This is a genomic window from Faecalibacterium sp., from assembly GCF_052358865.1.
Classification (GTDB): Bacteria; Bacillota; Clostridia; order Oscillospirales; family Ruminococcaceae; genus Faecalibacterium; species Faecalibacterium butyricigenerans.
Window position 1 is genome coordinate 1 of sequence record NZ_DAWCVJ010000008.1, and the last position, 57671, is coordinate 57671.

At 58.9% G+C, this 57671-nt stretch carries 42 protein-coding genes and 1 CRISPR repeat array (1 of these 43 running past the window's edge); of the genes, 35 read left to right on the plus strand and 7 right to left on the minus strand.

Going from position 1 to position 57671, the window contains the following annotated elements; translation table 11 throughout:
• Nucleotides 1-87: 87 nt before the first annotated feature.
• Together pth and ACT8X9_RS02605 are read right to left on the minus strand one after the other, a co-directional pair.
• Nucleotides 88-666: an aminoacyl-tRNA hydrolase gene (pth, locus tag ACT8X9_RS02600; protein WP_227620141.1), complete on the minus strand. Its 579-nt coding sequence runs from the start codon at nt 664-666 to the stop codon at nt 88-90.
• A gap of 135 nt (nt 667-801) precedes the next feature.
• Nucleotides 802-1554, minus strand: a complete 753-nt coding sequence (locus tag ACT8X9_RS02605; RefSeq protein WP_227620142.1) for a DapH/DapD/GlmU-related protein — start codon at nt 1552-1554, stop codon at nt 802-804.
• 417 nt (nt 1555-1971) lie between these two features.
• On the opposite strand from ACT8X9_RS02605, the gene ppdK reads away from it, so the two are divergent.
• From ppdK to ACT8X9_RS02655, 10 genes are all read left to right on the plus strand, one after another.
• On the plus strand, nt 1972-4638 hold the full coding sequence (ppdK, locus tag ACT8X9_RS02610) for a pyruvate, phosphate dikinase (RefSeq protein WP_227620144.1): 2667 nt from the start codon (nt 1972-1974) through the stop codon (nt 4636-4638).
• Nucleotides 4639-5010: 372 nt separating this feature from the next.
• Nucleotides 5011-7722: a CRISPR-associated helicase Cas3' gene (cas3, locus tag ACT8X9_RS02615; protein WP_444268024.1), complete on the plus strand. Its 2712-nt coding sequence runs from the start codon at nt 5011-5013 to the stop codon at nt 7720-7722.
• Nucleotides 7703-9319: a type I-E CRISPR-associated protein Cse1/CasA gene (gene casA, locus ACT8X9_RS02620; RefSeq protein ID WP_444268025.1), complete on the plus strand. Its 1617-nt coding sequence runs from the start codon at nt 7703-7705 to the stop codon at nt 9317-9319. The genes cas3 and casA overlap by 20 nt, the downstream gene beginning before the upstream one ends.
• Nucleotides 9320-9331: 12 nt before the next feature.
• Nucleotides 9332-9946 (plus strand): type I-E CRISPR-associated protein Cse2/CasB, encoded by a 615-nt coding sequence (casB, locus tag ACT8X9_RS02625; protein ID WP_444268026.1) that lies wholly within the window; start codon nt 9332-9334, stop codon nt 9944-9946.
• Between the two features lie 2 nt (nt 9947-9948).
• Nucleotides 9949-11013, plus strand: coding sequence for a type I-E CRISPR-associated protein Cas7/Cse4/CasC (gene cas7e, locus ACT8X9_RS02630; RefSeq protein WP_444268027.1), 1065 nt, complete (start codon nt 9949-9951; stop codon nt 11011-11013).
• On the plus strand, nt 11013-11675 hold the full coding sequence (gene cas5e / locus ACT8X9_RS02635; RefSeq protein ID WP_444268028.1) for a type I-E CRISPR-associated protein Cas5/CasD: 663 nt from the start codon (nt 11013-11015) through the stop codon (nt 11673-11675). Before cas7e ends, cas5e begins: the two co-directional genes overlap by 1 nt.
• A 15-nt stretch (nt 11676-11690) precedes the next feature.
• Nucleotides 11691-12323: a type I-E CRISPR-associated protein Cas6/Cse3/CasE gene (gene cas6e / locus ACT8X9_RS02640; RefSeq protein ID WP_444268029.1), complete on the plus strand. Its 633-nt coding sequence runs from the start codon at nt 11691-11693 to the stop codon at nt 12321-12323.
• A gap of 1 nt (nt 12324) precedes the next feature.
• A complete protein-coding gene (gene cas1e / locus ACT8X9_RS02645; protein WP_444268030.1) occupies nt 12325-13278 on the plus strand; it encodes a type I-E CRISPR-associated endonuclease Cas1e in 954 nt (317 codons plus the stop codon).
• Between the two features lie 8 nt (nt 13279-13286).
• Nucleotides 13287-14147, plus strand: a complete 861-nt coding sequence (gene cas2e / locus ACT8X9_RS02650; RefSeq protein WP_249233698.1) for a type I-E CRISPR-associated endoribonuclease Cas2e — start codon at nt 13287-13289, stop codon at nt 14145-14147.
• 35 nt (nt 14148-14182) lie between these two features.
• Nucleotides 14183-15492: a CRISPR direct-repeat array (repeat unit 28 nt; unit sequence CTTTTCCCCGCATACGCGGGGGTGATCC).
• Between the two features lie 224 nt (nt 15493-15716).
• On the plus strand, nt 15717-17294 hold the full coding sequence (locus ACT8X9_RS02655; RefSeq protein WP_444268031.1) for a C69 family dipeptidase: 1578 nt from the start codon (nt 15717-15719) through the stop codon (nt 17292-17294).
• Between the two features lie 140 nt (nt 17295-17434).
• On the opposite strand, the gene ACT8X9_RS02660 is transcribed toward ACT8X9_RS02655, so the two are convergent.
• On the minus strand, nt 17435-18946 hold the full coding sequence (locus ACT8X9_RS02660) for a xylulokinase (protein WP_444268032.1): 1512 nt from the start codon (nt 18944-18946) through the stop codon (nt 17435-17437).
• A gap of 25 nt (nt 18947-18971) precedes the next feature.
• Nucleotides 18972-19610, minus strand: a complete 639-nt coding sequence (locus ACT8X9_RS02665) for a class II aldolase/adducin family protein (RefSeq protein WP_227620147.1) — start codon at nt 19608-19610, stop codon at nt 18972-18974.
• 378 nt (nt 19611-19988) lie between these two features.
• Here ACT8X9_RS02665 and ACT8X9_RS02670 point away from each other — a divergent pair, with 378 nt between their 5' ends.
• The 9 genes from ACT8X9_RS02670 to ACT8X9_RS02710 all read left to right on the plus strand — a co-directional run bounded on the left by ACT8X9_RS02670 (nt 19989) and on the right by ACT8X9_RS02710 (nt 33180).
• The gene (locus ACT8X9_RS02670; RefSeq protein ID WP_444268033.1) at nt 19989-20753 is read left to right on the plus strand and encodes a GntR family transcriptional regulator; all 765 of its coding nucleotides are present in this window, start codon (nt 19989-19991) and stop codon (nt 20751-20753) included.
• Between the two features lie 197 nt (nt 20754-20950).
• The gene (locus ACT8X9_RS02675) at nt 20951-22006 is read left to right on the plus strand and encodes a substrate-binding domain-containing protein (RefSeq protein ID WP_444268034.1); all 1056 of its coding nucleotides are present in this window, start codon (nt 20951-20953) and stop codon (nt 22004-22006) included.
• Between the two features lie 44 nt (nt 22007-22050).
• The gene (locus ACT8X9_RS02680; RefSeq protein ID WP_444268035.1) at nt 22051-22560 is read left to right on the plus strand and encodes a TRAP transporter small permease; all 510 of its coding nucleotides are present in this window, start codon (nt 22051-22053) and stop codon (nt 22558-22560) included.
• Nucleotides 22557-23849 (plus strand): TRAP transporter large permease, encoded by a 1293-nt coding sequence (locus ACT8X9_RS02685; RefSeq protein WP_444268036.1) that lies wholly within the window; start codon nt 22557-22559, stop codon nt 23847-23849. Before ACT8X9_RS02680 ends, ACT8X9_RS02685 begins: the two co-directional genes overlap by 4 nt.
• Before the next feature lie 253 nt (nt 23850-24102).
• Complete coding sequence (locus tag ACT8X9_RS02690; protein ID WP_227620152.1) at nt 24103-24813, plus strand: LytR/AlgR family response regulator transcription factor; 711 nt, start codon at nt 24103-24105, stop codon at nt 24811-24813.
• On the plus strand, nt 24810-26111 hold the full coding sequence (locus ACT8X9_RS02695; protein WP_444268037.1) for a GHKL domain-containing protein: 1302 nt from the start codon (nt 24810-24812) through the stop codon (nt 26109-26111). The genes ACT8X9_RS02690 and ACT8X9_RS02695 overlap by 4 nt, the downstream gene beginning before the upstream one ends.
• A gap of 427 nt (nt 26112-26538) precedes the next feature.
• The gene (locus ACT8X9_RS02700) at nt 26539-28458 is read left to right on the plus strand and encodes a glycoside hydrolase family 2 TIM barrel-domain containing protein (RefSeq protein WP_444268038.1); all 1920 of its coding nucleotides are present in this window, start codon (nt 26539-26541) and stop codon (nt 28456-28458) included.
• 63 nt (nt 28459-28521) lie between these two features.
• Complete coding sequence (locus ACT8X9_RS02705; RefSeq protein ID WP_444268039.1) at nt 28522-31515, plus strand: glycoside hydrolase family 3 C-terminal domain-containing protein; 2994 nt, start codon at nt 28522-28524, stop codon at nt 31513-31515.
• Between the two features lie 99 nt (nt 31516-31614).
• A complete protein-coding gene (locus tag ACT8X9_RS02710) occupies nt 31615-33180 on the plus strand; it encodes an MFS transporter (protein ID WP_249233689.1) in 1566 nt (521 codons plus the stop codon).
• 89 nt (nt 33181-33269) lie between these two features.
• On the opposite strand, the gene ACT8X9_RS02715 is transcribed toward ACT8X9_RS02710, so the two are convergent.
• Nucleotides 33270-35084, minus strand: coding sequence for a PrpR N-terminal domain-containing protein (locus ACT8X9_RS02715; protein ID WP_444268040.1), 1815 nt, complete (start codon nt 35082-35084; stop codon nt 33270-33272).
• A 220-nt stretch (nt 35085-35304) separates the two neighbouring features.
• Here ACT8X9_RS02715 and ACT8X9_RS02720 point away from each other — a divergent pair, with 220 nt between their 5' ends.
• From ACT8X9_RS02720 to ACT8X9_RS02795, 16 genes are all read left to right on the plus strand, one after another.
• Complete coding sequence (locus tag ACT8X9_RS02720) at nt 35305-36558, plus strand: four-carbon acid sugar kinase family protein (RefSeq protein ID WP_444268041.1); 1254 nt, start codon at nt 35305-35307, stop codon at nt 36556-36558.
• A gap of 124 nt (nt 36559-36682) precedes the next feature.
• Nucleotides 36683-37843, plus strand: coding sequence for a sialidase family protein (locus ACT8X9_RS02725; RefSeq protein WP_444268042.1), 1161 nt, complete (start codon nt 36683-36685; stop codon nt 37841-37843).
• 23 nt (nt 37844-37866) lie between these two features.
• On the plus strand, nt 37867-39033 hold the full coding sequence (locus tag ACT8X9_RS02730; protein WP_444268043.1) for an iron-containing alcohol dehydrogenase: 1167 nt from the start codon (nt 37867-37869) through the stop codon (nt 39031-39033).
• A gap of 19 nt (nt 39034-39052) precedes the next feature.
• Complete coding sequence (gene dapA / locus ACT8X9_RS02735) at nt 39053-39967, plus strand: 4-hydroxy-tetrahydrodipicolinate synthase (protein WP_444268044.1); 915 nt, start codon at nt 39053-39055, stop codon at nt 39965-39967.
• A gap of 22 nt (nt 39968-39989) precedes the next feature.
• Nucleotides 39990-41057, plus strand: a complete 1068-nt coding sequence (pdxA, locus tag ACT8X9_RS02740; RefSeq protein ID WP_444268045.1) for a 4-hydroxythreonine-4-phosphate dehydrogenase PdxA — start codon at nt 39990-39992, stop codon at nt 41055-41057.
• A 27-nt stretch (nt 41058-41084) separates the two neighbouring features.
• Entirely contained in the window at nt 41085-41855 is a 771-nt protein-coding gene (locus ACT8X9_RS02745) for an SDR family NAD(P)-dependent oxidoreductase (protein WP_443845616.1), read from the plus strand.
• A gap of 366 nt (nt 41856-42221) precedes the next feature.
• Entirely contained in the window at nt 42222-43346 is a 1125-nt protein-coding gene (locus tag ACT8X9_RS02750) for a TAXI family TRAP transporter solute-binding subunit (RefSeq protein WP_444268046.1), read from the plus strand.
• Nucleotides 43347-43463: 117 nt separating this feature from the next.
• Entirely contained in the window at nt 43464-45431 is a 1968-nt protein-coding gene (locus ACT8X9_RS02755; RefSeq protein ID WP_444268047.1) for a TRAP transporter permease, read from the plus strand.
• A 226-nt stretch (nt 45432-45657) separates the two neighbouring features.
• Nucleotides 45658-47214 carry a hypothetical protein gene (locus ACT8X9_RS02760; protein ID WP_444268048.1) on the plus strand — a complete coding sequence of 519 codons (1557 nt, stop codon included), beginning with the start codon at nt 45658-45660 and terminating at the stop codon, nt 47212-47214.
• Nucleotides 47215-47244: 30 nt separating this feature from the next.
• A complete protein-coding gene (locus tag ACT8X9_RS02765; protein ID WP_444268049.1) occupies nt 47245-49095 on the plus strand; it encodes a hypothetical protein in 1851 nt (616 codons plus the stop codon).
• Between the two features lie 9 nt (nt 49096-49104).
• The gene (locus ACT8X9_RS02770; protein ID WP_349138528.1) at nt 49105-49956 is read left to right on the plus strand and encodes a metallophosphoesterase; all 852 of its coding nucleotides are present in this window, start codon (nt 49105-49107) and stop codon (nt 49954-49956) included.
• Between the two features lie 36 nt (nt 49957-49992).
• Entirely contained in the window at nt 49993-51300 is a 1308-nt protein-coding gene (locus tag ACT8X9_RS02775; RefSeq protein ID WP_444268050.1) for a hypothetical protein, read from the plus strand.
• Complete coding sequence (locus tag ACT8X9_RS02780) at nt 51263-52186, plus strand: DUF6625 family protein (RefSeq protein ID WP_444268051.1); 924 nt, start codon at nt 51263-51265, stop codon at nt 52184-52186. Before ACT8X9_RS02775 ends, ACT8X9_RS02780 begins: the two co-directional genes overlap by 38 nt.
• 8 nt (nt 52187-52194) lie before the next feature.
• Nucleotides 52195-53382 (plus strand): glycosyltransferase family 4 protein, encoded by a 1188-nt coding sequence (locus ACT8X9_RS02785; protein ID WP_444268052.1) that lies wholly within the window; start codon nt 52195-52197, stop codon nt 53380-53382.
• Between the two features lie 18 nt (nt 53383-53400).
• Nucleotides 53401-54576 carry a radical SAM protein gene (locus tag ACT8X9_RS02790; RefSeq protein ID WP_227620163.1) on the plus strand — a complete coding sequence of 392 codons (1176 nt, stop codon included), beginning with the start codon at nt 53401-53403 and terminating at the stop codon, nt 54574-54576.
• Between the two features lie 11 nt (nt 54577-54587).
• Entirely contained in the window at nt 54588-55733 is a 1146-nt protein-coding gene (locus tag ACT8X9_RS02795) for a glycosyltransferase family 4 protein (RefSeq protein WP_444268053.1), read from the plus strand.
• 43 nt (nt 55734-55776) lie between these two features.
• Here the strand turns inward: ACT8X9_RS02795 and ACT8X9_RS02800 are convergent, their stop codons facing one another.
• Nucleotides 55777-56895, minus strand: coding sequence for a glycosyltransferase family 4 protein (locus tag ACT8X9_RS02800; protein WP_444268054.1), 1119 nt, complete (start codon nt 56893-56895; stop codon nt 55777-55779).
• A gap of 206 nt (nt 56896-57101) precedes the next feature.
• On the minus strand, nt 57102-57671 hold part of the coding region annotated (gene lepA / locus ACT8X9_RS02805) for a translation elongation factor 4 (protein ID WP_444268055.1) (this coding region is incomplete at its 5' end). Its footprint extends 686 nt past the window's final position; 570 of 1256 annotated nt are visible.

Genomic DNA, 57671 nt, shown 5'->3' on the forward strand with positions numbered 1-57671 from the left:
GGAAAACTTTACCTCTTCGCCAGAGGCTCCCCTCGGTAGGGGAGCTGTCGAGCGAAGCGAGACTGAGAGGTTGCGTCAAGCGGAGCTTTACCCGTTATACTTGCTCTGCGCCAGACCGAGCTTGCCGTCCATGATGAGCTTGGCGGCGGCTTCGAGGTCGGGCAGGCGGTCGGCGAGGGCCTTGGCGTCGTCGGGCGGGAACTTGCCCAGCACCCAGTCGGCGAGGTCGTAGTCCGGGCGGGGCTTTGCGCCCACCCCGATGCGGATGCGGGGGAAGTTTTCGCCGCCGAGGCGGGCGATGATGCTCTTGAGGCCGTTGTGGCCGCCTGCCGAGCCGGAGGGCCGGATGCGCAGCTTGCCGGGGCTTTGGGTGATGTCGTCGCAGAGGACGATGACGTGGTCGGCGGGGATCTTGAAGAAGCCCGCCAGCGGGGCGATGGAGTCGCCCGAGAGATTCATATAGGTCAGGGGCTTGAGGAGCACGACCTTATGGCCGTCCACCTCGCCCTGCCCCCACAGACCCTGAAACTTGGTCTTGGAGACGGAGATGCCCCATCTGCCCGCCAGATCGTCCAGCGCGGAAAAGCCTGCGTTGTGGCGGGTGCCGTCGTATTTTGGCTCCGGGTTGCCGAGGCCGGCAATGAGCCAGATGTCATTGGTATTCATACTGTATTCTGCCTTTTTGTGTCTGAGCTGTTTTTCGAACAGTATATTATTATAACATACGCGCGCGCAAAAAGATACACAAAAAGCGCAAAAAAAGCCGCCGTGCGGGTGACACGGCGGCGTGGGGAGCGGGGGTCAGCCCTGCTCCTGTTCCAGTTTCTGCTTTTTTGCAATGTACGCTTCCATCTTCGGCTCGGCCCAGCCGTCGAGGTTGGTCTGGCGCTCGCGGGCGATGCCAAGTGCCTGCGGGGGCACGTCTTTGGTGATGGTGCTGCCGGCGGCGGTGTAGGCTCCGTCGCCGATGGTGACGGGGGCCACGAGGTTGGTGTTGCAGCCGATGAAGCAGTAGTCGCCAATGGTCGTGCGGAACTTATCCTTGCCGTCGTAGTTGCAGGTGACGGTGCCGCAGCCGAAGTTGCAGTATTTGCCCACATCGCTGTCGCCGATGTAGGTCAGGTGGCTGACGGTATTGCCCCGGGCGAAGCTGGAGTTCTTCGTCTCGACATAAGCGCCCAGATGCACGCCGTAGCCGGTGACGGTGTTGATGCGGACATGGGTAAAGGGGCCGATGTTGTTGTGGGGGCCGAGATGGCTGCTGTAGACCTGACTTGCGTTGACGGAGGTGCCCTCGTCCACGGTGCTGTCCTCGATGAGGGTGTTGGGGCCGATGACGCAGCCTGCGCCGATGACCGTCCGGCCCTTCAGGATGGTACCCGCGAGGATGACAGCGCCCGGGGCGATGACGACCTCGGGGTCGATCTCGACACTGCGGCTGCGGATGTCCACGCCGTTTGCGATGTGGCGCAGCAGCACCTCTTCACGCTGTGCCTCGGCGGCGTCGAGCTTGGCCTTTGCGGCGGCCAGTGCGGATGCATCGATATTCTGCATAAGGAAAAACCTCCTCCAACTCTGCCTTTCGCAGAAGCCAAACAGACTGCGACGGCCTCTGCGGAAGAGGGATTGTTGTATCCAAGATAAAAGAAATTCGAAAGGAAGAAAGACAAACAAAAGGGGCAATGAGTTTAATGGATAGAAAGTTGTATCCAACTGCCCAAAAGTGGCGTCAAAACTCGAAAATCCTCTTCAAATCTTTCCCATTTTATATTACCGAAAAAGAGAGTAAAATGCAAGAGTTTGCACAAAAAATATCAAACAAATTCGGTGATTTGCCCGATGGAATGGGCGCGAAATTCTGGTATAATAGTTTAGCATTCACAGAGAAATGTTTATCGTATGACAAGACAGAGCATCGATAAGACCGCCGGAGCATCGCGCCGGGGGCCATCATTTGGGAGGTAAACACGCATGAGCAAAAAGTATCTGTACTACTTCAGCGAAGGCAACGATGCCTTTGGCGGCGACAAGGTCACCATGAAGAACATTCTGGGCGGCAAGGGCGCTGGTCTGGCTGAGATGACTGCAGCCGGTATGCCGGTCCCGCAGGGCTTTACCATCACCACGGAAGCCTGCACCCAGTACTACGCAGACGGCCGTCAGATCAACGACGAGATCACCGCTGACATTTTCGAGCACGTCAAGGGCCTCGAGAAGATCACCGGCAAGACCTTCGGCGACAACGAGAACCCGCTGCTGGTCTCCGTCCGCTCCGGCGCACGTCAGTCCATGCCCGGCATGATGGACACCATCCTGAACCTCGGCCTGAACGACGAGGCAGTCGAGGGTCTGGCCAAGAAGACCAACAACGCCCGTTTCGCATACGACTGCTACCGCCGCTTCGTGCAGATGTTCGCCGACGTCGTCATGATGGTCCCGAAGAGCCTGTTCGAGGTCGAGATCGATAAGATGAAGGAAGCCAAGGGCGTCAAGAACGACGTTGACCTGACTGCCGAGGACCTGAAGGAGCTGGTCGGCACCTTCAAGAAGATCTACGAGGACAACGAGGGCAGACCCTTCCCGCAGGACCCCAAGGATCAGCTGATCGAGGCCGTCAAGGCTGTCTTCCGCAGCTGGGACAACCCCCGTGCAAACGTCTATCGTAAGATGAACGAGATCCCCTACGAGTGGGGCACCGCTGTCAACGTCCAGCAGATGGCCTTCGGCAACTCCGGCGACCGCTCTGGCACCGGCGTCGCATTTACCCGTGACCCCGCCACCGGCGCAAAGAAGCTGATGGGCGAGTACCTGATCAATGCACAGGGCGAGGACGTCGTTGCTGGTGTCCGCACTCCGTCCCCCATCAGCCACCTGCACGAGCAGATGCCTGAGGTATACGATCAGTTCGTTGAGATCGCAACCCGTCTGGAGAACTACTTCCGCGATATGCAGGATATGGAGTTCACCATCGAGGACGGCCACCTGTATATGCTGCAGACCCGCAACGGCAAGCGTACCGCTCAGGCTGCTCTGCAGATCGCCTGCGATCTGGTGGACGAGGGCATGATCACCGAGCAGGAGGCTGTCCTGCGCGTTGAGCCCAAGCAGCTGGATACCCTGCTGCACCCCCAGTTCGATGCTGCTGCTCTGAAGGCTGCCGAGGTCGTCGGCAAGGGTCTGGCAGCTTCTCCCGGTTCTGCCTGCGGCCAGATCGTCTTCACCGCCGAGGAGGCTGAGGAGATGGTCAAGTCCGGCAAGATGAAGAAGGTCGTTCTGGTCCGTCTGGAGACCTCTCCCGAGGACATCGTCGGTATGCAGGTGTCTCAGGGCATCCTGACCGTCCGCGGCGGCATGACCAGCCACGCAGCCGTTGTTGCCCGTGGTATGGGCACCTGCTGTGTTTCCGGCTGCGGCAACGACAACGAGGTGAAGATCGACGAAGAGGCTAAGACCTTCGAGATCAACGGCCACAAGTTCGTCGAGGGCGACTGGATCTCCATCGACGGCTCCACCGGTAACATCTACGGCGAGCAGGTCGCAACCGTCGCCGCTACCGGCAACAAGAACTTCAACCGCTTTATGGGCTGGGCAGACGCTGCTCGTCAGCTGCTGGTCATGACCAATGCGGATAACCCGCGCGACGCACAGCAGGCAGTGGATCTGGGTGCTGAGGGCATCGGCCTGTGCCGTACCGAGCATATGTTCTTCGCAGAGGACCGCATCAAGGCTGTCCGCGAGATGATCTGCGCCCGTACTGTGGAGGAGCGCGAGACTGCTCTGGCCAAGGTCGAGCCGTTCCAGCAGAGCGACTTCGAGGCGATGTACCGCATCATGGGTGAGCGCCCGATGACCATCCGTTATCTGGATCCGCCTCTCCACGAGTTCCTGCCCACCAAGGACGAGGACATCAAGGAGCTGGCTGCCGATATGGGCATGACCTTCGATGACCTGAAGAATGTCGTTGCTTCTCTGCACGAGTTCAACCCCATGATGGGCCATCGCGGCTGCCGTCTGGCTGTCACCTATCCCGAGATCGCAGCAATGCAGACCCGCGCTGTCATCAAGGCAGCTCTGAACGTCTCTGCTGAGACCGGCTACGTCATCACCCCGCACATCATGATCCCGCTGGTCGGCGAGGTCAAGGAGCTGAAGTTCGTCAAGGACGTTGTCGTCAAGGTCGCAGACGAGCTGATCGCTGCCTCCGGTGTTGATATGAAGTATCTGGTCGGTACCATGATCGAGATCCCCCGTGCAGCTCTGACTGCTGGTGATATCGCCAAGGAGGCTGAGTTCTTCAGCTTCGGCACCAACGATCTGACCCAGATGACCTTCGGCTTCAGCCGTGACGATGCCGCTAAGTTCCTCGGCGCTTACTACGAGAACAAGATCTACGAGAGCGATCCGTTCCAGCATCTGGATCAGGTCGGCGTCGGCAAGCTGATCAAGATGGCTGCTCACGATGGCCGTGAGACCCGTGCTGATCTGGGTCTGGGCATCTGCGGCGAGCACGGCGGCGATCCCTCCAGCGTCGAGTTCTGCCACAATGTTGGTCTGGACTACGTCAGCTGCTCTCCCTTCCGTGTGCCTATCGCACGTCTGGCTGCTGCCCAGGCTGCTATCAAGAACCCCCGCAAGTGATTGCGTGAGGCGCTGAGAGCATAAGGCTCAATAAAATATTATAAACGCCCCGGTTTCCGCAACAGGAAGCCGGGGCGTTTTTGCACAAAAAAGAAGGCACGATTTTGGGGCTTTGACGAATTTGTGCCGGGCCATTGACAGCAGAAGGACCGAGGCGTATTTTTGGTGCAGTAAGCGGGACAGAGGATAGTGAAGCTGCCGCTTTTTTGCCCTGCAAAGGTGCTTCTGCTTGGCTGGGGCCTGACCCGATGAGCTTATTTTTTGCATCTGCGGGACAAAAACAATGAAAGTACAGATTATGGGACGCCTTATCTGGTATGCTTGCCGTGCCGAAAACACGAACGATCGGAAAAGGAGCAGAGAATGCGATGGATGCTGAATAAAACAAAGTTTCTGGCAGGAAAAACAGACCCGGAAAACACCAGCCTATGGCTGCCGCTCTGGATGCACCTGCGAGATACGGCAGAGATCATGGAGCTTCTGGTGCGGAAATGGCTGCCCGACAGCGTAAAAAAGGCATCCGGGTTGGAAGAGGAAGAATTGATATGTTTGGCTCGCTTTTTGGGCTGGGGGCACGATTTGGGCAAAGCAATTTTAACCTTCCAGAGCATGATCATGCAGTGTTTGCCCGAAGCGAAACAACGGCTGGAACGCCTGACACCGCTGAGCTGCCCGGTGCAGAACCGCAAACAGTCGCCTCATGCCCGGGCAGGGGAGGCAATCCTGCTGTGGGAGGGGTGTCCCGGTGGGCTTGCTTCCATTGTGGGGGCACACCATGGCAGACCCCAGAACGACGGAGCAGTCGATGAGCAGCTGGACGGCTGGGAGAGCAACTATTACCCGAAAGAGCAAAAGTGCTTATGGGAGGGCTTTTGGAACGAATTGCTTCAGGCGGCACTGCAGGACAGCGGCTATTCCGGGGTAGATGCGCTGCCGGTGCTCAACCAGCCCGAAGAGATTTTGCTGACGGGACTTTTGATCATGGCAGACTGGATCGCCAGCAACACGGAGTATTTCCCGCTGATCCCAGTGGAAGAGCTGGGCAGCAGGGAGGATTATCCGGCGCGGGTGGACAGGGCGTGGAAAAAGCTGGCGCTCCCCTTCCCATGGGAGGCGCAGCAGGGCATTGCAAAACCGCAGGAGTTTGAGGTGCGGTTCGGCTTTGCGCCCAACGCCGTGCAGCGAGTGGTTCTGGATGCGGTGAGTGCTGCGGCAGAACCGGGCATCCTGATTCTGGAAGCGCAGATGGGCGTGGGCAAAACAGAGGCGGCTCTGGCCGCTGCGGAGATCATGGCCAGCCGGTTCAGTCTGGGCGGCGTCTTTTTCGGACTGCCCACGCAGGCTACGGCAAACGGCATCTTTCGTCGGCTGCTCCACTGGGCAGATACCCAGTCGGAGGAGGTGCCGCAGGCCATCCAGCTGGCCCATGGCATGGCAGAGCTGAATGAGAACTATCTTCGGCTGCAAGGGGGCAGGGTGCAGCTGGAAGAGGATGCGCCGGAAGAGCATCAGGTACAGGTGCATCAGTGGTTCCGGGGCAGCAAGCAGGCATTGCTGGCCAGCTTCGTCGTCGGCACAGTGGACCAGCTGCTGATGGCAGCACTGACCCAAAAGCACGTGATGCTGCGGCATCTGGGGCTTGCGGGCAAGGTGGTGATCATCGACGAGTGCCATGCCTACGATGCTTACATGAACTGCTATCTGGATCGCGCACTGGAATGGCTGGGCTGGTACAAGGTGCCGGTGATCCTGCTGTCGGCCACCCTGCCCGCCCGGCGGCGTGCAGAGCTGATCGAAGCGTATCAGCAAAAGCACAGGCCTGACCCGGATGCCCCGTGGAGATTTAGCTGCGGCTATCCGCTGCTGACATGGACGGACGGCGCAGAGGTAAAGCAGACCGTCATCCTGCTGGACACGCCCGGACAAACGGTGCAGCTGACCCCGCTCACAGAGGCAGAGCTGCCCGGGCTGCTGCGCCGGAAGCTGGCGGAGGGCGGCTGTGCGGGGGTGATCGTCAACACAGTTAAAAAAGCGCAGAAGATCGCGCAGCTGCTGCGGGAGAGCTTGCCCGACAAAGAGGTGCAGCTGTTCCATGCACAGTTCCTGATGCCGGACCGCGCCGCGCGGGAAGAGCAGCTGATGGAACGCATCGGCAAGGATTCTGTGCCGGAGAGCCGGAACGATCTGATCGTGGTGGGCACGCAGGTGATGGAGCAGTCGCTGGACCTTGATCTGGACGTTCTGATCACCGAGCTTTGCCCTATGGATCTTCTGTTGCAGCGCATCGGACGGCTGCACCGCCATTGCCGCAGACGCCCAAAGCCCTTACAGCAGGCCTGCTGTGCGGTGCTGGACACCGGAAAAGAGGCTTTTGATGCGGGCAGCGAGGCGGTGTATGGTCAGTGGCTGCTCTGGCGCACCCGGAAGTATCTGCCCCGGAGCATCCGGCTGCCGGAGGACATTGCCCCACTGGTGCAGCAGGTCTACGGCTGGGAACAGGAAGCCCCCGAAACGGAGCAGGGGGAAAAGCTGCGAAGTGAGTACGAGCAGGTGCAGGAGAAAAAGAAGGATCGTGCCGGGAAATATCTTGTGCCGCAGCCTGAGGTCGATGAAGATTTCCAGGAACTCAATACGTTGGATGGCTGGATGCAGGACGAGGGCGCTCGCTCGGACTCGGCTGCCCGGGCAGCAGTGCGGGACGGCGACCCCTCGGTGGAGGTGTTGGTGATGCAGCGACGGACGGATGAAAGCATCCATTTTCTGCCATGGCAGGAGGGCGGCAGCGCCGTAGCCGCCGACAGCCCGCCCCCGCCGGAGACGGCGCTGAAGATCGCCCGGCAGAAGCTGCGGCTCCCGGCGGTGTTCGGCAAAGCGTGGAAGGTGGACGAGGTCATCCGGGAGCTGGACGCAGACGACCGCAGATGGCTTGCAGCGTGGCAGCTGTCGCCGCTGCTGCACGGAGAGCTGATCCTGCTGCTGGATGAAGACCTGACCGCCCATCTTGCGGACATGGAGCTTTGCTATGACCGCGAGAATGGTCTGGAATATTGGAAGGAGGAGAAGGATGAAGGAGATCGAATTTGACCTGTTGACCGAACCATGGATACGGGTACGGCTGAAGGACAATACGGTGCAGGAGGTGTCCCTGACCGAGGCGCTGGTGTCGGCGCAGGACTATGTGGATCTTGCGGGTGAGATGCCGACACAGGATGCCGCCGTGCTGCGGCTGCTGCTGGCGGTGCTGTTTACCGTGTTCTCCCGCGTGAATGTAAAAGGCGAGCCAGAACCTTTGGAAAAAAGAGGTCAGGCGTTGCGGCGATGGAGCGAGCTGTGGCAGCTGGGGCATTTCCCGGCAGAACCTATCCGGGACTATCTGGAACAGTGGAAGGACCGCTTCTGGCTCTTCCACCCGACGCACCCCTTCTGGCAGGTGCCGACTCTTTGCAATGGTATTGCATTCGGTGGGAAAAAGTTGAATGGGGAACGTGCGGAGAGCGGCAATAAAACGCCGCTATTCCAGAATGTGTCAAAAACAGAATGCGAGGTACTCAGCTATGCACAGGCGGCGCGATGGCTGATTTATCAGAATGGATACGATGAACGCGGTGGCCGCCCGAAGGCTGGCAACAAGCCAAGGCACGGGGTCGGTTGGCTGGGACAAATCGGATTTGTAGCCGTCAAGGGAAAGAACCTGTACGAGACCTTACTGCGGAATATGGCGTTTCCGACAGAGCAGGATGCTCTGAGGGAAGAACAGCAGCCTTGCTGGGAGCGAGAGCAGGTCAGGGCAGAACAGAGCGTCAAGATCGTGATGCCGAAAAATCAGGCAGAACTTTTAACCCTCCAATCCCGACGCATTCTACTGAAACGCTCAGAAACAGTGCCCGGCGTGGTCGGGTACGAGGTGCTGGGCGGCGACTATTGGGACAGCGAAAATGCGTTTGGGGAGCAGATGACCCTTTGGAGCAGGACATCGAAGAAAAACGAGAAGATGACCTATAAACCGCAGCAGCATGAAGCTGGGAAACAGCTGTGGCGGGAGATTCCTTCCATGCTGGATCCGGAGGGCCGTAAACCGGGAGTTCTGACATGGAATCAGCAACTGCAAAGTCTGCGTATCCTGAGTAGAAAAGAACAAATCGTGCTCAATATGGTCGGGATACGATATGACAATCAGGAAGCATCAGTCAAGGACGTGTATACCGACCAGTTGGCAATGCAGCTTGCGGTGCTGGACGAACTGAGCAGGCCATGGACGGTGCGGATAAATCAGGAAGTAGAGCGCTGCGAGAAGGCCGCAGAGAGAATTGGAATCCTGTGCAAGGAGCTGAAGCTTGCCGGAGGACTGGACTACAGTCAGGTGAAGAAAGTGACAGAAGATGCCCGTGCACAGTTTTACTTTGCAGTGGACCAGCCCTTCCGGCAGTGGCTGCAGGAGATCGACCCGGAACAGGACGACCCGGACGAAGCAGTGCTGCGCTGGCAGGCACAGGCGCGCAGCATCGCGGAAGAGCTGGGAGCGAAGATGGTGCGGGAGGCTGGAAATGCAGCCCTGAAAGGACACCGCGTTGTGGTGGATAAGGGCAAAAAAACGGAGTGCAGCACCCTGTACACCTCGCCAAAGGCTTATAACACGTTCCGTTCGAAACTCTGGGACATCTATCCGAAAGCAGAACCGTAAAGGGGGAATCGTATGAAAACACAGGACGTCAGAACGTATACAGAGCAGCGGCTGCGCTGGCTTCAGACCCTGCCGGACAACCAGCGGCGGGCCGAGCTGGCAAAGCTGCGGCGGGGCGTCGGACACCGGCCCGGCGAACTGCCGGAGCTGTGGGGGAGTTTCCTGCTGGGAATGCCGGAAGGCTTTCAGGGTAACAACGGCCCTTCCCACGCAGAGTGGGCAGTCTACCTTGCACTGACTTTATACGCCGTGCATCAGCAGGGGAATGACCAGCCCATGAACTGCCCCGGCAACACGCTGGGGCGAGCGGTGCGGCAGCTGGCAGAGCGGAATGCTGGAAAGGACTGGGAAGAGTCCAGCGTGCTCCGGCGGTTCAACGCACTGGCCACCGCAGAAGAGATCACCGAGATCAGCCACCATCTGAGGGGGATGGTCCAGCTGTTGAGCGCGGCAAAGGGTGGCGCGATCCCGCTGGACTATCCGCAGCTTGCGGTGGACCTGTATGAATTGCAGTGCACCGACCCGCGGTACACACAGATCCCCGCCAACGTCCGTCTGCGGTGGGGCCAAGACCTGTACCGCGAAACGAAGAATGCATCGTCGGAAGAGGAAGAAAAGGAGAATTGATCATGAAAAAGCGCCTATATGTTGATTTTCACGTTTTGCAGACCGTCCCGCCCAGCTGCATCAACCGGGACGACACCGGCAGTCCCAAAACGGCCATGTACGGCGGCGTGCTCCGGGCCAGAGTTTCTTCGCAGGCGTGGAAGCACGCTATGCGCGAAGACTTTGCGGAAAATACCCCGTTGGATGTGGGCAAGCGCACCAAAAAGGCGGCAGAGCTGGTGAAGGAGCAGATCCTTGCACTGGATCCGGAACAAAAGAAAGCAGATAAGATGGCAAAAGATGCTCTGAAACATGTTAACATTACGAGCAACGATAAAAAGGGAACGGATGCCTTGGTTTTTATAAGTTCTGCGCAGGCAAAGGCGCTGGCAGAGCTGGCTGTTGAGGGATGCACGAATGATGAAAAATATGAAGAGGCGATGATAAAAAATCCCTCGGCAGATATGGTGCTGTTTGGCCGTATGGTGGCGCAAAAAGCTTCCCTGAACTATGACGCCGCAGCGCAGGTGGCGCACAGCATCTCCACCCATGCGGTGAAGAACGAGTACGATTACTTTACCGCCGTGGACGACTGTCAGACAGACAGCACCGGTGCAGGCCATCTGGGCACGGTGGAGTACAACTCCTCCACCCTGTACCGCTATGCCACAGTGAACGTGTTGGAGCTGGCGGAGCAGCTGGGGGCAGAGCAGGCCGCAGAAACGGTGCGGGCTTTCGGTGAGGCGTTCCTGTTCTCCATGCCCACCGGCAAACAGAACACCTTTGCAAACCGCACCCTGCCGGATGCGGTGTATGTGACCATCCGGGAAGATCAGCCGGTGAACCTGTGCGGTGCGTTTGAGCGTGCGGTGTCCCGCGGCGAGCAGGGAGGCTATGCCGAGGCTTCCAAGGCTGCGCTGGCCCAGTATGCGCAGCAGGTGTATGCCAGCTTTGCCGAGGCTCCGGCCCAGAGCTTTACTGTGGGCGGCGGGCTGGAAGCACTGGCTCCGGCACAGACGGCAAAAGCCATGCTGGACGCGCTGGAAAAGGCTGTCCGGGATGCGCTGTCCGGAAATGAGGTGGAGTAATGGCAACGCTGTTGCTTCGGCTGGCAGCGCCTTTGCAGGCGTGGGGCGCGGACTCCAAATTTGAGACCCGTAAGACCAACCGGGAACCCACCAAGAGCGGCGTCATCGGCCTGCTGGCGGCGGCTCTGGGGCTGCGGCGGGACGAGAGCGAAGGGCTGGCCCGGCTGACCGGGCTGCGGTTCGGCGTCCGTGTGGAGCGGGAAGGGCAGCTGCTGGTGGATTACCACACCGCAAAGACGCAGGATGAAAAGAACTCGTATGTGACCTATCGCCATTATTTGCAGGACGCCGTGTTTCTGGCCGGGCTGGAAAGCGAGGACACCGCCCTTTTGCTGCAGCTGCAGGATGCGCTGCAGCACCCGGCTTTTCCGCTGTATCTGGGCCGCCGGTCCTGCCCGCCTGACCTGCCCCTCTGTCTGGGGCTGCGGCAGGGCAGTTTGCAGGAGGTGCTGCAAACCGAACCGCCCCTGTGCCCGGGGAAGCTCTGCCGGATGGTGCTGGACGCCGACCCGCAGGAGCCGGGCGCGGCAGTGCAGAGGGATGTGCCTGTCTCTTTTGACCCACATCACCGGCAGTACGGCTACCGCTCGGCGCGGGAGCTTTGGCTGACCATGTCGGATGGCCCGGAGAGCACCGGGCATGACCCGTTCCGGGAATTGTAAAAAGGGGGAGAGAGGATGTATTTATCACGGGTAGAACTCGATCTCACCCGCCGCAGCACCATGGAAGCACTGGCCGCACCGCAGAAGCTGCATGGCGCAGTGGAAAGCGCCTTTGCAGGGGAGCGCCGCCGCAGGCTGTGGCGGCTGGACCGTCTGGGAGAGCGGCTGTATCTGCTTCTCCTCAGCGAGGACGCGCCGGACCTGTCCGGCGTGGTGGAGCAGTTTGGCACCGGGGCGGCGGCCGAGACCCGCAGTTATGACCCGCTTTTGGAGCGGGTGGTTCCGGGAAGCTGCTGGCAGTTCCGGCTGACCGCAAACCCCACCAAAAGCCGCAAAGACCCCAAGGCACCCGCAGAGCGGGGGAGCGTGATGGCCCACTGCTCGACGAAGCATCAGAAGCAGTGGCTGCTGGATCGGGCGGCAAAGCACGGCTTTGCCCTGCGGGAGGAGGAATTTACCGTGACCCGAGTGCAGTGGCAGCGCTTTGCCAAGCGCGGCACCCGGCCGGTGACCCTGCTGGCCGTGACCTACGAGGGTGTTTTGCAGGTGACGGATGCAGAGCAGTTCCGGGCGATGCTGTGTCAGGGGATGGGGCGCGGCAAAGCCTATGGCCTTGGACTGATGACCGTCATGCGCGGAGGAAACTGAGATGGACGAGATGCCGGGCATGATCCGGCCCGACCTGCAGGCACTGCCGCAGGTGAAGGACCGGATGACCTTTCTGTATCTGGAGCACTGCACCCTTGGCCGACAGGACGGCGCGATCACGGTCACGGACGAAAAAGGGGTGGTCTCCATCCCGGCGGCGGGCATCTCGGTGCTGCTGCTGGGGCCGGGCACGCGAGTGACCCACCGCGCCATGGAGCTTATGGGCGACACCGGAGTAGGGGCTGTCTGGGTGGGAGAGCACGGCGTGCGGTATTACGCCCATGGCCGCCCGCTGACGACCCACTCGCAGCTGCTGCTGCGGCAGGCAGAGCTGGTCACTCACACCCGCAAGCATCTGGAGGTGGTGCGGAAGATGTATCAGCTCCGCTTTCCGGAGGAGGACATCTCTCGGCTGACCATGCAGCAGCTGCGGGGCCGCGAAGGCAGCCGTGTGCGGCAGGTGTACCGCAAAGCGTCCAAGGATACGGGCGTTCCGTGGAACGGCAGGCTGTACCGTCCGGAGGATTTTTCGGCGGGAGATGCGGTCAATCAGGCGCTTTCCGCCGGGCACGCCTGCCTGTACGGTCTGGCGCACGCGGTGATCGTGGCGCTGGGGTGTGCACCGGGCCTCGGCTTTGTCCATGTGGGGCACGAGTGCTCTTTTGTGTACGACATTGCAGACCTGTACAAGGCTGAAGTGACGATCCCGATCGCCTTTGAGGTGGCGGCGCAGGCCCCGGAGGATCTGTCATCCGTGGTGCGCCGCCGGGTGCGGGATGCCATGGTGGAGCACCATATTCTGGAGCGGATGGTGCACGATATTCGGTATCTGCTCCTGAATGCAGACGAGCCGGAAGCAAAGCAGGAGACCGTTTACCTGTGGGACAACAAGATAGGCACTGTGGCCAACGGCATCAACTATTTTGAGGAAGAGGAAGGTGAGGAGACATCGTAGTTCTCACGATGACGAACTGCCCGCCGAAGCTGCGCGGGGATCTGTCCAAGTGGCTGTGCGAGATTAACACCGGCGTCTATGTGGGCAACGTGAGCAGCCGGGTGCGGGATGCGCTGTGGGAGCGGGTGTGCCAGAACCTGAAAAACGGGCAGGCGACAATGGTGTTCACAACGGCGGGAGAACAGAGGATGGACTTCCGCACCCACAATACCACATGGGAGATGGTGGATTTTGACGGCATCAAACTGATGCGGCGGCCGCTGCCGCAGATGGAGCAGAACCAGCTGGATCTAAAGCCCGGGTTCAGCAAGGCAGCGCAGTGGCAGGCGGCGCGGAAAGCAGGCAGAACGCAGCGGGGCAGAGCGGATTACACCGTGATCGATCTGGAGACCACCGGACTGAAAGCCGCGTCGGACGCCATCATCGAGTATGGAGCGCTGCGGGTACGGGATGGCGTGCCGGTGGAGGAGCTGACGATGCTGGTCTGCGGGGTGGAAAAAGTCCCGGCAGAGATCACGGCGCTGACCGGCCTCAGCGCTGCGGAACTGCAGCAGGGAACAGAGCCTCGGGAAGCATTGCAGCGCTTTTTGACCTTCCTTGGCAAAGACCCGCTGGTGGGGCACAACATTGCCTTTGATCTGGAGTTCCTTCGCATGGCCTGCAAGCAGTATGGTTTCCCGATATTGACCAACCATCAGACGGACCTTGCACAGCTCGCCCGCAGAAAGCTTTCAAGGGTCGCAAACTATAAGCTGGCAACGCTGGCGCAGCATTTTCAGCTGGCAGAAAAGGTGGAGCATCGCGCTCTGCCGGATTGCCGCCTGATCCAGCAGGTCTATTGCAAACTGAAGGAAACGGCAGTACAATAGCAGCAGGAGGCACGGTGCTACGGGATCTTTTTAGTCTTTTCCCCGCATACGCGGGGGTGATCCTACCTTGTCCGGCGGGAAAGCGAGTAACCTTCACTTTTCCCCGCATACGCGGGGGTGATCCCCGAGGTTGGCGTCTTTGCAAAGGACCCGGACACTTTTCCCCGCATACGCGGGGGTGATCCCAAGGGTCTTGTCTAGGAGAGCCGAGACCTTGGCTTTTCCCCGCATACGCGGGGGTGATCCCGCGGGGCAGTTGATTCCGTTCTACTGTGATGACTTTTCCCCGCATACGCGGGGGTGATCCCACAATATGATGTCGAAAACTCCGGAAGATTACCTTTTCCCCGCATACGCGGGGGTGATCCTTTGAGCGATGGCGCAATGAGAGGGGGTATCAGCTTTTCCCCGCATACGCGGGGGTGATCCCAAGTAAGCAGGGCTCTCCGATGAAGAACAAAGCTTTTCCCCGCATACGCGGGGGTGATCCCCATTCGAGAACGCTCTCTTTTGAGAGGGGAGACTTTTCCCCGCATACGCGGGGGTGATCCCCACGGACGTCCCGACAGTGGGACAGGTGTTATCCTTTTCCCCGCATACGCGGGGGTGATCCCACCTTCGGGAGGCTATGGAAGCCTGGGCGGAGCTTTTCCCCGCATACGCGGGGGTGATCCTGCAAAGTACTGGATGCAAGGCAGAGAGCCGGACTTTTCCCCGCATACGCGGGGGTGATCCCTCGTATTGCATCTTTGTCGTTGCTTTGGTCGTCTTTTCCCCGCATACGCGGGGGTGATCCCCATCATGGACGGCGTCAAAAAAGGAAACCTCGCTTTTCCCCGCATACGCGGGGGTGATCCCTCCTTCCAGTGTTCCCACAAAATCCTGTTGGGCTTTTCCCCGCATACGCGGGGGTGATCCTCCGCAAGCGGTAACGCTGGAAAAACTGCCGGACTTTTCCCCGCATATGCGGGGGTGATCCGCATCGGCTTGCAGGCCAAAAACACGAAAGTGACTTTTCCTCGCATACGCGGGGGTAATCTGTGAAGCTTGTCGTAACCATCGTGCAAAATAGACTTTTCCTCGCATACGCGGGGGTAATCCCTTGACCGATGACGTCACCTTGCAGGACGATGGCTTTTCCCCGCATACGCGGGGGTGATCCTGCCCAGTTTCTTGGCCCATTCGAGTGTGCCGTCTTTTCCCCGCATATGCGGGGGTGATCCCTTCCGCGTTTCCGTCAGCCGCGGTGCATCCGGCTTTTCCCCGCATACGCGGGGGTGATCCCACCCGCACCGGCGTTGCAAGCGGTACTGCGCTCTTTTCCCCGCATACGCGGGGGTATTTCTGATTCCAGCAGAACGCCGTCGGCCTTGCGGGGCGGTCGTGCATCCGAGTATCGGCAGGCCCGGCGGGTCAGAGCTGATTTATAACCGGTATTATGCATATATTCTTGTAAATACGAATAAAAGCTAAGAAAATGCGAATATGTACTTGCATTTTCCGCGAAAAAGGTGTATTATCCCTCTATCGACGTCATACGCCGACAATAAACGAGAGAGGGATTGGAACATGATGTCTTTTAAGAAAATCGCTGCGGCGGTCATGGCGGCTGCCATGACGCTGGCCGTAGTGCCTTCGGCTTTTGCCTGCACGGCGCTCTACGTCGGCAGTGACCTCACGGAGGACGGCACGACGATGTTCGGCCGCATCGAGGATCTGGGAACCAACGACAACAACAAGCTGTTCTATGTCAGCGCAGCCGGGAATCACAAGGCAGGCGAGGTCTACGATGGCTGCTACGGCTTCACCTACACCTTCACCCACGACAGCTACAGCTACACCGCGCGCCGTGACGACAACACCTCGGGCGTCTGCCCGGACTGCGACGGCACCCACGACCACACGCCGTATGAGGAGGCTGGCACCAACGAGAAGGGCGTCATGGTCTCTGCCACCGAGTCGCTGTACGGCAAGGACGCTGCCCTTGCGGTTGACCCCTATGTGGACGACGGCATCGAGGAGGCCGAGATCACCACGGTCCTGCTCAGCGAGGCAGGCACGGCCCGCGAAGGCGTCGCCCTGCTGACATCCATCTATGAAAACGCCGGTGCAGCCGGTGGTTCCGGCGTATTCATCGGCGACCAGAACGAGACGTGGTTCGTCGAGAACCTGACGGGCCACACCTACGTCGCCCTCAAGCTTCCGGACAGCGTCGTGTTTATGCAGCCGAACGTCTCGGCCATCGGCAAGATCGACCTCGATGACACGGATAACGTCATCGCATCGGCAGATGCCATCTCCGTCGCACAGGAGGCCGGGACTTTCGTGGGCGATGCAGCGGCGAACGTCATCGACTGGAACGCTTCCTATAACAACGAGGACAACGCCCGGATGCCGGCCGGCCTGAACTATCTGAACGGCGTCGATACCTACACCGAGGACAACTACACCGAAGCAGACTACGCGATGAGCAACATCGGCGGAGACGGCAGCATCGTCCCGCTCTACTCCAACATTAAGCTGACCAAGAAGTTCGGCGTCGAAGACGCGCTCAACTTCTTTAGGGTCGAACCCATCGGCAAGACCAACAACGTCGAGACCCACCTGTTTCAGGTCAGCTCCACCGGCGAGCTGGACACGGCCATCGTCGAGTGGACGGCCTTTGACGACGACGTGTACAACGCCTTCGTCCCGTACTATCCGCTGCTGACCACCGACACGGCAGATGTCTACAAGTACTCTCCCGCGAAGGTCGTCCGCTCGGACGAGCAGCCCACCGAGGGCGTCTGGTACAAGGATCAGAAGGGCAGATACTACACCTACCCGGAGGACTGGACCAAGTCCTTCTACGGCGCACGGGATGCCCTGTCGAACCTACTGACCTACGGCGATGTCTCCGAGAAGGACAAGGCTGCGGCCAAGGCAGACTATGCCGCCCTCCAGAAGGACATCATGGAGGAGTTTGCAGAGATGAAGGCTGCTGTCGCTGCTGCCGATACGAAGGAAGCAAAGCAGGCTGCCGCCACCACTGCAAGCAACAAGATGAGCGAGAAGGTCTACGAAAAGACCGTCAAGATGTACAATAAGCTTCAGAAGAAGCAGGAGGCCCGTGCATGGTTCGGGTCTCTGCTGAATAAAAACTCTTAAACTGAATCAGAATCGACTCCCCGGGAAGCGGAACAGCTCCCCCGGGGAGTCCTTTTTGTGCAAAGAAATCCCCGGCCCCTGCATCTGCGCAGGAAGCCGGGGAAAGGAGAAAAGGGAAAATGAAAAATGAAGAAGGTAACTTAGAATAGCGTTTTCGTGTTCTGATAAACAGCCTTATACTTCTGATAGGCCTTATCATAGACCGATGCCGCCGCAGAATCGGGGTAGAGGACTTCGCTCTCAGCGGCCAGCTTCTTACCGAAGTCGCGGGTGACGTCGGTAAGGCCGACACTCTCGGCGGCGATGATAAAATCGCCCAGAGTTTCCGTCTCACCGCTCTTGAGGCGGACAATGGGACGGTTCAGCACGTCGGCGAAAATTTGACACCAGACGCGGCTGTTGGCTGCGCCACCGCCCAGAGGAATGGGGGAAATAGACTTCTTGGCAGCAGGCATAATTTCCATGCAGTCCCGCATAGAGAGTGCGACGCCCTCCATGATGGCGCGGACGAAAGCACCGTAATCGGTGGAAAGGCTCATGCCGAAGAAGACGCCCCGGGCGTCGGAGTCCCAGATGGGGGACTTTTCACCGGCCAGATAGGGAAGATAGACCAGACCGTTGCAGCCTGCGGGAACCTTCTCAGCCAGCGTGTTCATGTAATCGTAGACGGACAGGCCCGCAGCCTCGGCCTTCTGCTGGACGGCGTCGCCGAAGACATCACGGAACCAGCGCAGGGAGATGCCGGCGTTGTCGGTGGTCTGCAAAATGGTGTACAGGCCCTGATAGGGGCTGCGGCAGTTCAGCAGACGCTTATCGTAGATGGGCTCGCTGCCGATGTAGCAGATGCGGCCGCTGCTGCCGATGGTGAGGGCGACATCGCCCTCCTGCACAGCGCCTGCGCCCAATGTGGCCACTACGCTGTCCAGACAACCGGCAGACACCGGTGTACCGGCTTTTAATCCGGTGATGTGGGCAGCCTCCTCGGTGACGCCGCCCACGATGTCGCAGGGGTCGTAGGGGGTAGGCAGCAGCGAGAAAGGAATCTCCGCCTTTTTGGCGATCTCGCGGCTCCACTCGCCGGTGCGGATGTCAGACAGCGAGGTGAGGCTCATCCGGGGGCGGTTCATGGAGAACTTGCCGGTGAGTTTCTGGATGATGTAGCCGCTGGGCATCAGCATTTTATACGCCCGAGCCACCAGCTCGGGGCGGTTGTCGATGAGCCAACGCAGAGAGGGCAGGCAGAACGAGCCCTTGTCCAGCTTGTCCGCCGTGACGCGGAGGACGAGCTCCTCGCCGACATGCTCACGCAGCCACGCCACCTGCGGGTCGGCGCGCTTGTCGTGGTGGCCGATGGCGTTGTACACCGGCTCGCCTGCCTCGTCAACCAGCGTCATGGCATTGGTGCAACTCAGGCCGATGGAGGCGATGCGGCTGCTGTCGATGCCTTGCTGCTCAAAGCAGTCGCGTAGATTCGTCTGGACGGCGTTCCACCAGCGATGGGGATCCTGCTCGGTCCAGGACGGCTGAGGGTGTATCATGGAGTACTCCTGATAGGCGTGGGCGACAAGCTCACCCTTCAGGTCATAGATCGCACATTTCGTACCGGTAGTGCCGATGTCGATGCCCAGCAGCAATGTTTCGTTTTGAGTCATATCCGTGGCTCTCCTCCTTTACCAATCAAAAGCGCAGTCCGTGGGAGGGCAGAGCATCCTGCTGTGCTTTCGTCATAGCGATGCCACGGTCACCCAGAAGCAGGAAAAGCTTCGCCTCGTCCTCAATCTCCTCGATGATGTTCAGCGCCTCCTCCATGCTGCGGCCCACGGCTAAAGGACCGTGATTTGCCAGAAGCACCGAGTTGCGCTCTGCGATGAGAGGGAAGACGTGGTCGCACAGTTCTACCGAACCGGGCGTCATATAAGGAAGGATGGGCAGCTCACCCACGCGCATGCTGTAGCCGGGGGTATACACCGGGATAGCGCAGGAGGAGTCTGCATTCTTCATACAGGAAACGGCCACAGCATTGCTGCTGTGGACATGGACGAGGGCCGAGACGTCCGGGCGGGCGCGGTAGCAGGCCAGATGCATCCGCCACTCTTTCGACGGGATGCCGCCGTTGGGGCAGGTGTAGCTTCCGTCCATCTGCAGCAGGACGAGGTCTTCTTCCTTTAAGGATTCCAAGCTCCGGCCGGAGGGGGTGATGAGGATGCCGTCGTCGCAGCGCAGGCTGATGTTGCCGCCGGAGCCGCTGACCAGCCCCTTGGCGTGGATGAGGTGGCAGGTATCAAGAAAAAGCTGTACAGAGCCAGTATGGTTCATAAAAGTAGCCTCTTTCTTTTTCGGTGCCCTTCTATACTATACCATAAAAGACGCGCCGCGCGCGAGTACAGGACAGAAAAGGCACAGGATAGGGCCGGACGGGAGGCCCGGCAATGAAACGTGAAATGGAAGCAAAAATTTTTAGGTAAATTCTGAATTGATTGTAGCAAGTTGCAGGACAAAACGCAAGCGGCAAAACGCTCAAAATGGTGGCCTTTCTCGAAGCGATTTGCACAAAACGACGCGAAGGAGGCCGTCGGATTGGCAATATCCACAAGAAAATTTTGATTTTCTTGTGGAAAAGACATCTTGTGCCACTGCGCGAAGGTGTGATATGATAAGGCCAGCAAAATCTTTAGGTAAATTTGGGGAAGTTTCATGAACACAGTACAGAACATCGAGTGCGTTACGGATCTCAGCCTGCTGGTCAATACCTCTTTAGTAGATGTGGTGGCAGACAAGATCCGGGAGAATATTTATACCGGCAAGTATGAGGCCGGCAAGAAGCTTATCGTCCGGGAACTGTCCGAGGAATTTGGTGTGAGCCATACGCCGGTGAAGGATGCATTGAACCGTCTCATCTCCGAGGGCTATGTGGAGGCGCTGCCCCGCCGTAGCATGGTGGTGCGTACCTACACGAACGCCGAACTGCTGGATGCGCTGGAAGCTCGCATGATGTGCGAGGTTTTTTACGCAGATGCGATTATTGAGACGTCAAAAGGACACCCTGAGCTGGTGGAGGAGCTGAAGGAAGTGATGGCAACGACCCGCCGTTTGGTGGCGGAGCGCGGCGAACACTTCAACGCCGACTGGGTCGCAAATGAGGTGCGGTTTCATCGCTGCTATATGCTTTACTGCGGCAACGCCCGTGTGGTCAAAATGCACCAAGACCTTGGGACCAACCGCATCACATTTCTGGCCTATCTCGGTGTCAACCATACTCCGCTCAAGCTGAGTACACTGGAGTGCAACCTTATGGAGCATCAGGCCATCGTGGATGCTATCGCAGCTGCAGACTCTGCCCGCTTCATCAATGCAGTTACCCGCCACATCGCCCGCGCCACCGACGACTACGCCACCGATGACGAATGCCGTGCCAAGGCTGCCCGTATCAAGGCGCTGAAAGCAAAATACGAAGTTTGATACAGATTGATTTTTATTTTTGGATCAAATGCAGGAGACCTGAATAGAAAAGGGTCTTTTTGCTCTAATATTTACCTAAAAATTTAAAATTTTAGAGCGAGATATAGCCTGCGCGCAGCAAATACACTGAACCCAACCTGTTGAGAAAGACTCCGCAGGTTCAAAAAGGAATAAGAAAATTTAGGAGGACATCGATTATGAAAATCTCTCGCAGAAATTTCCTGAAGGTTCTTGGCTCTGCAACAATGGCAGGCGCTCTGGCAGCCTGCGGCGGTTCTTCTTCCACCAGCGCTGCTGTCTCCGGCGCAGCATCGACTGCCGCAGCGGCAGCTCCCGGCACTACTTATACGATGAATATCGGCTCGGTCATGAGTGCATCTCACCCCTCCATCGTCGCGCTGCAGAGCTTTGAAAAGGCTGTTGAGGAGCGCACTAACGGCGGCATTCAGGTCGAGATCTACACTGATAGCGCGTTGGGCGGTGAGAGCGACCTGATTGAGCAGGTGCGTGGCGGTTCCACAGAGGCCTGCATGCAGATGGGTGCTGCAAACTTCGAGGGCATCAACGCAGAGGTCAACGTGGCCCTGCTGCCCTTCCTGTTCACCAGTCTGGAAAACGCCCGCAGCGCATGGGGCGGCGACTTCGGCGCTCAGTTCGCCGAGAAGCTCATCGAGCCCATGGGATTCAAGGTCCTGTCCATCTGGGAGAGCGGCTACCGTCACATGACTAACAACACCCGCCCGCTGGAAAAGCCCGAGGATCTGAAGGGAATCAAGTTCCGCACCAACGAGAACAGCATGAAGGTCGCCATGTACGACGCACTGGACGCTTCCATCGTCATCATGGCCTTCTCTGATGTTTACACCGGCCTGCAGAACGGCACCATCGATGGCCAGGAGAACCCGCTGTCCAACATCTACTCTTCTTCTCTTCAGGACGTGCAGAAATACCTGTCCCTCACCGGCCATATGTATGACGCCGCTCCTTTCGTCTGCAATATGGACTGGTTCAACAGCCTGCCCACCGAGTATCAGGAAATCTTGATGGAAGAGGCCAAGAACGCCCGTGAGATCGATCTGGAAGAGAACGATGAAAACAAGTACCTCGACCTGCTGAAGGAAGCAGGCATGGAGGTCAACGAGGTCGATAAGGCCGCCTTCCAGGCCAGAATGGACGGCGTGTGGGCCGATTACGCCTCTCAGTACGCCGACGGCCAGAGCTGGATCGACTTGGCCACCTCTTTTAATAAGTAAAGATAAGAGCCTGTCGGCCTCCGAGAGAAAGGAAGGAATAGACTTTGGCAAAGAAGCTTCTCGATACCATCAAATTCCTGCTGCGACTAATTAGCTGCGTCTCCATCTGCCTGCTGGTGGTCATCGTGTTCATGCAGGTCATCAACCGCAACTTCTTTGACCACTCATTTACTTGGGTGGAGGAAGTGGCCAGCATGGCGATGGTTTTCATCACCTATCTGGGCGCGGCAATGGCTACCATCAACAACGGCAATACCCGCATCGATTTCTTTATCCGCAAGCTCCCGACCCCGGTGCATAACGCTTTCGAACTGCTCGACGACGTCATCTGCATCGTGTTCCTTGTCATCGTGTCCACCATTGCCTATAAGCAGATGCTGACCAGCTGGTCCATGCAGACCCCCGCCCTCCGTCTGCCTCAGGGTATCAATTATCTGGCCATCCTGCTGGGCTGCGTGCTGATGATCGTCTTCTATGTGGTTTGGGCCATCCTGCACCTGATGAAGCTGATGGGCAGGGATACCTCTAAGGAAGAGGAGGAATTGAATCGATGAATACTGGATTGATCCTGATGTTTGTTGCGCTGGCGGTCTGCCTCCTCATCGGCGTGCCGGTCGCATTCTCCATCGGCATCAGCTGCATGACTCTGCTCTACGTCAACGGCGGCCCCTCGATGGACATTCTGCTGCAGCGCATGGTCAGCGGCGCAAAGAGCTTTAACATGCTGGCGATGCCCATGTTCATCTTTGCCGGTGCCTTGATGGTCTACGGCAGTACACCGCGATTGATAAAGCTGGCGAATATGCTGCTTCGTAAATTCCCCGGTGGTCTGGGTGCAACGGCTATGGCTGCCTGCGGCTTCTTCGGTGCCGTTTCCGGTTCCGGTGTCGCCTCTGCTGCCGCCATCGGCAAGATCATCGGCCCCTCCATGCTGGAGGAGGGGTATCCCAAGGGCCTGACGGCCGGCCTTATCGCAGCCGGCGGCACGATGGCCTGCATCATCCCGCCCAGCATCGTCATGGTGGTCTACGCCCAGTCGGCCAGCGTCTCCGTGGGCGATATGTTCCTCGGCGGCGTGGCCCCCGGCCTGTTGACCATCATCGCCCTCATCGCCCTGAATAGCTTCTTCGCTGTCCGTCGGCAGAAGAAGGAGAACAAGGACCCCCACGACTACACCGTCAATGAGCGCATGAAGATCATTCTGGATGCTCTGCTGCCCCTGCTGATGCCCGTGGCCATTCTGGGCGGCGTCTTTTCCGGTCTGTGCACCGCTACCGAGGCCGCTGTTGTGGCTGTGGTCTACGCGCTGTTCCTCGCCGTGTTCGTCTACCGCGAGCTGACCCTGAAGGACTTCTTCAAGGTGTCTGCTGACGCTGTCGTTTCCACCGGCGTCATCATGCTCATCATCTCCGTCGCTTCTCCCTTCGGCTGGCTCATGTCCACTCAGAAGGTGCCCCAGATGTTTGCAAGCTGGCTGATGAGCATCACCGACTCCAAGTTCCTTATCCTCGCCTTCATCTTCCTGCTGCTGATGATCCTTGGTATGTTCATGGAGACAGTCTGCATCATCATCCTGACCACCCCCATCCTGTTGCCCATCGCGGTATCGGTCGGCCTGACTCCGCTCCACTTCGGCATCGCCCTGCTGATGACCCTGATGGTCGGCAGCCTGACCCCGCCGCTGTCGGTCAACCTGTTTACCTCCTGCCGTGTGCTGGGCATGAAGGTGGACGAGGCCTTTCCCGATACGCTGTACGTCATCGGCACGGTGGCACTCATGGCGATTCTGACCTTCACTATCCCCGGATTGGCGGAATTCCTGCCCGCTGTTCTGGGCGGCTAATAAAAACGCAGCTGCGCTACCATTGCATGACAAGCCCCCGGTCTCTGTTTTCAGAAGCCGGGGGATTTTTGCGTCTTCTCCGTTGCATTTCGCCCGAAAGTATGTTTCAATAAAAAGTAGTGAATAGCAGTTTGCGTTTTGAATGCACAAGCAACATCCGCAAACTGCATATCGCAAATATGCCGTTTTGATAGGCACTATTTTTGAAAATTGCGATAAAAATGAGTCGGAACGGGGAAAAGGAGGCTGCGGGATGCTGAAGATCGCGGTTGTCGAAGACCAGCAGGAGGTGCGGGATGAGCTGTGCCGGTTCATCCGGAAGTACGCCGCCGAAAACAGCCTGCAGGTGGAGGCCGTGCCCATCGAGGACGGGGCGGTCATCGCGGCCCATTACGAGCCGGGCTGGGACATCATCTTTATGGATGTGGAGATGCCGGGGCTGGACGGCTTCGGCGCGGCGGAAAAGATACGGGCCGTGGACGGGGACGCCGTGCTGGTGTTCGTGACCAACATGGCGCAGTACGCCATCAAGGGCTATGAGGTGGATGCGCTGGACTATGTGCTCAAGCCGGTGAACTACTACCAGTTCTGCACCAAGCTCTCCCGGGCCGTCCAGCGGGTGGAGCGCCGCCGGGGCGGGCAGGTCGTTCTGCAGCTGGCAGGCGGCGGAATGCAGGTGCTCTCCACCAACGACATCTATTATCTGGAGACCCGTGACCGGCTGCTCTGGTATCACACCGCAAAAGGGGAGTTCTCGGTCCGGGCCAGCCTCGCCAGCGCCGAAAAGCAGCTGGCACAGTACCATTTCTCCCGCTGCAACCAGTGCTATCTGGTCAACCTGCAATACGTCAAGGCCGTGGAGAACGACTTCGTCCACGTCAACACCGACCGCTTGGAGATCAGCCGCCGCCAGCGCGCGGCCTTCCTCACGGCGGTGGCGTCCTACATCGGAGGTGTGCTGTGAGCATCGTTTTCCACCATGTCATCTTCCGGGCGCTGCTGCGCTGGGGTGCGGCGCTGGCCTTCTGTCTGCCGCTCAAACGCCGGCCCGGCTTCCGCCTCCGTGCACTGGGGATGCTGCTGCCGCTGATGGGCCTGACCTGTGTGCTGGATCCTTCGGCCCAGAGCACCAACCTCCACGAGCTTCAATTCTCGCTGCTGGCGCTCTATGTGTCCTTCTTCGTCCTGTTGGGCATGATGATCTACGCCTGCGTCGAGATCGACCGGAAGGGGGCACTCTACTGCGCGGTGTGGAGCCTGCTTACCTCCCAGACGGCCTATGAGGGCTGGCGGCTGGCGGAGGTGTTCTTTGAGTGCCGTGGCACCCCCCTCAACATCGATGGGCTTCCGGTCCGGCTGGCCCAGCTCACCACAGGTGCGGTCTTTTATTTCGTCATCTGTAACGCCCTCTCCCGGAAGATGTCTTATAAAGGAGAGTACCACATCGGCCCGCGCCAGCTGACCAGCGCCTTTTTCATCGGCATCCTCTTCATGTTCCAAGCTGCGCTGCTGAGCAGCAGAGAGATGTTCGAGATGCCCGCCAGCCTTGCGGGCACGGTGCTCATCGGACAGTTCTACTTCCTGACCCTGCTCTACTTTCAGACCGAGGTGTTCAAGAAGTCGGCCATGCAGAAGGAGATGGACACCCTCAACCTTTTATATGAGCGCCAGCGGGAGCAGTATCAGGTGGCGCGGCAGAACGTCCAGATCATCAACAAGCGCTGCCATGAGCTGAAGCTTCAGATCGCCGCCCTCCGCCAGATGTCGGGCGCGGCGTCCGACCCGCCCGACCCGGAGCTGAAGGCCCACATCGACGAGGCCGAGAAGGCGGCACAGCTCTACGACGCCAGCCGCAACACCGGCAACGAGGTGCTGGACGTGGTGCTCACCGAAAAATCGCTGCTCTGCGAATCCCGCCGCATCCAGCTCAATGCGGTGACGGACGGCAGCTGTCTGGGCTTTTTTGAGGCCGGCGACCTCTACGCCCTCTTTGCCAATATGCTCGACCACGCCATCGAGAGCGCCGTGCAGGTGCCCGAGCCGGAGCGCCGCTGCATCGACCTGCTGGTCTGCACCCGTCAGAGCTTCGTGGTAGTGAACGTCATCAGCCCCGACCGTCTGCCGGAGGCCGCCGACACCCGCGCCACCCACTACGCCGTCAAAGTGACAAACCGCATCGTCCAGAAATATAAAGGGACTCTGACCACCGAGAGCCAGAACGGCTTCTTTGCGGTGAAGATCATTTTTCCGCAGGGGAAGTAACCTCTCCGTCAGCGCTGACGCGCTGCCACCTCTCCTATCGAGGAGAGGCCTTGGCATTCCGCAAAGCTTCGTCTCTTCGCCAGAGGCTCCCCTACAAGGGGAGCTGTCTGCGAAGCAGACTGAGAGGTTGTATGAGGGAGAGCCTGCCCCACGCCGCAGGCATAACGAAGAGGTTTAAGACCGTCTCACAAAATAAATGTGGGACGGTCTCTTTTCTTTTTGCATTTTTCTTGTTGTATCCATCTATTTGTGAGAGATGCACAAATATATTAGTTTTGATTTGGCGGCGCAAAACCGAATATCCCCGCCATCCGACCGATTATCGCAACGCTCTTGCGAAAGAAAAAGTCTTTGATAAAATAATAGCGAAATCAAAAAACGACCGCACAACAGAGAAAACACCACGATACACACGGGAGGAAAACGAATGCGAAGCATTGCCAAGCTTATGCAGAACTGGCAGTTCACCGGGCCGGACGGCTCCACGGCAGCCGTCGTGCTGCCCCACACATGGAACGCGAAGGACGGTCAGGACGGCGGCAACGACTACTGGCGCGGCACCTGCACCTACAGCACCACCTTCGCCGCTCCGGCGTTCGACACAGCTTCGCAGCAGGTCTGGCTCCAGTTCGAGGGCGTCAACTCCAGCGCTAAGGTCCTGCTGAACGGCAGGACCATCTGCACCCACGACGGCGGCTACTCCACCTTCCGTGTCCACATCTCTGAGCTGCTGGAAAAAGATAACCGCCTCACCGTCGAGGTGGACAACAGCATCAACGACCGCATCTACCCCCAGAAGGCCGACTTCACCTTCTACGGCGGCATCTACCGCGACGTCAGCCTGATGGTGGTCCCGAAAGACCACATCGCGCTGGGCCACTTCGGCGACACCGGCGTGAAGATCACCCCGGCCCTCAAGGACGGCAAGGCCGACATCCGGGTCGAGACCCTCGTCGAGGGCGAGGGCGTCCTCTCCGTTGAGCTGCTGGATGCGGCCGGAAACATTGTCGCCACCGCCGAGGGAGCAGACGCCAAGCTCCACCTCGAGACGCCCCACCTCTGGGACGGTGTGAAGGACCCCTACCTCTACACCTGCGTCGTCCGCCTGAGCCGGGACGGCAGGGTGGTGGATGAGGTGTCCACCCGCGTGGGCCTGCGCACCTTCTCGGTGGACGCCAAGAACGGCTTCTTCCTCAATGGCCGGCCCTACCCGCTCCACGGCGTCTCCCGCCATCAGGACCGCAAGGGCGTAGGCAACGCCATCACCCGCGCGATGCACGACGAGGATATGGCCCTCATCCGGGAGCTGGGCGCGAACACCGTCCGTCTGGCTCACTACCAGCACGACCAGTATTTCTACGACCTCTGTGACCAGTACGGCATGGTGGTCTGGGCGGAGATTCCCTATATTTCCGAGCATCTGCCCAATGGCCGTGCCAACACCATCAGCCAGATGAAAGAGCTGATCTGCCAGAACTACAACCACCCCTGCATCGTCTGCTGGGGCGTCTCCAATGAGATCACCATCTCCACCAAGGACAAGGCCGATATGCTCGACAATCACCGGGAGCTGAACGACCTGTGCCACAAGATGGACCCCACCCGCCTGACCACGCTGGCCTGCTATGCCATGTGCGGCCCCTTCAACCCGGTGGCCCACATCACCGACCTCGTCAGCTGGAACCTCTACCTCGGCTGGTATGTGCCGGGCCTGTTCCTGAACGACCTGTGGATGGACTTCTTCCATCTGGTCTACCCCAACCGTCCGCTGGGCTTCTCCGAGTACGGTGCCGAGGGTATGCCAAACCTCCACAGCGCGAAGCCCCGCCGCGGCGATCACACCGAGGAGTATCAGGCTGTCTACCACGAATATATGCTCCGCTGCTTCGACCGGCATAAGTGGATGTGGGCTACCCACGTCTGGAATATGTTCGACTTTGCAGCCGACGCCCGCGATCAGGGCGGTGAGCCGGGCATGAACCACAAGGGCCTCGTCACCTTCGACCGGAAGACCAAGAAGGACAGCTTCTACCTTTATAAAGCATGGTGGAGCGAAGAGAATTTCGTCCACATCTGCTCCAAGCGGTTCACCGACCGCACCGAGAGCGAGATCGAGGTCAAGGTCTATTCCAACCAGAAGTCCGTCGCCCTCTACTGCAACGGGAAGAAGCTCTCGGAGCAGACGGGCGAGCACGTCTTCCAGTTCCGTGTGCCGCTTACCGGCAGCATCGAGGTCAAGGCCGTGGCCGGGGACTCCATCGATACCGCGTCCTTCCGCCATGTGGACACCCCGAACCCCAGCTACAAGCTGGTCAAGACCAAATCCAAGAGCGCGAACTGGGTCTGATAATGTTCCGTGAAACATTCCGCCGGTTGGCGGTTGTTGTATAGAAAATAAGGAGGAGAATCCGTGAAAAACACCAAACCGAAAGTACGGCTGTGGTCTGTTCTCACCGGTCTGACGGCCATCCTGACCGTCGCTGCCATCGTGGGCAACATCATCGCAAACCAGTACGCTACCACCCTCAACGTCGCCCTGAATGCATCTACCTACAAGATCATCAAGGGCGAAACCACCGGAGATACCGAATACTTCAAGAAGGGCTTTGCTTCCGATGAGGAGCGCGAGGCTTACGAGGCCGAACTGTGCGCGACGGTCGAGGCCGAGGGCGCTGCCCTGCTGAAGAACGAGAACAACGCCCTGCCTCTGGCAAGCGGCGCTAAGGTCAGCCTGTTCGGCCACGGTTCCGTGGACCTGATGTACGGCGGCACCGGTTCCGGCTCGGTCGATACCAGCAAGGCCCCCAGCCTGAAGGATGCTCTGGAGGCTCAGGGCATCACCATCAACCAGACCCTGTGGGACCTGTACAAGTCCGACAGCATGATGAGCAAGTACAGCCGCATGACCCCTGCTTCCATCTCTGATACGCTGGAAGCCAACACCCAGTATGCGGTCAACGAGGCTCCTTGGAGCGCTCTGTCCAGCGCTGAGAGCAGCTTTGCCGAGTACGGCGACGCTGCCATCGTGGTCCTCTCCCGCTCCGGCGGCGAGGGCGCAGACCTCCCCAGCGGTGCCAACGGCACGAGCGACAGCTGGATCTCCGGTCAGGAGGGTGACGGCAACTACCTCGCCCTGTCCGCTGAGGAGATCGAGCTGCTCCAGAACCTGAAGGCTCTGAAAGACAACGGCACCTTTAAGAACATCATCGTCCTGATCAACAGCTCCAACGCCATCGAGCTGGACTTCCTCAACCCCGCGATCTGCGGTGAGGACTACGGCATCGACGCTGCAATGTGGATCGGTGACGTGGGCCAGACCGGCATCAACGGTGTGGGCCAGCTGCTCTCCGGCGCTGTCACCCCCTCCGGCTCTCTGGTCGATACCTACCTGTACGACAACATGGCCAACCCCGCCATGTACAACTTCTACACCCAGGCTTACCCCAACGCAGCAGAGTACAACCTGCTGACCGAGGGTGCTGACGTGCAGGGTATGTACAGCGTCTATCAGGAAGGCATCTATCTGGGCTACCGCTACTTCGAGACCCGTTACGAGGACGTCGTCATGGGCACCGCCAAGGCCGGCGACTACAACTGGGCGACCACTGTTGCTTACCCCTTCGGCTACGGCGACAGCTACACCACCTTCGCATACTCCAACTTCAATGTGACCGAGTCTGACGATGCCTTCACCGTCACCCTGAAGGTCACCAACACCGGCAAGACCTTCTCCGGCAAGGAGACCGTCCAGATCTACTTCCAGTCTCCCTACACCGCTTACGACAAGGCCAACGGCATCGAGAAGGCCGCTGCAGAGCTGTGCGGCTTTGCAAAGACCGATGTGCTGGCTCCCGGCGCTTCGGAGGATGTGACCATCACTGTCCCGAAGAGCGAGCTGCGCACCTACGACGCAAACAACGCCAAGACCTACATCGTGGACGCCGGTGACTACTACTTCACTGCTGCCACCGACTCCCACAACGCAGTCAACAACATTCTGGCTGCCAAGGGCTACACCGTCGAGAACACCAACGGCCGCATGACCGAGAACGGCGACGAGTCTCTGGTCTGGAAGTGGACCAACGACACCCTTGACACCACCACCTTCGCCACCAGCGCAAACGGCACTGCCATCACCAACCTGTTTGACGAGTCCGACCCCAACAAGAGCAACGACGCTCCCGGCAGTGTCACTTGGATGAGCCGCTCTGACTGGACCGGCACCTTCCCCACCGCTCCTGCACAGCTGACCGCCAACGAGCATCTGGCTGCAAGCCTCGCTTTCACCCAGTACGACGGCTCTGAGGCCAACAGCGTCGAGATGCCCACTCTGGGCGCAAAGAACGGCCTGACCCTCGCTTCCATGATCGGCAAGAGCTTCGACGATCCCGAGTGGGATACCCTGCTCGACCAGCTGACCTACAGCGAGATGGTCCAGACCATCACCCTCGGCTTCCACAACACCGCAGCTGCTGCCTCCATCGGCAAGACGGCCACCAAGGACGAGAACGGCCCGCAGGGTCTGACCGCTGCCCTGACCGGCGGTGCATCTGCAATGTGCTACACCTCCGAGGACGTCATGGCCGCAACCTTCAACACGGACCTCATCAACGAGGTCGGCCGCTGCATCGGCGAGGACTGCCTTGCCATGGGCTACTCCGGCCTGTACGGCCCCGGCATCAATATGCACCGCACCGCTTACTCCGGCCGTAACTTCGAGTACTACTCCGAGGATCCGTTCGTGGCCGGCACCATCTGCGCTGCTGAGGTGCAGGGCATCCAGTCCAAGGGCGTCTACGTCTACCTGAAGCACGTGGCCCTGAACGACTCCGAGACCAGCCGCCGCGGCGTCAACACCTGGCTCAACGAGCAGACCGCCCGTGAGATCTATCTGGAAGTCGCCGACAAGGCCATCACCGACGGTGGGGCTTGGTGTGTCATGACCGGCTTCAACCGCTGGGGCGCTACTTGGTGTGGCACGAACGCCAACCTGCTGACCGGCTACCTGCGCGGCGAGCTGGGGATGCGCGGCATGTGCATCACCGACTTCTCCGGCTCCAGCCAGTACATGGATCTGGTGGACGGCCTGATCGCCGGCTCCGACATCTGGGACAGCCCGATGCCCAAGATCCACACCACCAAGGCTGCAAACTATGAGAACGATGCCTACATCGTCACTCAGATGCGCAACGCTATGCACCACATCCTCTACACCGTGGTTAACTCCAACGCCATGAACGGCTGGTCTTCCACCGATACCCTGAAGACCGTCACCCCGTGGTGGCAGACTGCCATCTATGCGCTCATCGCAGTGATGGCCGTCCTGACCATCCTGTGCGCATGGCAGCTGTCCAAGGCCAAGAAGGGTATGGTCGATACCGCTCCCGCAGCGAACCAGAAGTAATTCCCCCGCAGAGTTCCGCAACTGTTAAGACCAACGGCAGCCTGTCCCCCAAAATCGGCGGGCAGGCTGCCGTTTTCTGTAAAAAAGGAGACACCGCAAATGGGTGAACAAACCGCAAAGGCGTCGGGCCTGAACCGCGCCAAGACCTACCAGCTGGTGCTGTTCCCGCTGAACAACGGCGCGACGAACGTGTACTATGTGCTGGTGCTTTCCTACATCGCTACCTTCGGCAGTAAGGTGCTGGCCCTGTCCATGATCTTCGCATCGGTCATGGTCACGGGAATGCGCCTGTTCGACGCCATTACCGACCCCATCATCGGCGCGTTGATGGACCGCACCAACGGCAGATTTGGCAAGTTCCGGCCCTTCATGGTCATCGGCAACCTTATCATGGCGGCCAGCATCCTCGTGCTGTACTGTCTGACCCCCCTCATCCCCGCCAGCTCGATGGGCCTGCGCTACGCCGCCTTTGTGGCCCTGTATGCGGTCTGGGTCATCGGCTATACCTTCCAGACCAGCTGCACCCGCTCCGGCCAGACCGTCCTGACCAACGACCCCAAGCAGCGCCCCCTCTTTACCATCTTCAACACCGTGGGCAGCCTGCTGGGCATGGGCGCGATGCAGTTCTTCGCCCCCATCCTCGCTAAGAACTATGAGGGCGGCTACGCCTCCGCAGGCTTCTTCCGCACACTGGCCCCTGTGGGCATCGTCATCTCCATCCTGCTCACCATTCTGGCCATCATCGGCATCTGGGAGAAGGACCAGCCCAAGTACTTCGGCATCGGCGGCGAGGCCAGCGAAAAGGTCAAGCTCCACGAGTACGTTCAGATCATCAAGAACAACAACCCCATGCAGCGCCTGATGGTGGCGGGTGCCGGCTGCAAGCTGGCCCTCTCCATCGCCACCAACACCACCGTCCTCTGTATGCTGTACGGCTGCATGATGGGCAACTACGACGGCCTCTACCTGCCCATGATGGTGCTGGGCTATGTCTTCAGCGTGCCCTTCTTCCTGCTCACCGTCCGCACCAGCCAGAAGGAGGGCCAGAAGGCCAGCCTGATGAAGTACGTCAGCGTGGCATTTATCTGCTACATCGGCGTGCTGGTCCTGCTGCTGCTCTGGGGCCGCAGCGACGCCTTCACCCTGTCCATCATGGGAGAGAACGGCCTGTCCATCAACCTGTACACCATCCTCTTCATCGCCTTCTTCGGCATCGGCTACGGCGCATACTACGCCACCGCCGATATGCCCATCCCGATGGTCGCCGACTGCTCGGACTATGAGACCTACCGCAGCGGCAACTACATCCCCGGCATCATGGGTACCCTGTTCAGCCTCGTGGACAAGCTGGTGTCCAGCCTGTCCGCTACCGTCGTGGGCATCGCGGTGAGCTTCATCGGCCTCGAAAGCCTGCCCACCCAGTACGACCCCTACACCCCCGGCATGAACTGGGTGGTCATCGTGCTGTTCTGCATCATCCCGATGGTGGCTTGGGCCGCCACCCTCATCGCCATGAAGGGCTACACCCTGACCGGCGAAAAGATGAAGGAGATCCAGGCCGTCAACGCCTGCCGCCGCGACGCGGTGGCCAAGGGCATGAAGCTGGACGAGGCCATAGCCAAGTGGCAGAGCATGGACCAGCTGCCCGCCGAGTACCGCAGCTGAGGCGCTCTTCCTCTGCCTGCGCGGGCGTAGAATAGAACCATGAGAAAAAGCACCGGTTTTCGTGAGAAAGCCGGTGCTTTTTGTGCGCTTCAGGACTCTTTTTCGGGGGTCTGCTGCCGCTGCTCGATCTTTTCCATATAGCGCCAGAGGGTCGTGCGGCTGATGCCCAGCTGGCGGGCGGCGGCGGCGCGGTTGCCGCCGTGGGCGGCGACGGTCTGCTGTACGACGTCGATGATGACCTCTTCGAGGGTCTGCCCGCTGGGCTTGCGGGCAGAGGCGACCTGCGGCACGGTCCGCAGAGTTCGCTCCTTGGAGAGCAGGTCGGCCACCGTCCCGGCCCGGATGTAGGGGCCGTCCGACAGGACGGCAAGGGCGCGGAGGACGTTCTTGAACTGGGTGTAGTTGTTGGGCCACGGATACTGACGAAGCATCTCGATGGCCCGCGGCTCAAAGCCGGAAAGCTGCTTGCCCAGCTCAAGGTTCAGGCTGTTCAGGTAGAGGCTGGACAGGGAAGGAATCTCGTCCGAGCGGCTGCGCAGGGAGGGGAGGGGAAGGGACACCGAACCGAGACGCTCGCTGAACCGCCGCAGTACCTCCGGCACCGATGCGCCGTCTGCGGTGGAGCAGGAGAAGATGAGGCGCACCCGGCGGGCAAGGCCCGTCTCCTCGATGGCAGCCAGAAGCTCGGCGCTCCACTGGGGCGGGATGACCTCGAAATTCTGGAAGTAGATGGTATTTCCGGTGGCGCTGAGGGGGGAGTTGTAGTGATTGAGCAGGAAATCCCACGATTTTTCGTTCAGCAGGGCACAGTTGACCACGATGAAGGGGTGGTTCGCAAGGGCGCTGTGCAGGTAGAGATACCGCGCGATCTGCTCCTTGCCGGTGCCCGGCTCGCCGTAGATGAAGACCGGCTGGCGCAGAAGGGCGAGGGAGCGGATCTCCGCCGCCTGTGTGCCCATCGCACCGCTCAGGCTGTAAAAGCTGTTGGCAAAGAGGTACTCACATTCGCCCTTGTTCAGCGTCCGCAGGCCGGGGCGGCTGGAATGGAGGGGGATGCGGGACGGGACGCAGTAGAACAGGCAGCGCTGGATGTTGTTCATCAGCAGCTGCTGGGCGGTGATGCTGTAGAGCTGATCCCGCTCGGTATAGTAAAAGCGGAGGTTGCCGCTGGCTGGGATGTCCCGGATGTGGGAGCGCAGGACATTGCTCAGCTCAGGCGGGACCTCGGAGATGCTGCTGTAGAAGAGGTCGCCGCTGGACTCCATGACGATGACTCGGCCATTCTGCCCCTGTGTAATGCTGCGCAGGAAGAGGTTCTCCTGCCGCAGCTCGCCGAACCACGCGCTGATGCTGACGGCCTGATCGATGGCGGCGTGAAGGCTCTCGACGCCGGAGGTGATGAGGAAGGCGTCGAAACCCATCTCCCGGGCGATGGTGTGGGTGACCATATCGCAGACCACCATCCGGTAGCCGCCCTGCTGCAGCCGTTCCAGCGTGTGGCGCACCTCGTCGGCGTTGTGGACGGTCAGGATGTCGAGGTTGAAGTCCAACAGGCTGCACAGGGTGTGGGCCGGCTCGGTGATGGAGGGGAAGCCCACGATGGCGTAGAGGCTCGAGTAGTTCTCGGCCAGCTTCATGGTGCGCAGCACGTCGTACACCGAGATGTGGATGTCCACCACCGGCAGGTCTGTCACCTGACGGATGAGGGCGGCCGTGCCGCCGCGGGAGATGATGCAGTCGTAGGAATTGGGCTGCATCTGCTGCACGATGGCCTGTCCGTCTTCCAAGTCGCCGGTGTAGATGTCCATCTCAACATTGGGGTAGGCCTGCGCTGCCTGCTCCATCGCAGTGCGCATTCCGTCGTAAGGGGCGATGCCCAGAATGCGGGTATGAGTCTCGATCACAGCAGATCCCTCCGTTCATATTTGCTACTATTCTAACAGGAAAGCCCCAGAAAAGCAAACTTAAAGCGTTCTCTTTTGGAACGCTTTGTGGGCGCAAAACAAAAAAACTTGAGCGGCGTTTCAAATTAAAACGAAAAAAGGCGCTGATTTCCATGCGCACCCTGTCAAAATGAGGCATAATGATAGCAAGAGAATAAATCATGAGAGGAGGAGCAACCTTATGCTGCTTCTGCTGATCCTTGCAGATGACTTTACGGGGGCACTGGACACCGGAGTCCAGTTTGCCGCCTGCGGCATCCCGACCCGCGTGGTGGTCGGCGAGCAGGTAGATCTCGCAGCCAATGACGCCTCCGTACTGGTGGTGGATACCGAGACGCGCCATCTGCCGGCCGCAGATGCCTATGCGGTCGTTGCAAAACTGACGCGGGAGGCCATGAGCGCGGGCGTCTTGAGCATCTATAAAAAGACGGATTCCGCCCTGCGCGGAAATATCGGCGCGGAGCTTTCGGCCCTGCTCAAGACCAGCGGGGAGCGCCAGCTGCCGTTCCTGCCGGCTTTTCCCCAGATCGACCGGGTGACCCGCGGCGGCGTACATTATATCAGCGGTGTGCCTGTGACCGAAAGCCCCTTCGGCATCGACCCCTTCGAGCCGGTGCGTCACGCCAGAGTGACGGAACTCATCCAAGAACAGACCGACCTGCCCACGGCCAGTTTTCCTGCCCTGAAAGAGGGCGAAAGCATCCCGCAGCAGGAGGGTATTCTGGTCTTTGACGCCGGGAGTCTTGACGACCTTGCCTCCACCGGCCGCGCCCTGTTCCGGGAGGGCCGGCCCCGCCTGATGGCCGGCTGCGCCGGCTTTGCAGCCCTGCTGCCTGATCTGATGAAGATGGAGGGGCGCAGGGCGGTCGCTGTGCCGAAGCTGGACGCCCGGCTGCTGGTGGTCTGCGGCAGCGTGAACTCCATCACCCTGCGCCAGCTGGATGTGGCCGAGCAGAACGGCTTCTCCCGCCTGCGTCTGACCCCCCGCCAGAAGCTGGACCCCGGCTACTGGGAGAGCGAAAACGGCAGGCAGGCCCTGCGGGACATCGACAGGATGCTGGCGGACAACCCCCGCTGCATCATTGAGACCAACGATGAGGGCGGCAACCAGCCCACGGCGGATTACGCCGCCGCCCGGGGCCTCGACCTCGAGGGCCTGCGGGTAGGCATCGCCAGCAGCATCGGCCATATGCTGGGCGCACTGTTCACCAGCCCGGAGCTGGGCACTCTGCTGCTCACCGGCGGCGACACGCTGCTGCAATGCATGAACTGCGTGGGCATCAAGGAGCTTGAGCCGGTGTGCGAGATGGAAAAGGGAGTCGTTCTGGCCCGCTTTACCTACCGGGGCTGCACCCGCTACGTCATCACCAAGTCGGGCGGCTTCGGCCACGAGAGGCTGCTGCTCGACCTTGCAGACCGCATTGCAGCGGAGTAAATTTATAGCAGTTTGCGTTTTTAATGCACAAGCAACATCCGCAAACTGCATATCGCAAACATGCCGGTTTGATAGGCATTGCTTTTTAAAATTGCGATAGGACGATTGATTTTTGGAGGATACTATGACATATAAAAAACTTCCCGGCCTGACTTGGGACGGCACGATCTACGAAAACGAAGAGATGGGTACGCTGGAAGCCCTGCTGCCCACCGGCGGCTATCCCACCGCCCATGCACCTGCCATGGTAGAGCTGCCCGACGGCACGCTGCTGTGCTGCTGGTTCGCCGGTACTTATGAGGGCAGCGCAGACATCCGCATCATCTGCTCTGTCCTGCCCAAGGACGGTGCCCAGTGGCTCCCGCCGGTGGACATCTCTGGCGACCCCACCCGCAGCGAGCAGAACCCCTCGCTGTTTTACGGCCCGGACAACGCGGTGTGGGCCATGTATACTGCACAGCTCGACCGACAGGCCGGCAAGGACAATATGCAGTACACAGCGGTCGTCCGCTGCCAGAAAAGCACCGACGGCGGCAAGACGTGGGGACCCTATGAGACGATCTTCCCCGAGGAGGGCACCTTCTGCCGCCAGCCCATTCAGGTGCTGAGCAATGGCCGCTGGATCTTCGCCAACTGGCTCTGCACCGACTCGGCTGAGGGTCTGTCCGGCGACCCCACTGCTTTCCGCATTTCGGACGACGAGGGCAAGACCTGGCATATGGTCATGATGCCGAAGAGCAATGGTCATGTCCATGCCAACGTCGTAGAGCTTGAGCCGGGCCATCTGGTGGCTTTCATGCGCAACCGCGAGGCCTACCGCATTCACCGCAGCGAGTCCTTCGACTGGGGCGAGACGTGGAGCGAGCCGACGGCTACTCCGCTGCCCAACAACAATTCCAGCATCAGCGCTCTCAAGCTGCAGAGCGGACGTATTGCGATCGCCTACAACCCCACCTGCACCCCGAACCCTGTGCCCGGCAAGGCCGCATGGCCCGGCCTGCGCTGCCCGGTGGCTGTGGCCCTCTCTGAGGACGGCGGCAAGACCTTCCCGATGATCCGCTGGATGGAGCGCGGCGAGGGCTTCATGGGGGACGAGAATAAGACCAATAACAAGCAGTACGAGTATCCCTACCTGATGCAGAGTCGCGATGGTGCCATGCACCTGACTTATGCGGCCCGCACCCGTCAGGGCATCAAATACATCCGCTTCCGTGAAGAAGATGTCATGGGCGCGAAGCGCGAGACGGTGGGGCTGTACAACCCCACCGCCGCTCAGACCCGTTGATTTTTTGAAGGAGGAAATTTGTTATGCTGACTCAGTACAACCTGAAGATGCCGCACGCAGTTTACGGCGGCGAGAATGCAATGGAGAACATCACCGCCATCATCAAGGCACGCGGTGCAAAAAAGGTGGCGATGTTCACCGATAAGGGCATCGAGGGCGCGGGTCTGTTTGCCCTGCCCGAGGAGGCTGTGAAGGCCTCCGGCGCAGAGTACTATGTTCTGGACGAGCTGCCCCCCGAACCCAGCTATATGGCAGTCCAGAAGCTGGTGGATGAGTTCAAGGCTTCCGGTGCGGATCTCATCGTGGCCTGCGGCGGCGGCTCGGTCATGGATGCCGCCAAGCTGGCCAGCGTGCTGGTGACGGACGACTACGGCGTCAAGGAGCTGCTGGATGCCCCCGGTATGGCCCAGAAGTGCGTGCCCATCGTCCTTATCCCCACCACCGCCGGCACCGGCGCGGAAGTCACCCCCAACGCCATCGTCGCCGTCCCCGAGAAGGAGCTGAAGGTGGGCATCGTCAACGAGAATATGATCGCCGACTACGTCATCCTCGACGCCCGCATGATCAAGAACCTGCCCCGCAAGATCGCAGCGGCCACCGGTGTCGATGCTCTGGCCCATTGCATCGAGTGCTTTACCAGCAACAAGGCCAATCCCTTCAGTGACCTCTACGCTCTGGAAGGCCTTGACCTCATCCTGAACAACATCGAGAAGGCCTGCGACGACCCCGAGGCCATGGCAGAGAAGAACCGGATGCAGATCGCAGCCTACTACGGCGGTCTGGCCATCACCGCCTCCGGCACCACCGCTGTCCACGCCCTGAGCTATCCTCTGGGCGGCAAGTACCACATCGCACACGGCGTGTCCAACGCCATCCTGCTGGCCCCCGTCATGCGGTTCAACAGTGAGCATCCCGCCGTCAAAGAGCGTCTGGCTGCGGCATATGACCGCTGCTGCCACGAGGACAAGACCTGCACCACTGTGGAGGAGAAGGCCGCATGGATGATCGCCCGCCTTGAGTCCATCGTCAAGCATCTGGACATCCCCACCAGTCTGAAGGAGTTCGGCGTCCCCGCAGAGGACCTTGAGGGTCTGGTCGAGTCCGGAATGCAGGTGCAGCGCCTGCTGGTGAACAATATGCGCCCCGTTACCCCCGACGACGCCCGCAAGCTGTATCAGGAGATCATGTAAGAGAAAAGGAGAACACGCTATGAAGACCAGTGAGATCAGAGGCATTATCCCCCCGGTGATCACCCCCATGAACAATGACCCCGAACAGACCGTCAACCACGAGGCTCTGCGGCAGCAGGTCGAGCGTCTGCTGGCAGGCGGCGTCCACGGTATGTTCCCTCTGGGCACCAACGGCGAGGCATATGCCCTCTCTTTGAAAGAAAAGGAAGAGATCCTCGCCACCGTCATCGATCAGGTGAAGGGCCGCGTCCCCGTCTACGCCGGTACTGGCTGCATCACCACCGCCGAGACCATCCGCATGAGCAAGCGCGCCGAGGAGATGGGCGCGGATGCTCTGTCCATCATCACCCCCAGCTTCGCGCTGGCCTCCCAGAAAGAGCTGTACGACCACTATGTGGCCGTGGCAAAGGCCGTCAACCTGCCCATCATCCTCTACAACATCCCCGCCCGCACCGGCAACAAGCTGCTGCCCGAGACTGTGCAGGCGCTGTGCCGCGATGTGGAGAACATCGTGGGCGCAAAGGACTCCAGCGGCGACATTGAGAACCTGAAGGCTTACATCCGCCTGACCCGTGAGCTGGACAAGGACGTTGCCATCCTCGCAGGTAACGACGGCGCGATCCTGACCTGCCTGAAGGAGGGAGGTGCAGGCGGCATTGCGGGCCGCGCCAACATCTGGCCCGCTACCGTCGCAAAGATCTACGACTGCTTCAAGGCTGGCGACCTCGAGGGCGCACAGGCCGCGCAGGATGCCATCGCCATCCTGCAGCAGACCTTCAAGTACGGCAACCCCAATACTATCATCAAGACCGCCGTGGCCCTGCAGGGCCGCAACGTCGGCAAGTGCCGCGCACCCTTCAACTACGTCCCCGAAGAGGGTCTGGAAGCCATCAAGAAGGTTCTGGCCGAGAACGCGGCCAAGGGCCTGAACTGAGAGGAGCAAGGAGAGCGCTGCTATGAAAAAACCGATCGTTGGCATCACGATGGGCGACCCCGCCGGTTCCGGCCCGGAGATCACCATCAAGGCTCTGGCAGACCCGGAGCAGTACACCTACTGCCGCCCCATCGTCGTGGGTGACGTCAAGGTCATGGAGCGGGCCAAGAAGTTCGTGGGCCGGGAGGACATCGTCATCCATCGTTGCGAGAACGTCTCGGACGCCCTGTTCACCCCCGGAACTATTGATGTGCTGCACCTTGACCTCATCGAGGACATCAGCAAGTTCGAGATGGCAAAGGTGAGCGTAGAGGGCGGCAATGCGGCCTTCCAGTGCGTCAAAAAGGTCATCGAACTGGCAATGGCCGGTGAGGTGGATGCCACCTGCACCAACGCCCTGAACAAGGAAGCCATGAACAAGGCGCTGGAGTACTATCACGGCGAGAGGTCGGACGGCTATACCCATTTCGACGGCCATACCGAGATCTATGCTACCTACACCCACACCAAGAAATACACCATGATGCTGGCCCACCACGACCTGCGGGTGGTCCATGTCTCCACCCATGTCTCCTTGCGTGAGGCCTGCGACCGGGTCAAGAAGGACCGCGTCCTCGAGGTCATCGAGATTGCCAACAAGGCCTGCAAGGATATGGGCATCGCAGAGCCTCGCATCGCAGTGGCCGGTCTGAACCCCCACTGCGGCGAGAACGGCCTGTTCGGCCGCGAGGAGATCGAGGAGATCACACCGGCCATCGAGGCAGCCAAGGCAGAGGGCATCACCGGCGTCGTCGGCCCCTGCCCGCCGGACAGCGTGTTCTCGCAGGCCATCGGCGGCTGGTATGACATCGTGGTCTGTATGTACCACGATCAGGGCCACATCCCGCTCAAGACCGTGGGCTTTGTCTATGACCGCGAGAAGCAGGAGTGGAAGGCAGTCGAGGGCGTCAATGTCACCCTCGGCCTGCCCATCATCCGCGCCAGTGTGGACCATGGCACCGACTTCTACCATGCGGGCAAGGGCAACGGCAACGAGCTGAGCCTTGTCAATGCCATCAAGTATGCCGTCAAGATGACCGGCAGAAAATAAGAGAAAATGGCTGAAGGAGGAAAAGGCATGCAGGACGAGATCAGAACACTTCCGCAGAAACTGCTGATGGGCCGCCGTGCGCTGGTGACGGGCGCAGGCCGCGGCATCGGGCGCGAGATCGCCCGTCAGATGGCGCTGGAGGGCGCAGATGTCATCATCAACGCCCGCAAGGAGCCCGAACTGCTTACATTGAGAGAGGAAATCACCGCCATGGGGCAGAAATGCCAGATCGTTCTTGGCGACATCTGCACCCCGGAAACGGCGGAGAAGTTTGCCGCCGCCGCAGAGGAATGGGGCGGACTGGATATTTTGGTGAACAACGCCGGAATCCTTGACCGTGACGGCACGCTTCAGACTACCCCGGAGACCTTTGACCATATCATTCAGGTCAACCTCGTCTCGGTCTTCCGCATCACCCAGAAGCTACTGCAGGCTTTGTGCGAGAGCAAAGGCTGCATCGTCAATATCACATCTTCCGCTTCCCGTGCGCCTCATCCCAATGCGAACCCGGCCTATGGCGCGTCCAAGGCTGGTCTCACGGCATTGACTCGTCAGTGGGCACTGGAATTTGCGCCGCAAGGCGTTCGCATCAATGCGGTGCAATGCGGCCCCATCGAGACGGATATGTCCCAGAGCTGGACGCCAGAATACCGCGAAAAGGTGATGTCGGCAGTACCTTTGCATCGTCTCGGAACACCTTGGGACGTGGCGCGGTGTGCCGTGTTCCTTGCAAGTGAGCAGGCGGCCTATATCACTGGCGCGAGTCTGAATGCAAACGGCGGAAAATTGATGGAGTAAAAGCAGAAGTTCACAGAAACAGGCCCCCGGCTAAGGCCGGGGGCCTTCTGCATAGAGGACAAAAATGACACACAAGGAACGAAGTCTATAAAAAGTTCTATCTTGAAACAATAATTCTGGTTAAGTTTCTGAATTTGTTCCAAAATGAAACGATTTCTGGGACGCTTTTGGGCAAAAAATTGATTTGTGCTGCAAAATGAAACGGTCTGACAGAACTTCTCTCTTGCGACAGCTGACCGAATTGAATATAATTTAGACAACATAAACGAACAAAGACTGTGAAAAGTGGCAACGCTGCTGAAGAAGGTTGAAAGACACAGTCCGGTTCGGACACACGAGACCCCCAAGAGAAAAGGAGAAAACATTATGAAGATCACGCGCAGAGATTTCATGAAGGTTGCTGGTGTCGTTGGTGCTTCTGCCGCTCTGGCAGGCTGTGCAGGGCTGGCCCCCGGTGCTGAGACCGCCGTAAGCAGCACTGCTACATCTACCGCAGCTTCCGCTGCTGCAGGCAGCGTCGCAGCTGCTACTGGCAGCATGGAACTGACTGAGCCTGTCCAGCTGACCTTCGCCGCTCAGGAAGTCGGCACCGCTGCTTACAACTATGCTGCTGCCCTGCAGAGCGTCATGCTTCCTGAGCTGCCCGCAGGCTCCACCATCGATATTACCACCACCTCTCCCGGCGGTGTGGGTGCACCCGTGATCGTCAATGCAGGCGGAGAGTGCGATCTGGTCATGTCCAATGCCGGCCCCGCTAAGTGGAGTTATGAGCAGAGCACCTCCGAGTATGAGTTCGGCGGTTGCACCGAGATTGCCTGTCTAGCAGGCGGTCTGGGCCAGAACTTCATCAACATCATGTTTACCCAGAAGTTCGTCAATGCTACCGGCTACAAGACCTTCGAAGAGGTCGTCGCCAACAAGTACCCCGTCAAGATGGTCATCAAGAAGAACGGCAGCTTCGGCGAGCAGACCGCTGAGAAGGTCTGCGAGGCACTGGGCATCACCTTCGACGACATCGAGAGCTGGGGCGGCAAGGTCGAGAAGACCGGCGGCGACGCCATCAAGAGCGGCCTGCAGGATGATCTGTACGATATGACCATCGACCACATCGGCAAGGGCCAGTCCAACACCACCGAGCTCTGTCTGACCCACGATATGTACGATGTTGAGCTGAACGAGGACACCCGCAACAAGCTGTGCGAGATGGGCTACACTCCCGTCACGGTCGAGGCCGGTACTTGGAACAAGCAGGATACCGATATTGAGACCGTGGGCAGCCAGCAGTGCCTGATCGTAGACGCCAACATGGATGCCGCCGTGGCCTACACCCTGACCAAGGCTATCTGCGAGAACAAGGAGGCTCTGGTCACCGCTGTTGCTTCTCTGGAGTACTTCGACCCGACCATCGCAGGCGGTTCTGGCTACACCGGCTGCCCCCTGCACCCGGGTGCCAAGGCTTACTACGAGGAAATGGGCTACGAGTGCGACTGATAAGCCGCCCCGCATTCCGAATCACTAGGTCTTAAAAGGCCTGCCGGGCGGCATGGAAGCCCGGCAGGTTTTTTTATAAGGCAAACGTATCCATATTCTTTAGGAGGAAACGCGCTTATGGACGCCAAAAAGAAAACGATACGCAACTGGCTGGCCGTCATCGTCACCGTTGCGTTCTTCGCCTTTCAGATGTATCTGGCTCTGGTCAAGCAGCTCAACCCCATGCTGCAGAGTCCCTTGCATCTGATCCTTGCACTGACTCTGGTTTTCCTGTACAACCCGGCTGACAAGGCTTACCGCAAGAAAGTGACAAAGGCAGCCGAGGCTGAGGGCAAGCCCGTGGACGAAAAGAAGCTGAACGCCCACGCTTGGATGAACTGGTTTGATATCCTGCTGTTCATCTGCCTCGCTTATATGCTGTGGTACGTTGTCGGCCAGAACGCCCGCCTGCTGGACTTTGTCTCTGTGCAGCCGGTCTACGGCATCGACTACATCTTCATGGTCATGACCATCGTTCTGCTGCTCATCGCCGTGTACCGCACGCTGGGCATCGTCCTGGCCATCTTCATTGCGGTCTTCATCCTGTACGCCTTCACTTCTCCCTATCTGCCCGGCATCCTGTTCACCAAGGGCAAGACCTTCGCAAAGTTCATCAAGCAGTTCTGCGTCGGCATGACTATGGGCGAGAGCGGCGTCTTCGGAACTCCGCTGTACACCTCCGCAAATACCCTGTTCTACTTCATCGTGTTCGGTGCTTTCTTCTCCTCGATGGGTGGCGGTCAGCTGCTGATCGACATCGGCATGAAGTTCTCCAACAAGTCCTCCGGCGGCCCCGCAAAGGCAGCCGTCATCTCTTCCGGCCTGATGGGCATGATCTCCGGTTCTGCTGTCGCAAACGTCGCAACCACCGGTGTCATGACCATCCCGATGATGAAGAAGGTCGGCTACAAGCCTGAGGAGGCGGGCGCTGTTGAGGCAGTCGCTTCCACTGGCGGTCAGATCATGCCCCCCATCATGGGCGTCGGCGCATTCATCATGGCTGAGATGCTGGGTGTCCCGTACAGCCGCGTCGCCGCTGCTGCCATCCTGCCTGCTGTCGCTTACTATTTCGCCGTCTTTGTGCTGGTGGATCGTCTGGCTGCCAAGCACCAGAACGCAGCTCAGGAGCAGGACGCTAAGATCAAGGTCGAGCGCACCATCCTTCCCCGCCTGTACCTGTTGCTGCCCGCTGTTATCCTCGTCGTCATGATCATCCGCGGTGCCTCCCTGATGCGCGCCGGTATGATGGGCATTGCATCCTGCCTCATCTGCGACGTCGTCAGCTACTTCATCAATGAGAAAAAGGACTTCGTTGACCTGAAGGGCATCTGGAACTGCTGCCTCGACGGTGCAAAACAGGCCGCTGAGATCGCTATCCCCACCGCTGCCTGCGGCATCATCATCAACGTCGTCACCGGTCAGACCTCTCTGGCCACCAACCTTTCCGCCCTCATCAGCAGCCTCGGCACCACCAACCTGTTTGCCGCAATGCTCATCGCAATGATCGGCTGCATGCTGCTGGGCATGGCACTGCCCACCGTCGCCGCTTATCTGGTCGGCGTCATCCTCTTCGTTCCCTGCCTGCGTGCTCTGGGCATCTCCGCTCTGTGCGCCAATATGTTCGTCTTCTACTACGGCATCATGGCTCAGATCACGCCTCCCGTCTGCGTGGCGTCCTACACCGCAGCCGGTATCGCAGATGCGAACGCGATGAAGACCGGCATCAAGGGCTTCACCTTTGCAATGGTCGGCTTCCTTGTTCCCTTTGTCTTCGTTTACAATCCCGCTATCCTGCTGGAAGGCACTGTCGTTGAGATCGTCATCGGCGCAGCCCAGATGCTGCTGGGCACCTTCTTCCTCGCAGTCACTGTCGCTGGCTACTTCAAGCGCAACTTCAAGCCCTTTGAGCGCGTCGCCCTGTTTATCGCAGCTCTGTTGCTCATCGCTCCTGAGGTCATTTCCTCCATCATCGGTGTGGTTCTGGGCGTTGGCGTGCTGATGCTCGACACCATCGCCAGCAAGAAGAACGGCGCAAAGGCTGCATAACGGTACCTTCCGAATACCTTCTTCATAAGCCACAGTTCGGCGAAGCCCCTACTTCCGGTATCCCCGGAGGCAGGGGCTTTCTTTTGCCCTGAAATGCGGCAGAACGGATGTGAAAAATTCCGGAGTAGTTGTAATTAAGAACGAATTGCGGTATTATATAATAGTTGAATTATACGCACCTGTCAGCAGGGCGTGACCATAAAGAGAGTGAAAAGGAAAACTGCGAATGAGATCTGCGGGAAGAAAACCAAAGCATGAAGGAAAGGTCGGCCCGAAAGAGAGACGGGGGCGCGGCTCTGGGTCGGCGCGTCCGCCTGAGCAGGAGAGCGCCGCTTGGGCAGAGCTGAACATCGTCGAAGAGGGCGACGAGCCGGAAGAGGACAGCGAAGCCGAGGAGACAGAAGCCTCCCGGGAAAAGCGAGGACGCTTCCGCAGACATTGGAAGCACCGCCTGAAGAGGAGACCGGCCTTTTCGTCCGTTCACAACTTCCTCAACAGCCTTCTCTCCTTCCGCCTTCTGTTCGAGGTCTTCGTGCAGAAGGTGCGCTGGCTCTTTGCCGTGGGCGTGGTGTGCACGCTGGGGTTCATGTTCGTACTTACCACCGTCAAGAGCTTTGGGGCCAGCACCACCATGTCCCTGAACTATGAGGAGAGTGTCACCGGCAAGACGCCCAACGGCGCACGCTTCAGTGAGTCGGAGTTCCTGACGCAGGAGTACCTCGAGGCCATCTTACAGGCCACCGGCCTGCAGGACGACCTGACGACCGCCGACCTCGCGGACTGCATCTCCATCAGCCCCACCACCAGCCGGATCGTGACCAAGGAGGACGATTATTACATCAGCTCGTCCTATTATCTCTCGGTCAAGCTGCCGTGGACGCTCTGGGGGAAGATCACGGTGCAGGACTTCCTCGACGAGATATGCCGGGTATACCTCAAGCGGTTCACCGCAGATTACCGGGTCAACGCCACCTCGCTGGACATCGACGATGACTACAGCGACATGGACTACGAGGAGATCGGCTCCTACTTCAGCATGATGATCGACCGGGTCAACAACTACCTCACGGTGCGCAACGATCAGGACGGCTCCTATCTCTCCGCCAGCGGCCAGAGCTACAGTGCCATCAAGAAACAGGTACAGAACCTGCAGGGCTATACCCTCCGGGAATACCAGAGCTACATCTGGGAAAAAGGCGTGGCCAAGAACAATTTCCGCTGCATCGACGACCTCAACGAACTGAACCGCACCCTGCGGTGGGATGAGATGAGCGACTCCCAGAAGAGCGCGATCTACATGACCATTCTGGACAACTACAACAACAAGATGGTCTCCTCGGTGCTCATCCCCACCTATGACAACGACGGTGCATTCTATATGTCCCGCACCAAGATCGGCATCGACGATCTGGCCCTGCAGGCCAACGAGCTGCTCAGCTCGGCGGTGGAGGCCCAGAAGAGCATCGCCACCAACAACTCCAAGGTCACGGCGCTGGAACAGTACACCGAGTCGTATGAGGTACAGATGGCGCAGGCCATGGTGGACAACATCACCCAGCAGCTCGCGGACATCGTGAGCGCGACACGGGAGCTGGACGCCGACTGCTACGCCCAGCGCATCCACAGCTATCTTATGTTCAGTGAGCCGCAGATGTCTTTCATGCAGCGCTATAACGTGAAACGCAGCGTGATGCTGGCCGCGCTGGTCTGTGCGGTCTGCTATCTGGGCGCAGCCGTCCAAGCGTGCGTCCGGCGCCAGCGCCAGCGGATGGAGAACGAATAATATCCGTCTCTGGGACAGGATGGAGGAAGAATGAAAAGTTTTGATTTGCTGCGCTACCTGAAAAAATGGTGGTTCGTCATCATGCTCGTCACGGCAGTGGGCTGTCTGGGCGTGTATGAGTTTATTTCGTCGCGGCAGTCGTACACGGCCACAGCCGTTATCCAGTACGCAGGCCCCAACGCCAGCGAGGGCCTGAACGCCGACGGAACAAGGATCGACCCTTCCGAGATCACCTCGGCATCGGTCATCAACAAGACCATTCAGGATCTGGGCCTGACGGCTAGCACCGAGTCCATCCGCCCCCGGATCTCGGTGCAGGAGGTCATCCCGGAGGATGAAGAGACCAAAAAGGAGACGGCTCTTTCCAACGGCGACGAATACGAGTATTATCCCACGACCTACGCGGTCTCCTTCACGGTGGACAACAAGGACGCCACCGACTACGCCCGCAATGTGCTGGACTCGGTGCTGACGAACTACTTTCAATATTACAGCGAGACCCATGTGGACGCGGATATTTTCCCGAACAACGCCAGCAACGTCTCGGTGGCGAACTACGAGTATATTGATTGCGTGGAGATCCTGCGCAACAACGCCAACGAGAGTGCGGCTTTTCTGCGAAAAAAGGCAGAAGAGAAATACGGCTTTTACAGCGTGAAGTCGGGCTATTCCTTCTCGGACCTCGTATCGGAGTATGAATATCTGACCCAGAACGCCCTGAACGACCTTTACGCCTACATTATCAACAATAAGCTGGTGCGGGATCACACCCTTCTGGTCAACACCAAGAAGAACGCCATCCTGCGCTACCAGCTTCAGATCGACAGCCTGAACAACAACATCTCTGAGGCCAAGGACATCATCGACCAGTTCGGCGACAAGACGCTGGACGGCGCGGCGGTCTATTCGGCCAACCGGAACGCCGACGGCGGCGAGACCCAGATCATCACCGATGTGGTGCGGGACTACACCACCCAGCCCTCCGGCGATGTCACCACCACCTACGATAAGCTCATCCAGCATTACGCTGACCTCCACGCTGAGCGCATCGACGCCGCCATCGCGCAGGGAAAGGCACAGGAGATCCTGGACGCCTACGCCGATGTGACCCGGAACACCGACCCCGCCAGCGCCGAGGCCCAGTGGGCCAGCGAACGCATCGACGAGCTGGTGCAGAAATTCACCAGCCTGTATGAGCTTTCCATCGAGACCGTCGAGGAGTTCAATCAGGTCAACGGCGCGGACAACATCAAGATGAAGAACAGCATCGTGGTCAACGCGAAGCTCAACCTGAAGCTCTATGCGGCCCTGTCGGTGATACTGTTCCTCTTTCTGGGCTGCTTCTGCGCCATCTTCCTCGGACGGCTGGGCGATTTTGTGGACTACTATCTCTATGTGGACAAGAAGAGCGGCCTGCCCAACCGCGAGCGGTGCGACGCCATGGTGGACCGCTACAGCACCGTTCGTCTGAACGGCCAGTTCACCGTCATCCACATTCAGGTCGACCTCTCGGGGATGAGCCGCAACGACGGCGACAAGGCACTGCGGGCGCTGGGCGACCAGCTACAATACGTCTTCCGGACGCTGGGCTTTGTGGGCTACAACGGCGCGGGACACTTCATCGTCCTGCTGGAAGATTGCAGCATCGACTTGGCAAGGAACTGCATCGACCGCCTGAGCAATCTGCTGGCCAAGACCGAGCTGGCCGTGTTTGGCCCCTGCGTCTTTACGGGCGTCTCCAACTCGGCGAAGGATGACGCCTACGAGATCCGCGCCCTGCTGCGGCTGGCCATCCGCCGCTGCGCGGACGCAAAGGCCCGTCAGGAGGCCGAAAATGCAAGGAAGGCGGCTGAGTCGTCGCCGCTGAAGAGCGAAAGCTGAGAGTGATTTATGGGAAAGATGAGTAAAAAAATTCTGGCAGGGCTGCTGGCCGTCGTGCTTGTGCTGGGCGGCATCCTGCTGTACAATCTGCAGATGAATAAGAGCTTCATCACGACGTTTTATTCGGTCACGGTGGATAAGCCGGTAGAAGACCTGCGCATCGTTCTGCTGTCCGACCTGCATCTCCACGAGTACGGCGAAGACAATGCCGACCTTGTGCGGAAGATACAGAACCTTGCCCCGGACCTCATCGCGGTGGCGGGCGATATGAACATCGACACGGACACCGATTACCACGTCGTGCTCGACCTGATGCATCAGCTGGTGGACATCGCGCCGGTATACTACGCCCCCGGCAACCACGAGTGGGGGGGACGGTACGCGGGCGGCAGCGACGCCCTTTTTGACGACATTCAGGCCACCGGCGTCCACTGGCTGAACGGCAGCTATGAGGACGTGGAATTCAAGGGCAGGAAGCTGCGCATCGGCGGCTTTTTCGAGTGGCCCCGCGCCCAGCTGGAACGGGAAAACTCCCGCGCGGTGGCCGACGCCATGAACGGCGAGACGAACGAGCTGGACGACGTCTGCACCATCCTCATCTGCCACTGCCCGGAGGTTCTGGACACCTCGCTGGAGCTGTACCAGTTCGACCTTGTGCTCAGCGGCCACGCCCACGGCGGACAGGTGCGCATCGGCAGTCAAGGCCTCTGGTCTACCAGTCAGGGCTTTCTGCCCAAGTACACCAGCGGGGTCAACCAGATGGGGGAGTCGCAGGTGGTCATCAGCCGCGGCCTCGGCGATTCGGAGCCGTTCCCGCGCATCTTCAACCAGCCGGAACTGGTGGTCGTGGATGTGAATTGAGCCACGGCGAGGGACAAGACAGGAATGTTAGAACGAATGGATGTATTTGAGAACAAAATTGTAAAGATAGGCGGGATGGGGCTGTATATAGTACTCATGACCGTGAGTTTCTACTGCGCCTGCTATCGGTTGCCGGTAGGTTTGAAGTATGCCATCAATATGCTGGTTTTCGGCTGGGCATGCGCAATGTTCTTCATCCATCCGCTATTTGAAAGAGCAAAATTTTGTATGCGCTTTTTTTTGCTTTTTTCTTTTCCCTATATGCTGTTTTGGATGTGGTCAGTGGGTATCTGGATCTCGGAATTTCAAAACTTGGCGTTTATTGTTCGCGGCTCCCAGAATGTCATCTATATGATGACAAATCTGCTGTTTGTGGCGGGTGCGATTTATCTGTTTGGTAAGCATACACTGACGCTGACGGTCGTGGGTATGACAGTCGCAAACGGCCTTGTGGCTCTGCAAGTCGCAGCTCGGGCGGGCATCGGGACTTTTATCTCGGAGTACATCCGTCTGCTCGTCACATTCGCAGACGACACTGGTAGTGCAATGCGTTCGATGGAACTGCATGATATGGTCTATGGCTGGGGTGTTTGTGCCGTTTACTATCTTATCCACAAAGAAAAAAATTGGAAGATTCAGATTTTTTGTCTTGCTGTGAGTTGGCTTTTTTTTACAATGGGATTCAAGCGTATCGCAATTCCAGCAGTCGTGGGTGCGATTGGCATATATTATGTGATGTACTGGCTGAAGCCAAAACATCTGTGGACGCTGGCGACCATTGCGGCGGCTACGGTGGGCGTGCTGATTTTTCTTTATCTCATCTCTATCAAGACCCATGTTTTCTTTGATTTCTGCGATAAGCACGAAATCAATTTGATGAGCCGTGACGTACTGTTCACTTACTACGAGGATTTTTATCAGCTGTCGCCGACGTATCTGGGACGAGGCATCCGTTTCATCTATGCTTACGGTACAGAACATCAGAACGACCGCATTATGGTGAATGCAGTCCATAACGTCTATCTGGAATTTTACATTGAAGTTGGCTTCTGGTGCTGGTGGATTTGGATATTCTATGAGCTGGCATTCCGCATACACCGGGTCAGTAAATGGTACGGAGATATTCCCGCATATGCCCTTATGGCTATGAACTTTTATGTGTTCTTTACATTTCTGACGGATAATACTTCATTTTATTTCCCCAATAATGTCCTGTATCGGATGGCGGTCATGGTGTGGTGTTTTGAAGTGGCAGAAAAGAGAGCGAGGACACTGGAAATCAATGAACTAATAAAGGGTGGTATACATGAAAACAATTGCATTCGTAGTCCCGTGGTCTGGTAAACTGCCGGACTATTTTCAGGTGTGGCTTCAGAGCTGTGCGAGCAACCCGTCAGTGGATTTTCTTCTCTTTACATCTGAACCGATGCCCGGGTCAATGCCGGAAAATGTGAAGCATTTCCCACTTGATTTTGAACAGCTGCGGGGGATGTTTCAGGCTAATTTTGATTTTCCCATTTGTATGGATACACCCTATAAGTTCTGCGATTTCAAGCCATCCTATGGTGAGGTGTTTGCAAAGTATTTGAGCGGGTATGATTTTTGGGGACACTGTGATATAGACCTGATTTGGGGTGACATCCGCCGATTTGTTACCGAGGATGTCCTTGAACAGTATAATCGCATTTATACCCGAGGACATTGTACCATCTATCGGAATATACCGGAAGTAAATGCGTGGTATCGGACGCTTCCTCATGAAGGACTGCTGGACTGGAAGTATGTTTTTACGCACGAGGGTTCATTCTGTTTTGACGAGTGGGGGGATGGTGGACTTTCCCGCATTATAAAAGAAAACGGTATCCCGAATTATAATGTGATGGATATGGCGGATTTGGACGTCTCCAAAGGATGGCTGTCACCTCGATTGATTCCGGAGTATCAGTCGGAAGAAACGAATTATTTTGAGTGGCAGAACGGAAAACTTTGGGTGTGTACAGCAGAGGGAACGCGCAAAGAAGTGCTGTATGTGCATTTCCAGAAGCGGAAGCTGACATTCGAGCCATACGACAAAGACCATTTCTATCTTTTTGCGGTGGGTCTTATTTCGAGCGACCGCAGCCACATCGGCAAGCGCGACCGCCAGAAGGAAAAGAACTTTGAGAGAAATTACTGGAAAAACCGTATCATTGGAAAATTGGGCAGGATGTGTAAGGGGTTGAAGCGATGAAGGTCTTGATGATAAACAAATTCCTCTACCCCAACGGCGGCTCAGAGACATACATCTTCGAGCTGGGAAAGCAGCTGGAAAAGATGGGCCACGAGGTGCAGTATTTCGGGATGGAGCACGAGGGCCGCTGTGTGGGCAACCGGGTGGGGGCCTACACCAGCGGCATGGATTTCCACGGCGGAAGCAGGCTGGCGAAGCTTACATACCCGCTCAAGACCATTTATTCCTCCGAGGCTCGGCAGAAGCTGCGGCTGGTGCTGGATGATTTTCGACCAGATGTTATCCATCTCAACAATTTCAACTATCAGTTGACGCCCAGCGTCCTCCTTGAGGCGGACAAGTGGCGGCGGGAGAGCGGACAGCCCTGCCGCATCCTCTACACCGCCCACGACTACCAGCTGGTCTGCCCGAACCATATGTGCTGCCGGGTGGATGGTCAGGTCTGCGAAGACTGCCTCAGCGGGAAGTCTGCCTCCTGCATCCGACACAAGTGCATCCATGGCTCTGCCGCCAAGAGCGCCATCGGCGCTGCGGAGGCGGCGTTCTGGCGGTGGAAAAAGGTCTATAAAAAGCTGGACGCCATCGTCTGCTGCTCGGAGTTCATGAAGAAAAAGCTGGACACCGACCCCATCCTGCGGGGCAAAACGGTGGCCCTGCACAACTTTATTTCCACAAAAAAAGCGCCGGATGTGGAAAAACAGGACTATGTGCTCTACTTCGGACGCTTTGCGAAGGAAAAGGGCGTCGAAACCTTTGCAAAAGCCTGCAAGGCGCTGCCGGACATCCCCTTTGTGGCGGCGGGCAGCGGCCCGCTGGAAGGGGAGCTGGCCGGTATCCCGAACCTGAAAAATGTGGGCTTCCAGTCGGGCGAGGCGCTCCGGAAGCTCATCGCCGGGGCAAGGTTCAGCGTCTACCCGTCCGAGTGGTACGAGAACTGCCCCTTCTCGGTGATGGAATCGCTGATGTACGGCACGCCGGTGCTGGGCGCGGACATCGGCGGCATCCCGGAGCTGATCGACGCAGGGGAGAACGGCGAGCTGTTCGAGAGCGGGAACGCCGATGCGCTGGCCGGAAAGATAAGAGCACTCTGGGGCGACCGCACCAGACTGGACGCTTACACAAAGGCCTGCGGCAAGACCCGCTTCGACACCGTGGAGGCGTATGCGGAAAAGCTGATGCGCCTGTACCAAGGGTAATATGGAGGAGAAGGAATCATGGCAACCAAGAAACTGAACGGAACCGTTATCGTCACCTATCGCTGCAACGCGCGCTGCACCATGTGCAACCGCTACAAGGCCCCCTCGAAGCCCGAGGAAGAGATCAGCCTCGAGACCATCCGCAAGCTGCCGCCCATGTACTTTACGAACATCACCGGCGGCGAGCCGTTCATCCGCACCGACCTGAAGGACATCGTGCGGGAGCTGCGGAAGAAGTCGGACCGCATCGTCATCTCCACCAACGGCTTCTTCACCGACCGCATCCTCGACCTGTGCAGGGAGTTCCCGGACATCGGCATCCGCATCTCCATCGAGGGCCTCGAGCAGACCAACAATGAGATCCGCGGCCTCGCCGACGGCTACAACCGCGGCTACACCACCCTGAAAAAGCTCCGGGAGATGGGGATGAAGGACGTGGGCTTCGGCATGACCGTGCAGGACAAGAACGCCCCCGACCTCGTGCCCCTCTATCGCCTGTCGGATGAGATGGGGATGGAGTTTGCCACCGCCACCCTGCACAACAGCTTCTATTTCGTGGAGGCCAAGAACATCATCCACGACCGCCCGATGGTGGCCAAGAACTTCGAGGCCCTCATCAACGAGCTGCTGCGGAGCAATTCGCCCAAGAAGTGGTTCCGCGCCTACTTCAACCATGGACTTATCAACTATCTTTACGGCCAGAAGCGTCTGCTGCCCTGTGATATGAGCTTCGACACCTTCTTCATCGACCCCTACGGCGACGTCATGCCCTGCAACGGCACCAAGGACAAGGAGGTCATGGGCAACCTGAACACCCAGAGCTGGGAGGAGCTGTGGAGCAGCCCCGAGGCCGACGCGGTCCGCGCCAAGGTGCGCCACTGCGACCGCGCCTGCTGGATGATCGGTTCGGTCTCGCCCGCCATGCACAAGTACATCTGGAAGCCGGGCTTCTGGGTGCTGACCCATAAGCTCAAGGCCCTCTTCACCAAGACCCCCTACAGTATGTACGAGTTGAAGGTCTGCCGCGACTACCGCGACGGCAGGGTGACGAAGGAGGAGCTGGACCGCTGCTCCACCTGCGACCTCAACTGTGTGGTCAACAACGGCCTGAGCGCCGCCTCACAGGAGCAGCTGCGCCATAAGTCCGGCGAGGAGATCGTGGACGCTGATCTTGCAAGCCAGCTCAGACAGTGAGGGAGAAGCCGATGAAGATACTCATCATTCGTCCGTGGCCCAGCCTGCTGGACGTGACCAAGAACACCTACAACATTCAGGAGGTGGGGCTGGCCAAAGCGCTGGTCAAGCGGGGCCACTCTACCGACATCCTGTTCTGGACGGACGGGGATGAGATGACTGTGGAGGTGGAGGCAGAGGGCGGCAAGCCCATCCGGGTCTTCTACCGCCACGGGAAAGTCCTGCTCAAGAACGTCTGGTTCAGCGGGCAGGATGCACTTTTCGCCCAGTACGATGTTTTGCAGACCGCCGAGTACAATCAGATGTTCTCATGGCATCTGGCCGGGAAGTACCCCGAAAAGACGGTCATCTACCACGGCCCCTACTATTCGCCCTTCAACAAGAACTATAACCGGATGTGCAGGGTGTTCGACGCCTTTTTCGTGGGGCGCTACCGCCGCCGGGGCACCCGGTTCCTGACCAAGAGCGAGCTGGCCCGGAAGTTCCTGCTGGAAAAGCGGCTCTCGCCGGAGCAGGTGACGACGGTGGGCGTCGGCATCGATGCCGAGCTTCTGCGCGACCGTCCGGACGCCGGGCAGACCGAGCTGGAAGGGAAGATGCGCGCCCAGAAAAAGGGCCTGAAGCTGCTCTACATCGGCCGCATCGAGCCGCGCCGCGACCCCTTCTTCCTGCTGGATGTGCTGGCCGAGGTGCGGAAAAGCGACCCCGACGCCTGCCTCTACCTCATCGGCGACGGGGACGAGACGTATCGGGACAGCGTGAAAGCGGCCATTGGGGAAAAGGGGCTGACGGATTGGGTTTTCTGGCAGAAAAAAGCCCCGCAGTACCAGATGAAGGGGGTCTACCAGCAGGCAGACTTCTTCCTGCTGCCGACGGAGTACGAGATCTTCGGCATGGTGCTGCTGGAGGCCATGTTCTTCCGCCGGGTGGTGCTGACCACCCCCAACGGCGGCGCGGATATGCTGCTGCGCAGCGGCGAGAATGGCATCGTGCTGGAAAAATCGGACCCGGCCCGCTGGGCAGAGGCCCTGCTGGACGTCGCCGCCGACCCGGCAAAAAAGGCCCGGATGGAGCAGGCGGCCTATGAGACGGTCATCCATGAGAATACATGGGACGCCCTCGCCGGCCGCTTTCTGAAGGGCTACGAAACGAGATAAAACGCCAAAAAGGCTGCCGCACGTTTTGTGCAGCAGCCTTTCGTTATTTCTGATACAGTTTCAGAGTCTCGACTACGATCTTATCCCACGGGAAGCGGGTGCAGACGTACTCGGCGGCGAGCCACTTGAACATCCGCACCGCATTGGGATGCTCGAGGGCGTAGGTGAGCTTCTGGGCGAGGTCGTCCACATCGCCCTTGCGGAAGACGATGCCGTTGTCGTGGATGACATTGTAGCACTCCTCGATGTCGGAGGTGATGACGCAGTTGCCGTAGCTCATGGCCTCCAGCAGGCAGAGGGGCATTCCCTCAAGGTCGCTGGGCAGGACGAAGAGGTAGGCATTGCTGTAAAGCTCTTCCCGCAGCGCACCGTCCACGAAGCCGGTGAAAATGATGCGGTCGTCCCCGCCGGCCTGCTCCTTCAACTGGTCGATGTACCAGTGGGTGTCGGAGGAGCCGCCCGCGATGACCAGCTTTTTGTCGGTGTGGAGCTTCTTGAACGCATCCACCAGATAGTGACAGCCCTTTTCCGGCACCATCCGGCCCAGATAGAGGATGTAGGAGTCCTTCTCGAGGCCGTACTTCTCCCGGATGATGTCCGGGGCCGCAGGGGCCACAGGGTTGACGCCGTTGGGGATATAGCGGGTGGCGCGGCCGTAGGTGTCCTGAAAATACTTCTGTGTGCTGTGATTGAGGACGATGATCTCGTGGGCGAACCGGACGCCGGTCTTTTCGCCCGTGTGGATATACCATGAGCCGAAGGAGCCTTTCCATTTGTCCCGTGCCCAGTCCAGACCGTGGACGGTCAGGACGACCCGCTTGCCGGTGAGGCGGGGAAGCCATGAGAACATGGCAGGCCCTTCGGCGTGGATGTGGACCACGTCATAGGGGCCGAACGCCGCCGCAAGACAGCCGAAGAAGCTGGACGTCACCGCTGCAAGGCCCTTGCGGTCGATGGTGGGCACCCGCTTGAGCCGGATGCCACGGTATTCGTCGAGGTGCTCGATGTCGTATTCTTTTCCGCTGACGTGATGGCCGGTGCGATTGTAGCAGGTGACGCTGTGGCCGTGCATCACCATCCGCGCGGCAAGCTCCTCTACAACGACCTCGATCCCTCCTTCCCGTGAGGGCACCCGCTTGTGCCCTACCATAGCGATCCGCATAGTTGCATCAACTCTTTCTTGTTTCATGTATGATTCCAGGAATACAAAGTGGAAATATTTGACTGCAAGTGACAAAAAATGACAATTTGTTTCAATGTTATGTATATTTTACACAATTTTGATGCAAAGGTCAATACTCGGAGATAAGAATCTTAGCCAAGCCGTCAAAAAAATCCCCTCCGGATGGGAGGGGAAGGGTGTGCGGATCAATCGTCGTTGCTGTCGAGCTTGAGGACTGCGGTGAAAGCCTCGCTGGGCAGGGAGACAGAGCCGAGCTGGCGCATCTTCTTCTTGCCTTCCTTCTGCTTTTCCAGCAGCTTCTTTTTGCGGGAGATGTCGCCGCCGTAGCACTTGGCCAGCACGTCCTTGCGCATGGCCTTGACCGTCTCGCGGGCGATGATCTTGCCGCCGATGGCTGCCTGAACGGGGATCTCGAAGAGGTTGCGGGGGATGTTGTCCCGCAGCTTCTCGCAGATGCGGCGTCCCTTGGCGTAGGCGTTGTCCCGGAAGACGATCATGGACAGGGCATCCACGGGGTCGCCGTTGAGCAGGAAGTCCAGCTTGACCAGATCGCTCTCGCGGTACTCCTTGAACTCGTAATCGTAGCTGGCGTAGCCGCGGCTCCGGCTCTTGATGGCGTCGAAGAAGTCGTAGACGATCTCGCCCAGCGGCAGGGCGTAGTGCAGGTCCACGCGGACGTCGTCCAGATACTTCATGTCGATGAGGACGCCGCGCTTGTTCTGGCACAGGTCCATCAGGCTGCCCACATATTCGTT

Coding starts and splice junctions, on each gene's coding strand:
- casA (WP_444268025.1), top strand. CDS start 7,703: ATGAAGGAGATCGAATTTGACCTGTTGACCGAACCATGGATACGGGTA.
- ACT8X9_RS02725 (WP_444268042.1), top strand. CDS start 36,683: ATGACATATAAAAAACTTCCCGGCCTGACTTGGGACGGCACGATCTAC.
- ACT8X9_RS02730 (WP_444268043.1), top strand. CDS start 37,867: ATGCTGACTCAGTACAACCTGAAGATGCCGCACGCAGTTTACGGCGGC.
- ACT8X9_RS02780 (WP_444268051.1), top strand. CDS start 51,263: ATGAAAACAATTGCATTCGTAGTCCCGTGGTCTGGTAAACTGCCGGAC.
- dapA (WP_444268044.1), top strand. CDS start 39,053: ATGAAGACCAGTGAGATCAGAGGCATTATCCCCCCGGTGATCACCCCC.
- ACT8X9_RS02720 (WP_444268041.1), top strand. CDS start 35,305: ATGCTGCTTCTGCTGATCCTTGCAGATGACTTTACGGGGGCACTGGAC.
- ppdK (WP_227620144.1), top strand. CDS start 1,972: ATGAGCAAAAAGTATCTGTACTACTTCAGCGAAGGCAACGATGCCTTT.
- ACT8X9_RS02690 (WP_227620152.1), top strand. CDS start 24,103: ATGCTGAAGATCGCGGTTGTCGAAGACCAGCAGGAGGTGCGGGATGAG.
- ACT8X9_RS02800 (WP_444268054.1), bottom strand. CDS start 56,895: ATGCGGATCGCTATGGTAGGGCACAAGCGGGTGCCCTCACGGGAAGGA.
- ACT8X9_RS02795 (WP_444268053.1), top strand. CDS start 54,588: ATGAAGATACTCATCATTCGTCCGTGGCCCAGCCTGCTGGACGTGACC.
- cas3 (WP_444268024.1), top strand. CDS start 5,011: ATGCTGAATAAAACAAAGTTTCTGGCAGGAAAAACAGACCCGGAAAAC.
- ACT8X9_RS02790 (WP_227620163.1), top strand. CDS start 53,401: ATGGCAACCAAGAAACTGAACGGAACCGTTATCGTCACCTATCGCTGC.
- ACT8X9_RS02700 (WP_444268038.1), top strand. CDS start 26,539: ATGCGAAGCATTGCCAAGCTTATGCAGAACTGGCAGTTCACCGGGCCG.
- ACT8X9_RS02710 (WP_249233689.1), top strand. CDS start 31,615: ATGGGTGAACAAACCGCAAAGGCGTCGGGCCTGAACCGCGCCAAGACC.
- ACT8X9_RS02750 (WP_444268046.1), top strand. CDS start 42,222: ATGAAGATCACGCGCAGAGATTTCATGAAGGTTGCTGGTGTCGTTGGT.
- ACT8X9_RS02770 (WP_349138528.1), top strand. CDS start 49,105: ATGGGAAAGATGAGTAAAAAAATTCTGGCAGGGCTGCTGGCCGTCGTG.
- ACT8X9_RS02755 (WP_444268047.1), top strand. CDS start 43,464: ATGGACGCCAAAAAGAAAACGATACGCAACTGGCTGGCCGTCATCGTC.
- ACT8X9_RS02605 (WP_227620142.1), bottom strand. CDS start 1,554: ATGCAGAATATCGATGCATCCGCACTGGCCGCCGCAAAGGCCAAGCTC.
- cas5e (WP_444268028.1), top strand. CDS start 11,013: ATGGCAACGCTGTTGCTTCGGCTGGCAGCGCCTTTGCAGGCGTGGGGC.
- cas1e (WP_444268030.1), top strand. CDS start 12,325: ATGGACGAGATGCCGGGCATGATCCGGCCCGACCTGCAGGCACTGCCG.
- ACT8X9_RS02745 (WP_443845616.1), top strand. CDS start 41,085: ATGCAGGACGAGATCAGAACACTTCCGCAGAAACTGCTGATGGGCCGC.
- casB (WP_444268026.1), top strand. CDS start 9,332: ATGAAAACACAGGACGTCAGAACGTATACAGAGCAGCGGCTGCGCTGG.
- ACT8X9_RS02785 (WP_444268052.1), top strand. CDS start 52,195: ATGATAAACAAATTCCTCTACCCCAACGGCGGCTCAGAGACATACATC.
- cas6e (WP_444268029.1), top strand. CDS start 11,691: ATGTATTTATCACGGGTAGAACTCGATCTCACCCGCCGCAGCACCATG.
- ACT8X9_RS02775 (WP_444268050.1), top strand. CDS start 49,993: ATGGATGTATTTGAGAACAAAATTGTAAAGATAGGCGGGATGGGGCTG.
- ACT8X9_RS02660 (WP_444268032.1), bottom strand. CDS start 18,946: ATGACTCAAAACGAAACATTGCTGCTGGGCATCGACATCGGCACTACC.
- pth (WP_227620141.1), bottom strand. CDS start 666: ATGAATACCAATGACATCTGGCTCATTGCCGGCCTCGGCAACCCGGAG.
- cas7e (WP_444268027.1), top strand. CDS start 9,949: ATGAAAAAGCGCCTATATGTTGATTTTCACGTTTTGCAGACCGTCCCG.
- ACT8X9_RS02760 (WP_444268048.1), top strand. CDS start 45,658: ATGAGATCTGCGGGAAGAAAACCAAAGCATGAAGGAAAGGTCGGCCCG.
- ACT8X9_RS02670 (WP_444268033.1), top strand. CDS start 19,989: ATGAACACAGTACAGAACATCGAGTGCGTTACGGATCTCAGCCTGCTG.
- cas2e (WP_249233698.1), top strand. CDS start 13,287: ATGACGAACTGCCCGCCGAAGCTGCGCGGGGATCTGTCCAAGTGGCTG.
- pdxA (WP_444268045.1), top strand. CDS start 39,990: ATGAAAAAACCGATCGTTGGCATCACGATGGGCGACCCCGCCGGTTCC.
- ACT8X9_RS02655 (WP_444268031.1), top strand. CDS start 15,717: ATGATGTCTTTTAAGAAAATCGCTGCGGCGGTCATGGCGGCTGCCATG.
- ACT8X9_RS02765 (WP_444268049.1), top strand. CDS start 47,245: ATGAAAAGTTTTGATTTGCTGCGCTACCTGAAAAAATGGTGGTTCGTC.
- ACT8X9_RS02675 (WP_444268034.1), top strand. CDS start 20,951: ATGAAAATCTCTCGCAGAAATTTCCTGAAGGTTCTTGGCTCTGCAACA.
- ACT8X9_RS02665 (WP_227620147.1), bottom strand. CDS start 19,610: ATGAACCATACTGGCTCTGTACAGCTTTTTCTTGATACCTGCCACCTC.
- ACT8X9_RS02685 (WP_444268036.1), top strand. CDS start 22,557: ATGAATACTGGATTGATCCTGATGTTTGTTGCGCTGGCGGTCTGCCTC.